General features: G+C 40.5%; 42 protein-coding genes, 17 tRNA genes and 1 rRNA gene (1 of these 60 only partly in view). 49 read left to right on the top strand and 11 right to left on the bottom strand.

The features are described 5' to 3' along the window. Positions 1-181 precede the first annotated feature (181 nt). The 20 genes from rrf to AC3WTB_RS05270 all read left to right on the top strand — a co-directional run bounded on the left by rrf (position 182) and on the right by AC3WTB_RS05270 (position 4590). Positions 182-297 (top strand): 5S ribosomal RNA (gene rrf, locus AC3WTB_RS05365). Between the two features lie 9 nt (positions 298-306). After that, positions 307-381: transfer RNA gene (locus tag AC3WTB_RS05360), tRNA-Asn, on the top strand. Positions 382-385: 4 nt separating this feature from the next. Beyond that, positions 386-476, top strand: a tRNA-Ser gene (locus AC3WTB_RS05355). 17 nt (positions 477-493) lie between these two features. Continuing rightward, positions 494-568, top strand: a tRNA-Glu gene (locus AC3WTB_RS05350). Positions 569-601: 33 nt separating this feature from the next. Next, a tRNA-Val gene (locus AC3WTB_RS05345) sits at positions 602-677 on the top strand. 15 nt (positions 678-692) lie between these two features. After that, a tRNA-Met gene (locus tag AC3WTB_RS05340) sits at positions 693-769 on the top strand. Between the two features lie 4 nt (positions 770-773). Continuing rightward, a tRNA-Asp gene (locus tag AC3WTB_RS05335) sits at positions 774-850 on the top strand. Between the two features lie 18 nt (positions 851-868). Further along, positions 869-944: transfer RNA gene (locus AC3WTB_RS05330), tRNA-Phe, on the top strand. A gap of 6 nt (positions 945-950) precedes the next feature. Continuing rightward, positions 951-1023: transfer RNA gene (locus AC3WTB_RS05325), tRNA-Thr, on the top strand. Positions 1024-1038: 15 nt separating this feature from the next. Next, positions 1039-1123: transfer RNA gene (locus AC3WTB_RS05320), tRNA-Tyr, on the top strand. A 14-nt stretch (positions 1124-1137) separates the two neighbouring features. Continuing rightward, positions 1138-1211, top strand: a tRNA-Trp gene (locus AC3WTB_RS05315). Positions 1212-1240: 29 nt separating this feature from the next. Beyond that, positions 1241-1316, top strand: a tRNA-His gene (locus tag AC3WTB_RS05310). 9 nt (positions 1317-1325) lie between these two features. After that, positions 1326-1397: transfer RNA gene (locus tag AC3WTB_RS05305), tRNA-Gln, on the top strand. Between the two features lie 7 nt (positions 1398-1404). Beyond that, positions 1405-1479 (top strand) — tRNA-Gly (locus AC3WTB_RS05300). A 5-nt stretch (positions 1480-1484) separates the two neighbouring features. Next, a tRNA-Cys gene (locus AC3WTB_RS05295) sits at positions 1485-1555 on the top strand. 14 nt (positions 1556-1569) lie between these two features. Then, a tRNA-Leu gene (locus AC3WTB_RS05290) sits at positions 1570-1658 on the top strand. Between the two features lie 36 nt (positions 1659-1694). Continuing rightward, a tRNA-Leu gene (locus AC3WTB_RS05285) sits at positions 1695-1776 on the top strand. A 415-nt stretch (positions 1777-2191) separates the two neighbouring features. After that, a complete protein-coding gene (locus AC3WTB_RS05280) occupies positions 2192-2617 on the top strand; it encodes a hypothetical protein (RefSeq protein WP_492333428.1) in 426 nt (141 codons plus the stop codon). Between the two features lie 414 nt (positions 2618-3031). Next, the gene (locus tag AC3WTB_RS05275) at positions 3032-3826 is read left to right on the top strand and encodes a phosphotransferase (protein ID WP_492333427.1); all 795 of its coding nucleotides are present in this window, start codon (positions 3032-3034) and stop codon (positions 3824-3826) included. Between the two features lie 59 nt (positions 3827-3885). Continuing rightward, complete coding sequence (locus AC3WTB_RS05270) at positions 3886-4590, top strand: hypothetical protein (protein WP_492333440.1); 705 nt, start codon at positions 3886-3888, stop codon at positions 4588-4590. A 30-nt stretch (positions 4591-4620) separates the two neighbouring features. Here the strand turns inward: AC3WTB_RS05270 and AC3WTB_RS05265 are convergent, their stop codons facing one another. The 5 genes from AC3WTB_RS05265 to AC3WTB_RS05245 all read right to left on the bottom strand — a co-directional run bounded on the left by AC3WTB_RS05265 (position 4621) and on the right by AC3WTB_RS05245 (position 7416). Continuing rightward, complete coding sequence (locus tag AC3WTB_RS05265; RefSeq protein WP_106025354.1) at positions 4621-5166, bottom strand: histidine phosphatase family protein; 546 nt, start codon at positions 5164-5166, stop codon at positions 4621-4623. Positions 5167-5228: 62 nt separating this feature from the next. Then, entirely contained in the window at positions 5229-5426 is a 198-nt protein-coding gene (locus AC3WTB_RS05260; protein ID WP_268465472.1) for a hypothetical protein, read from the bottom strand. Between the two features lie 144 nt (positions 5427-5570). Continuing rightward, positions 5571-5840 carry a hypothetical protein gene (locus tag AC3WTB_RS05255; RefSeq protein ID WP_144490848.1) on the bottom strand — a complete coding sequence of 90 codons (270 nt, stop codon included), beginning with the start codon at positions 5838-5840 and terminating at the stop codon, positions 5571-5573. Between the two features lie 64 nt (positions 5841-5904). Next, positions 5905-6594 carry a DUF1963 domain-containing protein gene (locus AC3WTB_RS05250; RefSeq protein WP_481618203.1) on the bottom strand — a complete coding sequence of 230 codons (690 nt, stop codon included), beginning with the start codon at positions 6592-6594 and terminating at the stop codon, positions 5905-5907. A gap of 18 nt (positions 6595-6612) precedes the next feature. Continuing rightward, the gene (locus tag AC3WTB_RS05245) at positions 6613-7416 is read right to left on the bottom strand and encodes a DUF2262 domain-containing protein (protein WP_144491026.1); all 804 of its coding nucleotides are present in this window, start codon (positions 7414-7416) and stop codon (positions 6613-6615) included. 540 nt (positions 7417-7956) lie between these two features. On the opposite strand from AC3WTB_RS05245, the gene ltaS reads away from it, so the two are divergent. After that, positions 7957-9900 (top strand): lipoteichoic acid synthase, encoded by a 1944-nt coding sequence (gene ltaS, locus AC3WTB_RS05240; protein ID WP_024427404.1) that lies wholly within the window; start codon positions 7957-7959, stop codon positions 9898-9900. A gap of 155 nt (positions 9901-10055) precedes the next feature. Beyond that, the gene (gene lepB, locus AC3WTB_RS05235) at positions 10056-10622 is read left to right on the top strand and encodes a signal peptidase I (protein WP_047202849.1); all 567 of its coding nucleotides are present in this window, start codon (positions 10056-10058) and stop codon (positions 10620-10622) included. 41 nt (positions 10623-10663) lie between these two features. On the opposite strand, the gene AC3WTB_RS05230 is transcribed toward lepB, so the two are convergent. Further along, positions 10664-11959 (bottom strand): homocysteine synthase, encoded by a 1296-nt coding sequence (locus tag AC3WTB_RS05230; protein ID WP_039177356.1) that lies wholly within the window; start codon positions 11957-11959, stop codon positions 10664-10666. Positions 11960-12225: 266 nt separating this feature from the next. Between AC3WTB_RS05230 and AC3WTB_RS05225 the strand changes: the two genes are divergently transcribed. The 12 genes from AC3WTB_RS05225 to AC3WTB_RS05170 all read left to right on the top strand — a co-directional run bounded on the left by AC3WTB_RS05225 (position 12226) and on the right by AC3WTB_RS05170 (position 21472). Beyond that, positions 12226-12381, top strand: coding sequence for an FbpB family small basic protein (locus tag AC3WTB_RS05225; protein WP_326848093.1), 156 nt, complete (start codon positions 12226-12228; stop codon positions 12379-12381). A gap of 164 nt (positions 12382-12545) precedes the next feature. Further along, positions 12546-13313 carry an ABC transporter ATP-binding protein gene (locus tag AC3WTB_RS05220; protein ID WP_492333426.1) on the top strand — a complete coding sequence of 256 codons (768 nt, stop codon included), beginning with the start codon at positions 12546-12548 and terminating at the stop codon, positions 13311-13313. A gap of 14 nt (positions 13314-13327) precedes the next feature. Further along, positions 13328-14320 (top strand): aliphatic sulfonate ABC transporter substrate-binding protein, encoded by a 993-nt coding sequence (locus AC3WTB_RS05215; RefSeq protein ID WP_492333425.1) that lies wholly within the window; start codon positions 13328-13330, stop codon positions 14318-14320. Beyond that, positions 14317-15147: an ABC transporter permease gene (locus tag AC3WTB_RS05210; RefSeq protein ID WP_492333424.1), complete on the top strand. Its 831-nt coding sequence runs from the start codon at positions 14317-14319 to the stop codon at positions 15145-15147. The genes AC3WTB_RS05215 and AC3WTB_RS05210 overlap by 4 nt, the downstream gene beginning before the upstream one ends. Positions 15148-15164: 17 nt before the next feature. Beyond that, entirely contained in the window at positions 15165-16307 is a 1143-nt protein-coding gene (ssuD, locus tag AC3WTB_RS05205; RefSeq protein ID WP_064498226.1) for an FMNH2-dependent alkanesulfonate monooxygenase, read from the top strand. Between the two features lie 541 nt (positions 16308-16848). Then, on the top strand, positions 16849-17061 hold the full coding sequence (locus tag AC3WTB_RS05200; protein ID WP_003211695.1) for a hypothetical protein: 213 nt from the start codon (positions 16849-16851) through the stop codon (positions 17059-17061). A gap of 115 nt (positions 17062-17176) precedes the next feature. Then, the gene (locus AC3WTB_RS05195) at positions 17177-17923 is read left to right on the top strand and encodes an ABC transporter ATP-binding protein (protein ID WP_492333423.1); all 747 of its coding nucleotides are present in this window, start codon (positions 17177-17179) and stop codon (positions 17921-17923) included. Continuing rightward, on the top strand, positions 17901-19367 hold the full coding sequence (locus AC3WTB_RS05190) for a hypothetical protein (protein WP_492333422.1): 1467 nt from the start codon (positions 17901-17903) through the stop codon (positions 19365-19367). The genes AC3WTB_RS05195 and AC3WTB_RS05190 overlap by 23 nt, the downstream gene beginning before the upstream one ends. Continuing rightward, positions 19351-20256: a PqqD family protein gene (locus AC3WTB_RS05185; protein WP_492333421.1), complete on the top strand. Its 906-nt coding sequence runs from the start codon at positions 19351-19353 to the stop codon at positions 20254-20256. The genes AC3WTB_RS05190 and AC3WTB_RS05185 overlap by 17 nt, the downstream gene beginning before the upstream one ends. Continuing rightward, the gene (locus AC3WTB_RS05180) at positions 20253-20534 is read left to right on the top strand and encodes a hypothetical protein (RefSeq protein WP_041089539.1); all 282 of its coding nucleotides are present in this window, start codon (positions 20253-20255) and stop codon (positions 20532-20534) included. The genes AC3WTB_RS05185 and AC3WTB_RS05180 overlap by 4 nt, the downstream gene beginning before the upstream one ends. 80 nt (positions 20535-20614) lie before the next feature. After that, entirely contained in the window at positions 20615-21271 is a 657-nt protein-coding gene (locus tag AC3WTB_RS05175) for a YgaN family protein (RefSeq protein ID WP_410558986.1), read from the top strand. Positions 21272-21398: 127 nt separating this feature from the next. Beyond that, a tRNA-Gly gene (locus AC3WTB_RS05170) sits at positions 21399-21472 on the top strand. Positions 21473-21570: 98 nt separating this feature from the next. Here AC3WTB_RS05170 and AC3WTB_RS05165 read toward each other — a convergent pair. Next, a complete protein-coding gene (locus AC3WTB_RS05165) occupies positions 21571-22167 on the bottom strand; it encodes a hypothetical protein (protein WP_260775584.1) in 597 nt (198 codons plus the stop codon). Positions 22168-22250: 83 nt separating this feature from the next. On the opposite strand from AC3WTB_RS05165, the gene queG reads away from it, so the two are divergent. The 10 genes from queG (at position 22251) to AC3WTB_RS05115 (ending at position 33094) form a co-directional block, all read left to right on the top strand. After that, entirely contained in the window at positions 22251-23399 is a 1149-nt protein-coding gene (queG, locus tag AC3WTB_RS05160; RefSeq protein WP_492333439.1) for a tRNA epoxyqueuosine(34) reductase QueG, read from the top strand. 61 nt (positions 23400-23460) lie between these two features. Continuing rightward, on the top strand, positions 23461-24363 hold the full coding sequence (locus AC3WTB_RS05155; protein WP_251220729.1) for an amidase domain-containing protein: 903 nt from the start codon (positions 23461-23463) through the stop codon (positions 24361-24363). 43 nt (positions 24364-24406) lie between these two features. Then, complete coding sequence (gene trmL / locus AC3WTB_RS05150; protein WP_034282301.1) at positions 24407-24880, top strand: tRNA (uridine(34)/cytosine(34)/5-carboxymethylaminomethyluridine(34)-2'-O)-methyltransferase TrmL; 474 nt, start codon at positions 24407-24409, stop codon at positions 24878-24880. Positions 24881-25052: 172 nt separating this feature from the next. Further along, positions 25053-25760, top strand: a complete 708-nt coding sequence (locus AC3WTB_RS05145; protein ID WP_039177393.1) for a YrpD family protein — start codon at positions 25053-25055, stop codon at positions 25758-25760. Between the two features lie 577 nt (positions 25761-26337). After that, positions 26338-28233, top strand: a complete 1896-nt coding sequence (locus AC3WTB_RS05140; protein ID WP_024425326.1) for a PrkA family serine protein kinase — start codon at positions 26338-26340, stop codon at positions 28231-28233. Between the two features lie 126 nt (positions 28234-28359). After that, positions 28360-29523 (top strand): sporulation protein YhbH, encoded by a 1164-nt coding sequence (yhbH, locus tag AC3WTB_RS05135; RefSeq protein WP_034282299.1) that lies wholly within the window; start codon positions 28360-28362, stop codon positions 29521-29523. A 364-nt stretch (positions 29524-29887) separates the two neighbouring features. After that, positions 29888-30520 (top strand): biotin/lipoyl-containing protein, encoded by a 633-nt coding sequence (locus AC3WTB_RS05130; RefSeq protein ID WP_039177397.1) that lies wholly within the window; start codon positions 29888-29890, stop codon positions 30518-30520. A 39-nt stretch (positions 30521-30559) separates the two neighbouring features. After that, positions 30560-32179 (top strand): DHA2 family efflux MFS transporter permease subunit, encoded by a 1620-nt coding sequence (locus AC3WTB_RS05125; protein ID WP_492333420.1) that lies wholly within the window; start codon positions 30560-30562, stop codon positions 32177-32179. A 17-nt stretch (positions 32180-32196) separates the two neighbouring features. Beyond that, positions 32197-32721 carry an NAD(P)H-dependent oxidoreductase gene (locus tag AC3WTB_RS05120; RefSeq protein WP_024425322.1) on the top strand — a complete coding sequence of 175 codons (525 nt, stop codon included), beginning with the start codon at positions 32197-32199 and terminating at the stop codon, positions 32719-32721. 13 nt (positions 32722-32734) lie between these two features. Beyond that, on the top strand, positions 32735-33094 hold the full coding sequence (locus AC3WTB_RS05115; RefSeq protein WP_058838761.1) for a hypothetical protein: 360 nt from the start codon (positions 32735-32737) through the stop codon (positions 33092-33094). A 113-nt stretch (positions 33095-33207) separates the two neighbouring features. Here the strand turns inward: AC3WTB_RS05115 and cspB are convergent, their stop codons facing one another. Together cspB and AC3WTB_RS05105 are read right to left on the bottom strand one after the other, a co-directional pair. Beyond that, positions 33208-33408, bottom strand: coding sequence for a cold shock-like protein CspB (gene cspB / locus AC3WTB_RS05110; RefSeq protein ID WP_008349061.1), 201 nt, complete (start codon positions 33406-33408; stop codon positions 33208-33210). 211 nt (positions 33409-33619) lie between these two features. Beyond that, complete coding sequence (locus tag AC3WTB_RS05105; RefSeq protein ID WP_260775600.1) at positions 33620-34711, bottom strand: diguanylate cyclase; 1092 nt, start codon at positions 34709-34711, stop codon at positions 33620-33622. A 97-nt stretch (positions 34712-34808) separates the two neighbouring features. Here AC3WTB_RS05105 and AC3WTB_RS05100 point away from each other — a divergent pair, with 97 nt between their 5' ends. Continuing rightward, entirely contained in the window at positions 34809-35189 is a 381-nt protein-coding gene (locus AC3WTB_RS05100; RefSeq protein WP_058838763.1) for a hypothetical protein, read from the top strand. Between the two features lie 34 nt (positions 35190-35223). On the opposite strand, the gene AC3WTB_RS05095 is transcribed toward AC3WTB_RS05100, so the two are convergent. Beyond that, complete coding sequence (locus AC3WTB_RS05095; protein ID WP_492333419.1) at positions 35224-35622, bottom strand: spore coat protein; 399 nt, start codon at positions 35620-35622, stop codon at positions 35224-35226. A 151-nt stretch (positions 35623-35773) separates the two neighbouring features. On the opposite strand from AC3WTB_RS05095, the gene AC3WTB_RS05090 reads away from it, so the two are divergent. Beyond that, positions 35774-36280: a YhcN/YlaJ family sporulation lipoprotein gene (locus AC3WTB_RS05090; RefSeq protein WP_268474868.1), complete on the top strand. Its 507-nt coding sequence runs from the start codon at positions 35774-35776 to the stop codon at positions 36278-36280. 156 nt (positions 36281-36436) lie between these two features. Further along, a complete protein-coding gene (locus AC3WTB_RS05085; protein ID WP_492333438.1) occupies positions 36437-37312 on the top strand; it encodes a hypothetical protein in 876 nt (291 codons plus the stop codon). Between the two features lie 26 nt (positions 37313-37338). On the opposite strand, the gene AC3WTB_RS05080 is transcribed toward AC3WTB_RS05085, so the two are convergent. After that, positions 37339-37983 (bottom strand): spore coat protein, encoded by a 645-nt coding sequence (locus AC3WTB_RS05080; protein ID WP_041089559.1) that lies wholly within the window; start codon positions 37981-37983, stop codon positions 37339-37341. A 144-nt stretch (positions 37984-38127) separates the two neighbouring features. Between AC3WTB_RS05080 and AC3WTB_RS05075 the strand changes: the two genes are divergently transcribed. Next, the gene (locus AC3WTB_RS05075) at positions 38128-41508 is read left to right on the top strand and encodes a CheR family methyltransferase (RefSeq protein WP_492333418.1); all 3381 of its coding nucleotides are present in this window, start codon (positions 38128-38130) and stop codon (positions 41506-41508) included. Between the two features lie 87 nt (positions 41509-41595). Next, a protein-coding gene (locus AC3WTB_RS05070; protein ID WP_492333417.1) for a 5'-nucleotidase C-terminal domain-containing protein crosses the window boundary here: on the top strand, positions 41596-42605 show its 5' portion. 1894 nt of this gene lie beyond the right edge of the window; the window shows 1010 of its 2904 coding nt (coding positions 1-1010); the start codon lies at positions 41596-41598; its stop codon lies off the right edge, out of view.

Raw genomic sequence — 42605 nt, 5'->3', positions numbered from 1 at the left:
TTGATAGGTCTGAGGTGGAAGCGTGGTGACACGTGGAGCTGACAGATACTAATAGATCGAGGACTTAACCTATATTCTAATGTGAAACATGAACATTGTTATCTAGTTTTGAGAGAACATTTTTAAAATATCTCTTGATTTATTTTCAATACATAGTATAATATCTTTTGTCACTAAATTGTCTGGTGATGATGGCGAAGAGGTCACACCCGTTCCCATACCGAACACGGAAGTTAAGCTCTTCAGCGCCGATGGTAGTTGGGGGTTTCCCCCTGTGAGAGTAGGACATCGCCAGGCTTTCTTCATTCCGCAGTAGCTCAGTGGTAGAGCTATCGGCTGTTAACCGATCGGTCGTAGGTTCGAATCCTACCTGCGGAGCCAATTTGGAGAGCTGTCCGAGTGGCCGAAGGAGCACGATTGGAAATCGTGTAGGCGGTAACCCCGTCTCAAGGGTTCGAATCCCTTGCTCTCCGCCACAATTTACATAATAAAGGGCCCGTTGGTCAAGCGGTTAAGACACCGCCCTTTCACGGCGGTAACACGGGTTCGAATCCCGTACGGGTCACCATTTTTATAGAATATATACCAGCATTTTTTATTCGGAGGATTAGCTCAGCTGGGAGAGCATCTGCCTTACAAGCAGAGGGTCGGCGGTTCGAGCCCGTCATCCTCCACCATATCTTTTATATCGTCGCGGGGTGGAGCAGTTCGGTAGCTCGTCGGGCTCATAACCCGAAGGTCGCAGGTTCAAATCCTGCCCCCGCAACCAAAATGGTCCGGTAGTTCAGTTGGTTAGAATGCCTGCCTGTCACGCAGGAGGTCGCGGGTTCGAGTCCCGTCCGGACCGCCATTTTTCAAAAGAATACTTGGCTCGGTAGCTCAGTTGGTAGAGCAACGGACTGAAAATCCGTGTGTCGGCGGTTCGATTCCGTCCCGAGCCACCACTATTTGCCGGTGTAGCTCAATTGGTAGAGCAACTGACTTGTAATCAGTAGGTTGGGGGTTCAAGTCCTCTTGCCGGCACTGTTTTTCAAATGTGGAGGGGTAGCGAAGTGGCTAAACGCGGCGGACTGTAAATCCGCTCCCTCCGGGTTCGGCGGTTCGAATCCGCCCCCCTCCACCATTTTTTATTTTCATAGGGGCATAGTTTAAAGGTAGAACAGAGGTCTCCAAAACCTCCGGTGTGGGTTCGATTCCTACTGCCCCTGCCAATTATACTTTATAATTCATTACATCTATGGCGGTTGTGGCGAAGTGGTTAACGCACCAGATTGTGGCTCTGGCACTCGTGGGTTCGATTCCCATCAATCGCCCCATTTTATTATTGGGCTATAGCCAAGCGGTAAGGCAACGGACTTTGACTCCGTCATGCGTTGGTTCGAATCCAGCTAGCCCAGTTGATGTGCGGAAGTAGTTCAGTGGTAGAACACCACCTTGCCAAGGTGGGGGTCGCGGGTTCGAATCCCGTCTTCCGCTCCAATAATGGCGGCATAGCCAAGTGGTAAGGCAGAGGTCTGCAAAACCTTTATCCCCGGTTCAAATCCGGGTGTCGCCTTTTTTGAAAAGACTGCCGGGGTGGTGGAATTGGCAGACACACAGGACTTAAAATCCTGCGGTAGGTGACTACCGTGCCGGTTCAAGTCCGGCCCTCGGCACCATTGTTTTTAATATAAGATGCGCTCTTTAATGATCATGCCGGTGTGGCGGAATTGGCAGACGCGCACGACTCAAAATCGTGTTCCTCACGGAGTGCCGGTTCGACCCCGGCCACCGGTATCTAGTTTTAGATATTCTTTATTATCATTCATTACAGAAGAATTAAGGAATATCAACGTTTAAAACGTCTTTCTACAAATTGTAGGAGGGCGTTTTTTATTTGTTTTTTAACTGGTTTTTCACACAACAAAATTACTTCAAATCGTGTTCTGTTCACTGGTGAAAGGGGAATTAGCTAAATGGCAAGACATTAAAATATTTGAGACCACATTCTATTCAGTATTAAATGAATAAATTTGAGGGGTTTCTTAATTCTCTAACAGTACAAGAAATAAATTTTGCTGAATTAAAGCCTTACAATATGACAGAGGAGGAGATTATCTTTTACTTTATTGATGGTTACCTTATTATTAAACTAAAAGGGCAGGATAATTGAAGAAGGATGAGATAAATTGTACATAGGAGAGGTGTTGTCATGATTACGGTTAAAAATGCTGAAAGTTATCTTAAAGATAGCATTGGTGAAGATACCGATGATATAAAAAAGGTTTGGGAAACATTTAAGGCTTTTTCAAAGGAGACAGTTGAGGGCGAAGAAGATAAAGAAATTTTATTTCAGTGTGGTGTCTATGATTTTACAGGAGAGGAACTATTTCATTTTGATCTTGTACGTCAGTTTACAGTTTATGAAGAAGATGATTATTCTCACATGGAACAACTACACTGTGAATTTTTATTTAAACCAACAAGCGAGTTAAAAAAGTTAAAGGTGGTAGAAGAATGGTCAATGGATTATGACGATATCGATCATTTTTTTAATCATATTGAAAGTATTCATGAGTTTAAAATACCTTTGAGTTTAAAGCCGATAAAATCAGAAATATATCAAGAAGGACTTTGATTGTTATTTCATAAACGGGTACTTTACTTTAAGAGGGTATACCTTGCCTTTTAGGAATAATTTATCATGGATTGCCGGTTCAGCTCCGGCCATCGGTATCTATTAAAAGTTTCATGATTGGTTTTTACCGTGAACCTAACGTTTCACCCTTGTGGTAAACGTTTTTTTGTGGTTTAAATGAGTTATTAAAAATAGAAAACTATTAGAAAATAATGAGCATGTACTTCTTTTAGCAGAATAATCTTTAGATGATTTGCAACATTTGATAAGATACATTTAACCATGTAAGGAAACAAACTGGGGTAGCACATTCACACAAAACAGTGTACTACCTTTCTGTAACTAAAAAATATTTGGGTAAATACGCATCTTTAGCTGATATCATCATTGTGATCCAATTTTAGGGGAGAATTTATGAAAAAACAAAGTGATCATGAAGAGTTATTGACAGGTGGCAATGTCTCGAACGTATATCGTTCGGGAGATACGGTTCGTCGAGAAGTAAAGTCAGACAATATCAATATACGAAAGCTGCTAAAGCATTTAGAAAAAAAGAATTTCTCCTATGCTCCAAAGTTTTTAGGGGTTGATGAAAAAGGTAGAGAGATCTTGTCTTTCATTGAAGGCGTAGCTGGCCATGATCCCTTAAAAGAATACATGTGCTCTCACCAAGCCTTAAAAGAAATAGCGAGAATGCTTAGACTGTATCATGATGCTGTTTGTGATTTTCCCGTTTCAGACGATTGGGAACGAATGGACAATACGCCTAACAACATAGAGGTTGTATGCCATAATGATTTTGCGATGTACAATATCATTTTCAATAACGAAAAACCAGTAGGAATTATTGATTTTGATGTAGCTGCTCCTGGTCCAAGGCTTTGGGATATCGCATATACTCTGTATACATGTGTACCTATCAGTAGGTTTTTTCGCACTGAAACAGGGGAGATCGTGAAATATTCTTCATTAGAACATGCAGACCAGATAAAGCATAGAGTGAAACTGTTTTTTGAATCTTATGGTGAGGAAATAGCAAAAGATTATTTGGATATGGTGCTGCTGCGTTTAAAAGGGTTATGTCAGTATATGAAACGAAAAGCGAGTGAGGGTGATATCGCTTTTCAAAAAATGATTCATGAGGGGCACCTTGAGCATTATCAAAAAGACATTCAATTCATTCATGAACATAGAAAAGATTGGATGTAAAATTACTCCCCTTTAAATAAGAAGTCATTAAGAATGAATGTAAAGAGGCGGCGTTGTTATTGCAAACGAAGACGATATTACAGACCATCATTGAAGACGAGGGATCACATGATTATCCTCTTTTTAGACAGTACTGTGTGAGAAAAGAACAGGGCCTGCGTAAAGATGCGCTAAAAGTTCTTCAGGCCTTTATTGAAGAGATGAAAGAGAACGATTTTGAAGTACAGCGTTTATTTGTTGCTTGGTTGTTTGAGAAGATTGAACGGTTTGAGGATGGTCATCATTTGCTTGTGTATCCATTGATAATTGGGGTGATTCAACCTGTTCTGCAAGAGTGGGAGAAGGTTGACCCAATGGATGTAAGACCATATCGCTGGCAGGGCTTGTTTGTACATCAGGGAGAAGGGCTGCCCTATTTATTGAAAGCGCTAGAGCTTGGGGGCAGCAAGGAGCAGCGTGTGATTGTTCAAATTTGTGAAATCTATTTATCGGCCTTGTGGTATTCGTTTCATCATATACATGAAGATCTTTATTTAAGCACCTATGAGAAAGACCAAGAGCGAATTCAAGGTATTGAAGATGTCATGATGCTGATTGAAGATAAGAGGATTCGCACTAATGTTGAAAAACAAGCAGCCTATTATGATCAGCTTTTATCGGACTGGAAGAAATTTCAGCAAACGGAGACGAGAGGCTTCATGAAATGGTGTGCGGAGCGTAAGAAGCCGTATGAGTGGGTAGAGGCTTTTTATTATCAACAATAGATGAGGAAACGGCAGAATTCATTCTGCCGTTTATTTATGCCATATTCGTTCTATTTCTACATGATCTGGTTTGAAATATTTCAGGATATAGACATCTGGATTGCTTAGTTTCTCCCACTCCTCGAATCCAATCGTTGGATCGGCGTGTTTAAGAAGCAGGCTCATGATATTACCATGTGTGATGAATAGGGTATGATCTTTTTCTAATTTTATTTGTTCGTGGAGCGCTTCTACAATACGATTCATGGCTTCTTGGCTCGATTCTCCGCCTTCACAGGTCATATGTAAGTCTGTAAAACTAAGCTTTAGCTTCTCATACCAATTGTCTATTGGCTTACTGCTTAACACACGTTCAGAGAGGCGTTGATCGATTTTTATCTCGAGCTGTTTTGCATGAGCAAGGGGCTCAGTAGTTTGGATCGCTCGTTTATAAGGACTTGAGATAATCTGATTGAGATGAATGCTGGAAAAAAACTGTGACAGTTCGTGAGATTGAGTGATGCCTTGTGGCGTTAAAGCTGCATCTTTAGATTGTCCATCTGCTTGGCAGTGTCTGACGATATAATATGTTTTCATTGGATACACCTTTCATTGAGTATAAAAAAATCATCCAGTATTGGATGAGGATTTGTGAAGAGCTAGGTAAGCTTGTTCGTATCTGTTTCTTTATAGGGATCTGTAAGCTTGGAGGTCAGGTCTAGGTTGAACAAAAAATCATCGACGGTGTCTGTGCCAAAGGGAAGTGTGGAGAAGTTGATTGGGATGCTGTCTTCTTGCTTTTCTGAAGCGACTTGCTGTGCAGGCTGCATTTTTCTCCAGTTCTTAAACAAGCGCATGTGAGGCCCCCTTTTCTTTGAAAAAGATGGATTTATACATAATATACGGGGAGAGTTGTCCAGGCGTCAAATGTTTTCTTCAAAAGGAACGATTCAATTGATAAAAAAAGAGCCACAGGAAAGTGCGGCTCTTGTTGTTTCAGTTTACATTGCGCGTTGTAATGCTTGTAGTAATTTACGTTCGCATCTTAAGTTGTATCGCTTCTTATGGAGTTTCTCCGTTTTAAACCTGCCTATGAGACGCCGGACACCGGGATCATAAATGATGAGCTCCCTGCAAGTTTGATCATGTAATAGTGCTTTAAACCAGCTATATTTTTTGAGATGTGCTGCGTTCCTTGAGATATCCTCTTCATCCACTTGTAGAAAAGGGATATACACAGCAAGTGAAAAGATGTCTAAAATGAATCCCATTTTGCTTCCTCCTTTCATATTATTCATTACGCTTAGGAGAAGGCAAGGTTTCATTCAATAAACGTTAAAAACAATCCCAGTGCATAAACCATTCTTTTGATTCTTTGTCATAATAGAAATACATCGTGCCGTTATCACCAATCATGAAACGAGGTTTTTCTTCTGAGGCGATTTGCAGCATGAATTCGCCTTGTTGTTGATGGGGTGGGGATTGAATATACGCCCCATACCCACCGATTTTTGTGAACGAATAATTTGTGTATTGATTAAAAAAGTGGTCCGTCGCTTCTTCACTTTCGTTTACTTCTGATAAATCCACATATGACCATGCTTCTTCCCAGCAAGGGAAGTCCCTTTGCTCACTTTCGTTCCATTGGATTTGAAAGGGTTTGAGTACTCTCACTTCTTCAGGAGTCTCAGCTACTTCTAAACCTTCGATTGATGCATATTCAATGAGCTTCCAGCCTTCGCCGTTTTTGGTGATATCAATCGGAAGTGCTTTCTGGTTGAGGAAAATTTGAATCAGCTTACACTCATTGAAGCCGTTCATTCCTCCTGGCACTTCTGGTAAATAAATTTGTAAGATCGGAATCATGGCACCATCTTGATCTGTCGGCCAGCCCTGATGAGGATCGATGAAAAAATGGCCTGCAAACCAGCTGTGTACAGCTGGATCAGGACGGAACCCGCCTATTTTGGCAATGGCTGGCGTTTTCCCAATTAGATTTAATTCTTGAAAAGCTTTGATCTCCATCTAATGTCCCTCCAGCTGTTAGCCTGCAATGTGTGCATCATGAAATGTGCCATTTATATTTCCTGTGATAATAATGACATGTCCCCAAAATAAATCACCGTCATGATAGTAGACTTCAAACTCTCCCTCAGGGTAAACATGCAGGCTTTCAAGTGAAATGCGGCTCATAAATTGATTCAGTGTGAGTTCTTCTTGCTTTTCAACTGATTCGTCTTGTTCCTGCCAATCCTTTGCTAGATCTATCAGCTGATTCGCGGCAAATGATTTTATAGAAGAATCCCATTTAGCTTGTTCTTGTATGAGTTGTTTTGCTGTAGAAAGAGAGTCATTTATTTTTTCATCTTCTTCGAGGTTGAAGTAGAGAAGGCACTCTTCATTGCTCCATTGGATCGTCTTTTCAAATAAGTCTAGTCCTTTCACTAACTCAAAGGTTCCAAGTGTATCATCATGATAAAACACAGGCTTTTGGGCTTGTTCTAAAATTTCTTGAAGTGCTTGATCCTTTGTATCTGTATTGATCAAAGATACAAGCATGAATTCACCTTCGCCCTTTCGAACCTGAAGTGTAACGATTGATTCTTTATGTAATTGTGACTGCTTTTCCCTTAATCCTTCGTCATCTGTTAACCAGCAAAGTCTTACATTTTCGTTTGTGATATGGCCGTTTTCCTTCCAGGCAATTAGTGGAATAGAAGCGGTCCAAAGAGGTGCCTGTCCAGCTTTTCCTGCCCCTACACCAGAAGGTCCTGTAACAGCTATGATAGTGACTATATCTTCTGAAAATCTTCCTTCAAAAGTGTTGATTTGTTTGTTAATCTTCATGTGATGTCCTCCAGCTCGATATTTTTGTTATGAACATAAGGATGATATGATCAAAATCTACCTCTTAATCACACCGCACATTAGTAGGGGAAATCAAGCTTTTTTTGTTTAAAACTGTTTTTTTAGGAGGTACATGGATTAATGAAGGTTGAGTCACAATAAAAGAAGCATGGATCGAATTTTGTATAAATTTGGGTAAGTGAGTCGAAAAGCCTAGGTGATTCTTCCTTTTCTTTATAATTACTTTGACACGAATAGATGAAAAAAGTAAAGTAATACTGAGTGATTTACAAAACCTTCTTCATCCACTAAAACATGAAGTGTGCGTAAATTTAATGTAAATGGATATTTTTCCTTTTATTTACTCGTATTTTTTTTGAAACTTATGATGCCTCTCGTTCGTTATATTAAAGGAGCGCATGTATCCGGCGGAGACAGAGCATCGGAATGCTTGACGAAGAAGATTTACATTTGCAAAATGAATGTAAATTTTTTATGATTTCATTTATATCAGAACGATGATAAGAAAGAAGAGGTTTTATGAAAAAAATATTTGCGAACAAATATAGCTTTTTTGTTTTGGCTGTCCTATTATTCTGGGCTAAATCATACACAGCCTACAAAATGGACTTTAATTTAGGAGTGAAAGGTTCTTTTCAAGAGGGGCTTCTCTTATTGAATCCATTTAGTTCAGCCATTGTGTTTTTTGGACTTGCTCTCTTTTTAAAGGGGCGTAAATCTGCCATTGTTTTAATTGTTATTGATTTTATTATGACCGCACTTTTATATGCAAATGTAGCGTATTACCGTTTCTTTGATGACTTTTTGACTTTCTCAACAATGAAGCAGGCAGGAAATCTTGGGGGAGGCATGACTGGCGGTGTGTTAGCAAGCATTAAGCCGCATGACCTTTTATACTTCCTTGATATCATCATCTTGATTGCGATTGTCATTTGGAGACCGGAAGTGAAGAAGTTCCAAATGAAAAAGACGTTTGCACTGCTGATTGTAGCTGCAGGTATTGGACTGTTCTTTGTAAACCTTCATTTGGCTGAAAAGGATCGTCCAGAATTATTAACGAGAACCTTTGATCATAAGTATGTTGTCAAATACTTAGGTGTTTACAATTATACGATTTATGACGGGGTACAAGCAGCACAAAACGCAACGCAGGTTGCAAATGCAAGCAGTGAAGATTTAACGGATGTTGTGAACTATACGTCTTCTCACTATGCGAAGCCAAATGCAGAGTATTTTGGAAAAGCAAAAGGTAAAAACATTATTAAAATTCATTTAGAAAGCTTCCAGTCTTTCTTAATTGACTACAAATTAAATGGAGAAGAAGTGACTCCATTTTTAAACAAACTGGCTCATGGGAAAGATGACTTTACGTATTTCGATAACTTCTTCCATCAGACTGGTCAAGGGAAGACATCTGATGCTGAGCTGATGATGGATAATAGTATGTTTGGCTTGCCAGAGGGAGCAGCATTTGTGACAAAGGGTGAAAATACCTTCCAATCACTACCTGCCATCCTAGATCAAAAAGCAGGCTATACGAGTGCAGTGCTTCACGGGGACTATAAATCTTTCTGGAACCGTGACACGATTTATAAACATATGGGAATTGATCAATTCTTTGATGCTTCCTATTACAACATGGATGAAGAAAACCTTGTGAATATGGGTCTGAAGGATAAACCGTTCTTCAAAGAATCAATCCCAATGCTAGAATCAATGAAAAAGCCATTTTATGCACATTTAATGACACTGACAAATCACTATCCATTTAATTTAGATGAAAAAGATGCGACAATCGCTAAGGCAACAACGGGCGATAAAACAGTCGATAACTATTTCCAAACAGCAAGATATTTAGATGAGTCATTAGAGCAATTCTTCAAAGACTTGAAAAAATCAGGTATGTATAAAGACTCAGTCATTTTATTGTATGGTGACCATAACGGTATTTCTGAGAACCATAACCGTGCAATGAGTGAAATTCAAGGGAAAGAAATCACTCCTTATCAAAATGCACAAAACCAGCGTGTTCCGCTCATGATTCGTATTCCTGGTAAGAAGGGCGGCGTGAACCATACGTATGGTGGTGAAGTCGACGTGATGCCAACACTTCTTCACTTACAAGGTATCGATTCAAATGAATTCGTGAATTTTGGAACAGACTTATTCTCTAAAAAGCATGATGAGACTGTTGCCTTCCGTAATGGAAACTATGTGACACCGAAATACACACTTGTCGATAATACCGTTTATGATACGAAAACGGGTAAAGTGGTGAAACAAAATAAAAAGACAGAGGCGATTAAAGCCCGTGTTGATAATCAGTTAAGTCTTTCAGATAAAGTGCTCTATAGGGATCTTCTTCGATTCCATAAGTTATCTGATTTCAAACCAGTGAATCCATCGGATTATTTCTATGGTAAAGCAAACAAAGAAAAAGAAGCGGATTCTTCTGCTAACTAACTGAGTTTTGGGCAAGCACAGAAAGGTGCTTGCCTTTTTCTCTCTCTTTGCTTGATTTGTTGGCAAAATATGTTTATATTTAGGAAGATACAAGCGTGATGCCGGCTGGCAGCTGGTGACACACATTTCGTCCTTGGGGAATTCAGGAGGAGCTTATGACAACAAATACAAAAACACAAAAAAAGAAATCAGAATTATGGGGCTGGATCAAAGCCATCTTAATCGCATTTATTGCTGTTTTTATCATTCGGAACTTTTTATTCGCACCGTACATTGTGAAAGGGACTTCTATGGACCCAACACTGCATAACACAGAGCGGGTGTTTGTGAATAAAACGGTTGATTATTTCGGTGATTATAAAAGGGGACAGATCATTGTTCTTGATGGGGAAGATCGCAGCACTCATTATGTCAAACGATTGATTGGTTTACCTGGTGATAAAATTGAAATGAAAAATGATCAGCTATTTGTTAATGGGAAAAAAGTGGCAGAGCCTTACTTAGCGTCAAACAAAAAGAAAGCAGCGGCAGATGGTACTTTGCTGACACCTGATTTTGGCCCTCTGACTGTTCCAAAAGGAAAGTACTTTGTCATGGGGGACAATCGCCAAAATTCAATGGACAGCCGCAACGGCTTAGGTCTTTTTACAAAGCGCGATATTCAAGGAACTACCTCATTTGTATTTTATCCTTTCCAAGACATTCGCTTACTCAATCATTAATAAACAAGAAAAAAGCACACAGCCGTGTGCTTTTTTCTATGTCATTCAGACTGACTTTTTGTAATCGCCTGTTCAAGATCTGCAAGAATATCTTCAATCGCTTCTGTTCCAACAGATAAACGAATGAGCTCTGGTGTGACACCTGTCGCTTTTTGTTCTGCCTCGCTTAATTGTTGATGCGTTGTGCTGGCAGGATGAATGATGAGAGATTTAGAATCACCCACGTTTGCGAGATGGGAGAAAAGTTTCACAGAATCAATGAGCTTTTTACCTGCTTCGCGTCCACCTTTGATACCGAATGTGAGGATTGCGCCTTGTCCTTTTGGTAAATAGGTTTGAGCAAGTTCATAGGATTCGTGGCTTTCAAGGCCCGGATAGCTTACCCAATCGACAAGAGGATGATCCTGTAAGAACTGTGCTGTTTTCAACGCATTTTCACTATGCCGCTCAAGACGAAGGTGTAATGTTTCTAAGCCCTGCAGAAGTAAAAATGAGTTGAATGGCGACAGAGCTGCCCCTAAATCACGTAAGAGCTGTACTCGTGCTTTTGTGATATAAGCCGCTTCTCCAATCGCTTCTGTATATGTCAGACCGTGATAACTTGGATCTGGTTCAGTCAGCCCTTTGAACTTATCGCTGTCAGCCCAAGGGAATCGGCCGCTATCAACGATGACGCCGCCAATTGATGTACCATGACCGCCAATAAATTTCGTCGCTGAATGGACGACAATGTCTGCACCGAACTCAATAGGTCTTAATAAATAAGGGCTGGCGAGTGTATTGTCTACAATAAGCGGGATATGATGCTTGTGTGCAATGGCTGAGATGGCTTCAATATGTAAAATGTCGCCTTTTGGATTCCCAATGCTTTCTGCATACACTGCCTTTGTTTTGTCTGTGATCGCTGCTTCAAGTTCTTCAAGGTTGGATGAGTCGACGAATTTTACTGTAATGCCGAGTTTTTTGAGTGTATGGGCAAATAAATTGTAGGTGCCGCCATAAAGACTGCTTGAGGAAACGATTTCATCCCCGGCTCCTGCAATGTTTAAAATAGAATAAGTCGTCGCTGCTTGCCCAGAAGAAACAGCAAGTGCACCAATCCCACCTTCAAGCTCTGCGATACGCTTTTCAAATACGTCATTTGTCGGGTTCATAATACGTGAATAAATATTTCCCGGTTCCTGAAGACCGAATAAATTCGCTGCATGATCACTATCTCTAAAACCAAAGGAGCTTGTTTGGTAAATAGGCACGGCTCTTGAATAGGTCGCTGAATCAAGCTCCTGACCTGCGTGAATGGCTTTTGTTTCTAAACGAAATGGACGTTCTTCTGACATGTGTGTATCCTCCTTTTGTTAGATAAAACCAACTGTTTTGATAAGAAATATTTAATTAAGACTATAAATCTTGTTCCCTGCTCGGTCAATCATTTTTTAGATAAATCTGAAAAAACAATAAATTTAGTTGACAGGTAGGAATAGTATGTATTAACATGAGCGTACTGAAAAAACGAACAAGAATAGCTGATCGGTCAACCGAAGGCTCTATCACTCAAGCATGAGTGAAGAGCCTTTTTTTATTTGAATGAGAAAGGATGATGAAGATGGAAAAAAAGAAAAAACGAAAAAAATACAGAAAACACATGGATATCACACTAGACATCTTAATTGAGCGGAACAAATATGAGATTTACAGCAGCAAGGAACGAATAGAAGCGATTTACGAACGGATTGATGAAAAGCATACAAGGACAAAATAACTATTTTATAAATTTGAGTTGATTTATGGGATTAATATGATTTAGGATGGTGCTAACAAATCAATATGATTAGCTGATCGGACAACACGAAGGCTCTTATCTCTTTTTTGGGGATAAGGGCCTTTCTGTGTATTTATCTGATCGCAAGAGGAGTGGAGGTTTCAATGACGATTTCAATTGATATTGCGGATAAATCCTTTTGGAAAGACAAACAGACCATTCGGGTACTTGAAGACTTAAGATTGAACATCATTCCCGGGGAATTTGTAACAGTGATAGGTCCAAGTGGATGCGGAAAAAGTACGTTGCTAAAAATCATAGGCGGGCTCGACACAGCGTATGATGGGCAAATTTTGATAGGAGACAGACGGATCACAGAACCTGGAATGAAACAGGGCTTTATCTTTCAGGAACACCGCCTATTTCCATGGCTGACAGTGGAAGAAAACATAGCGGCCAATTTCAATTTAAAACAACTGGATGTACGCCGTAAAGTGGATGAATTGATTGAAATTGTTCGATTAAAAGGATTTGAGCATGCTTATCCACATGAGCTTTCAGGAGGAATGTCGCAACGGGTTGCCATTGCGAGAGCACTCCTTCGTGATCCGGAGATCTTATTGCTTGATGAACCATTTGGTGCGCTGGATGCATTCACCCGAAAACACTTGCAGGATGTGCTGCTGGATATTTGGCAGGAGAAAAAAACAACGATGATGCTCGTTACTCATGATATTGATGAATCGATTTATTTAGGAAATGAAATTGTGCTCTTACAAGCGAGACCTGGCCGAATCCATAAAATTCTTCCTGTGAATCTGCCTTTTCCGCGTGATAGAACATCAACCTCTTTTCAACATTTAAGACAAAAGGTGCTTTCAGAATTTGAGAAAACAGATGAATTGTTACTAACTGATGGATCAGGGATTTAGGGAGGGGAAATCGCATGAAAAAGAAACAAATGATCGTGATTTTTTTGAGTATTTTCCTTGTTTTAGCAGGGTGTGATCAAGCAGCAGACGGCTCGGAAAACAAGGTGAAAGAAATTCGGATTGGGATTCAGCAAAGTTTGAGCCCGCTGCTTTTAGCAAAGGAAAAAGGGTGGTTTGAACAATCATTTGAAAAAGAAGGAGTGAAGGTAAAGTGGGTGGAGTTTCAAAGTGGTCCTCCCCAATTTGAAGGACTTGCTGCAAATCAATTAGATTTCTCGCAAGTTGGAAACTCACCTGTCATAGCAGGTCAGGCAGCAGGTATTGATTTTAAGGAAATTGGTTTATCTCAGGATGGGCTGAAAGCGAACGGTATTTTAGTGAATAAGAACAGTAAGATTCAAAAAGTAGAAGACTTAAAAGGGAAAAAAATTGCTGTCGCTAAAGGGAGCAGTGGCTTTGATTTTTTATACAAAGTATTAGATCAGGTAGGTTTATCTGCGAAGGATGTTCAGATCATTCAGCTTCAGCCAGATGAAGCGATATCAGCATTTGAAAATGGGTCCGTTGATGCTTGGTCGATCTGGGAGCCGTTCTTATCACTTGAAACGATCAAGAAAGGAGCAAAGCTGCTGGTGAATGGGGAAGCGACTGATTTATATTCTCCAGGTTTCACACTTGTTCGCACTCAGTTTGCTGATCAGCATCCTGAACTAGTGGTGAAATTTTTAAAGGTATATGACCATGCGGTGAAGTGGCAGAAATCACATCCAGAAGAGGCTGTTACTCTATATGCGCGTTTAAAAAATTTAGATAAGAAGGTCGTCACACAAGTATTAAACAATACGGAACCACTCAATAAGCCCATTTCGAAGAAGATCATCAATGCTCAGCAGCATACCGCTGATTTTCAATATAAAACAAAGGCGATCCAGCGGAAAATTGATGTCAATCAGGTTGTAGATAATTCGTTTATTGAAAAAATGCTGAAAGAGGAGATGGATGAATGAAAGCTATTTCGAATCCGGCTTTAGCATCTAAAATTGAGCGGTCAAAGAGAAAAAGGAGAAAAGCGTCTTCTTTATATAAGTTAAAGGGACTGGTATTACCTGTTCTACTTATTGCGGTTTGGCAGATTATAGCTGGTTCTCAAATTGTTTCTTCCACTGTATTGCCTTCGCCCGTTTTGATTGCTGAATCCTTTCGAGAGTTGATACGTTCTGGTGAGCTGTTTGGCCATCTTTACATCAGTCTTTATCGAGCAATATGTGGATTTTTACTTGGAGGAGGCCTAGGTCTTATCTTGGGCGTATGCGTAGGATTTTCTAAAAAAACAGAGCAGTACGTAGATCCGACCTTGCAAATGCTGAGAACCGTTCCCCATTTAGCGGTCACCCCTTTATTCATCCTCTGGTTTGGCTTTGATGAAACAGCGAAAATTTTATTGATTGCACTCGGGGCTTTTTTTCCGATTTATATTAATACTTTTCTTGGTATTCGCAGTGTAGATAATAAGCTGTTTGATGTGGCCCGCGCCTTAGAGTTTAATCTGTATCAAAGCATCACAAAGCTGATTTTACCGGCTTCTCTTCCACATATTCTTCTGGGCGTGAGGCTGTCATTAGGAATTGCTTGGCTAGGTTTAGTGGTAGCTGAGTTAATGGGTTCAAGCAGCGGCGTCGGCTATATGATTATGGATGCAAGGCAATTCTCTCAAACGGATAAAGTGTTTGTCGGAATTATCATCTTTGCAGTAGTAGGTAAGCTGACAGATTCATCTGTACGTCTGTTAGAAAAGCGTCTGCTCAAGTGGCGCACTAGTTATCAAGGTGAATAATAACAGGGGGCGATGTTATGAATATTTTATGGTTTATTCCAACGCATGGAGACGGGCGTTATTTAGGATCAGCAAAAGGGGCAAGACAGGCAGACTATCCATATTTTAAACAGATTGCTCAAGCAGCTGATCAGCTTGGTTATACAGGGGTCTTGCTGCCGACTGGGAGATCATGTGAAGATCCATGGCTGACGGCAGCTGCTTTAGCTGCTGAAACCACTCATTTAAAGTTTCTCGTGGCTCTTAGACCAGGGCTTATGCAGCCGTCTGTTGCTGCTAGAATGACGTCTACATTAGATCGTCTTTCAGGCGGAAGACTGCTGATTAATGTGGTAGCAGGAGGAAGTAAAGAGGAGCTTGAAGGAGATGGACTGTTCATTTCTCATGATGAACGCTATGAGGCAACAGAAGAGTTTTTGACGATTTGGAAGCGGTTATTGAAAGGAGAAAATGTACAATTTCATGGCAAACATCTACAAGCGGAAAATGGCCGGCTGTTATTCCCGCCAGCTCAAACCCCCCATCCACCAGTCTTTTTTGGTGGATCATCATCAGCAGGAATTCAAGCGGCCGCCAAGCATACAGATGTCTATTTAACTTGGGGCGAACCGCCTGCACAAGTAAAAGAGAAAATTGCTCAAGTGAAGAAACAGGCTGAAAAGGAAGGAAGAACGGTGAAGTTTGGCATTCGTCTTCATGTGATCGTGAGAGATACCGAAGAGGAGGCATGGCAGGCAGCGGAACATCTGATTCGTCATTTAGATCAGAAAACAATTGAGGAGGCGCAAAAAGTTTTACAGGGGATGGACTCAGTAGGTCAAAGACGGATGGTGGAATTGCATCAAGGGAGGAAAGACAAACTTGAAATCAGCCCAAATCTTTGGGCAGGCATTGGCTTAGTACGCGGCGGTGCAGGAACAGCACTCGTCGGAGATCCGCAAACAGTAGCAGATCGTATCATAGAATACCAGTCTCTAGGCATTGATACATTTATATTTTCTGGCTACCCGCACCTAGAAGAAGCTTATTATTTAGCAGAGCTTGTTTTCCCGCTCCTTCCATTCAAGAGATCGGGGGATACAGGACTCTCTGTGCCAGCTGGTGAAATCATTGGGAACAATCATTTTCCAGATGCAGCCTCTGCTGCTAGTTCCTCATAAATATGAAAAAGCAAAGCAGTCTGCGATGGCTGCTTTGCTTTTTTTCATAGAATAGGAGCGAGTCATATGTTGTGTACTGCTGAACAAGGTAAGGGCTTTTTTCCCAATCGATTTTCTTGTATATACATATTTTCAGAGTCAAGAGAAGAAGGAAAATATACTCACTCTTTTATCGGAATGATCAGTAAATATTTCATAATTGATGTTATTACGACATATAATCAGGACTTTTATATCTGATATATCGGGGGAATTCTTTCTATCTCACAAAAAAGAAAGAATAAAAATGATAGATGATAAATATGGACTATTTGAAAAAAAGAAGAAAAAAGATGGTTAAAATGACATTAAATGGGTTTTGTGGTTCTTAAGGGGTGTCAAAATCTAGTAAATAAGAGAGGGTTTAAACAGATGGAAGTGAATAATTGAATAAAAAGTCACATTTTAATCAAATGTAAGTTCGGTCAAAAATGGGATGTTCTGTAGATGTTTGGCGTGTGACGCCTATGATACGATCATCATAAGCTGGGAGGTGAAAAGTATGACTTATGCAGCGCCGCAAGTTGACTATTCCACTATGGAACCTGCTATTATGGACCAAGCTTGGTTCTTAGTATTTGTTGCTGTCCTTCTTGGATTGGGAGCAACAGTTGTTCTAGGAGCAGCAGTTTGGTGTTTAGCAAACGGCAAGGGTAGCTTTACAGGAGCCGTTCAGTGGGAAAGTGGCTTAAAAGTCCAAATTGAATGTAAGTAGCTATACTTAGGATTCATCTTTTTACTTCTTAGATAAGACATCAGGGCTAAACCGTCTGTGGCGGGCGGTTTAGCCTGATCTGTTTTTAAAGAATACGCAGACACTTGGAGGTTATATGTTTACGATCGAGAATTTAACCAAGACGTATAAAAATAACGTGACTGCTGTCAATGATTTTCATTTAAAGATCGACCCTCATCAAATCGTTGCTGTTGCTGGACCGAATGGTTCGGGTAAAACAACGATGATTAACTGTATACTCGGCATCATTAAGCATACAGAAGGAACAATTCATATGCAGGGCGTCACTAATGATGAACCATCCTTTAAAAAACAAGTAGCCTATGTTCCAGATGACCTGCTGCTCCCTGAAGCATTGAGTGGTGCTGAATATTTAGAGTTTGTTTCTTCTATGTATGAATGTAAAACAATTCACAGAAGAAATCAACTAATTGAACTGTTTGATATGGACTCGGCTTTATCAAGACCGATCGAAACCTATTCACATGGGATGAAAAAAAAGACACAGCTGATTGCTGCCTTTATGCTTGATAGTCAATTGGTGATCATGGATGAGCCCTTTAGAGGACTTGATATTGAAGCGGTTATAAACACAAAGAAACTGATGAAGCGGTATGCCGAGCACCATGGTGCGATCTTGCTTTCAACGCATGATATGCTTTCAGCGGAAGAGCTGTGCCAGAAAATAGCCATTATTTCTAAGGGAAATAAAATGGATGAAGGAACAGTCTCAGCCTTAAAGGAGAAGTATCAATCAAGCACACTGGAACAGGTGTTTCTGAAAGCTTCAATGTTAAGTGATAGGGGTGCACATTTTGATGAAATCATTAATCATTTCTAAAATGATGCTTAAAATGTGGCAGCAGGAAATGTATAAGCTCTTTGATACTCAAACGAAGCGGATCATTGTGGTCTTATTCTTTTTGTTTGCTGTCACAATGGGAGCCATTATCGGATACAGCTTTACAGGTGTCTTTATGAAGGCCTTTTTAAATGGAGATGAACGTTCACTTGGATTACTCGTCGTGTCAATGGCGATCAATTCCTCTATTTTTACAAGCTTGTTATTCGTTTTGATCAAGGTCAGAACACCTGAACAAGACCGATTTTCTATGCAGCTCAGCTGGTTTCCGCTCTCTACCTTTCAGAAAAGTTTTGGATACTTCATTCCGATGGTGACAGTGGTGACAGGACTTGTTTTATTTTTTATCGGTATTCTGCTTTTACCTAATTTTATTGCCCAGGGAATAGGTATTTTCTTTATCTTTACTTTCTTTTTGATGGTGCTTTTGCAGTCGCTCTTTGTCTTAATGCTCCTGCAGTTTATTTACAATATCACTTATTTACTCGTTTTGAAATTAAAATTACCGTTGCAAAAATTTGCAGCGATATTTGTTTTATTGGCACTCGTTGTTGCGTATGGATTGACGCATTTTGATATTAGCCAAATTCAGCAATCATATCTACAGTTTGATTATCATTTGATGTATTTTACAGCACCGTTTTTCTTAGCGGCACAAGGAATGTCTCCTGAAGGGGTGAATTATGCCATCTTGATTCTGTTCATCCTTTTATCGGCAGGCGGCGCATTTCTTTCTCTTGCGATGATGCCGATTATGGCAGAGAAAAAAGCGTTAACCTTTTTACACAAGCTGCCATTCTCTTCTTCAAAAAAGTGGTCACTTATTGTGAAGGAAATGAAGTCACAGGTACGGAATGAAGAAAACATTTTAAACTTTCTTATTCTTCTCATTGTGATCTTATTCGTTCGTTATCAATTTGGATTCCGTTTTGAAGAAGAAGCGTTTTTTGTTCTATGTGCTCTTGCTGGATTAACAGCCTTCAATTCGTTTGGCAATGATAAACGAATGCTGGGGATGTATAAAACATTTGGCCTGAGATCGTGGGAAGTGGCTTTGTATAAGTTTATCGGCCTTCTGCTTGTTGGTGTACTGCAAATTGTTTTATTCATGCTGACAACGCTGACGCTTCCTGATCAAATTTGGCACGCGTTGATTGGTGCGGCTGTCTTATGCAATGCCACTGCGCTCTTTTATATAGTAGGTATTTTACTTCCTCTTGATCGAAACAATCCCTACACAGGCATATTTTCATTTGGAGCGCTTATTTTACTCATGATTCCGATTGTTTTTATTGGAAACTATGTCATAGGGGCATCGAGTCAAACGCTTCAATGGCTACTTGTCGCTGCATTTGAGGGCCTGCTTATCTTTGCCATATACAAAGGTTTTTCATGGAGGTATTCACATGATTCAACTTCTTAACAATAAGCTAAAGATTGAGCGGGTACCGGAACTAGCGCCGTATGTGACCTTACAAAAGAGGCATCTTACGGATACGCAGTATGGAAGCACACTCCCGATCAATGAAAGTGCCTATCATATGTTAACGAAAGTGGACGGTAAAAGGACAGAAGCGAGTATTTCAGCAGAGCTCGCCGATTTATTTCAGGTCGATGAGTCGGTGATTGCTCGTGATTTTTATCAGCTGATGACGGGATTGAATCAGCATCACTTGCTGTCCATTCATTATCATTCACCGTATCGGATTGTGACAGCCTGCTGTCAATTTTTCAAGCAGTATCAAGTCAAAATGAAGGAACGATTTGATTGTACTGGTCACTCGTTCCTTCACATTTTTGGAACGGCTTTGCTCATGGTGACGCGTAAAATCATCTTTTTCTGGCTGCTTTTCATGGTCATGGCAGGGCTCGCTTTTTTATTCATTCCTGATCCATCGATTGCAGCCATTGCGATTTATTTTACGATTATTTATTTCGGGTTAATTACCGGAACGGCCTTACATGAGGCGGCACATGGCTATGCGCATCGAAAATTTGCAGGGCGAGATGGTCCTCAAGGCTTTTTTGCGAGTGACATGATGTCAGTGAAGTTTGTAAGACCCGTATTAGATCCGTTTCAGAAAAAGCAGGTGTGGATTACACTGCTTGGACCGCTCGTTCCCGGTGTGATTGGCGCAGCAGGCATCATTGTGACCATTTTATTTCTAAAAGAAAATCCGGTTTCGACAGGTTTTTTCATTTTTTCAATCACGTATTTTATTCAATTACTCTATCTTCTTCCGTTTATGGGGGATGGTAAATCCATTATGAAGCAGCTATTGCTTGGGGGAATGGGAGGACAACGATCATGAACGTACAGGCGATGAAACAAGGCGCAATAGTTGGTGGTTTTTTGGGGTTCTTAGGCTTTCCGATGCTGACAATCGGCGTACTGTTCTATCATTTATTTCAATCAAAAACGAATGATGCTTTATTATTTAACAGTCTCGCTTTTGAAATGGAAGGCTCGTCCGCATTTACTTTTCAGATCAAGCCAAACTTTTTTATTTATATGATTGTGATTTTTGCTGCGAGTTTTCTCATTGTGGCATGCCTATCAGCAATAAAGCAGAAAAGAGCGAAAGGTTAGGAGAATTCTCCTAATCTTTTTTTGTATGAAAAACCAAATTTTAGTATAATAAGAAATAAAAAACATCAAAGGGGATTACAATGTTTAAAAAATGGAGCATTCTTTTATTCACAGTTTTTCTATTAGCAGGATGCGGCGAGAAGGCTGCAGAAACAACGACAACCGAAAAGACGGTTTCGACAATAAAAACAGAGCCTGCCACTAAAAACCAAGTAACCATCGAACAAATGAAACTCTCAAAAAAAGAAAAAAACTTACTAGAAGCAGCAACGACTAATGAAAAGGTGGCTCTAACACTGAAAGGATTAACGAAGAAGAATAAGAGTATTACGTTTATCGGGAGCCATTACAAAAATGGCCGATTAGTGAATAAGGAAGCATCATCTGCTACCTTTACTTTACACCAGAATGGAACCGACCAAACGGTGAATGTACTTCTTCAATTACATCATGAGAAAGATACATATGAATCACAATTTAGTATTTGGTCAGATAAAAAGAATGATGGGATGACAAAAGCGACATCAAGCTTTCCGTTCAAAGTAAGTGACTATGTATTTTCTGCACAACCTGAAACTGTCAAAGTTGCTTCTGGAGAAAAGGCTCTGATTGCGTATACAGCGGCGATGGGGAAAAACGGGGGTTCAACTATATTTGAAGAGATTGAGAAGAATCCAAAGCAAGCGCTGAAAAATAAGTCACATGCATACTTGTTTTATATCCAGCTAGATAAATAACTATCGTAATATATACGGAGAATATGAATTTTTTTGACGAAAAATCTTCATATTCTCTTGACGAATTGTTAAGAAAGTTGTAACATAATAAAAGTCAACGCGATGACGTTGCTTTTAAAAAATTGATGCGGGTGTAGTTTAGTGGTAAAACCTCAGCCTTCCAAGCTGATGTCGTGAGTTCGATTCTCATCACCCGCTCCAATACATAATTTTGTTTATAACGCAGTATTTCGTTTCATAGATAAACGAAGTGTTGCGTTTTTTATTATGTCAGTATAATGTGAAAAAGCACTGTCAGGTTACAGTGCTTTTTCAATGAGTTCATATTTGCTTTCTCCGCCATGTATTTGTACAAACATCTTCGTCAAGGATTGAATAAGAGCTTCACTCTTTTCCCGGGAAATAGATGGAGGGAAAAGGATGATTTGAAGAATGTTCTTTGTGTCTGGAGAAATATGTGCTGTACTTGCTTGAGAAAATAATCCATTCAGTCCTGCGCCGTCCTGCCATTCGATGTGACCAGCCTCATGTTTTGTCAGTGAAAGCGGTCCTTTGATGCGATCGGCATCTAATGTCAGGATGGGTAAGAAATATTTTAGTGAGAAAAATATCGACAAATCCTGTACGGAATTGGTCGAGTCAATAAATTGTTCCTTTTGGATATCAGAAAGAAGTGGAAGGAAAGGAACATCTTTTAAAAGATTCGTCCATTCTTTGATGGCTGGTACTTCTTCTAATACTTTATCTTCATATTCAAAAAATAAAGATTCTTGAAACAGGCGTAAGCGGCCTTTTAACATTTGAGGTGATGTACCAACTTCAATATGCGAATATTCAATCTGCCCAACATGGATAGACGGGTTTTGAGGATGAGAAATTTCCATATGTATCTTCACAGTGACTCACTCCAATCGGTCATGATACACTCGTATTATACTGAAAACAACAGAAGAAACAAAGAAAGGAGGTTTGCAAGGTGATTCATGTTGGAGAATTAAAAGAAGAATTGATTCAATATGCGAAAGAAATTGGTGTCGATAAAATTCGATTTGCAAGTGCCGATACATTTGATTCATTAAAGGACCGCCTCATCTTACATGAATCGTTAGGGTATTTGTCAGGCTTTGAAGAGCCTGATATTGAAAAACGAACAAACCCTTCTTTGCTGCTTCCGAAGGCCAAATCAATTGTTGCGATAGCGCTCGCGTACCCTTCCAAAATGAAAGATGCTCCTCGAAGTACAAAGGATGCGAGACGGGGAATCTTTTGCCGGGCTTCATGGGGAACAGATTATCATGTCGTGCTGAAAAAAAAGCTTGATATGCTTGAAGAATTTTTGCGGAGCAAGCATGTTGATATACGGACAAAATCAATGGTGGATACAGGAGAATTGTCTGATCGTGCTGTAGCAGAGCGTGCTGGCATTGGTTTTAGTGCAAAAAACTGTATGATTATCACACCAGAGTTTGGGTCTTATGTGTATTTGGCTGAAATGATTACAAATGTCCCGTTTGAGCCGGATGAGAAAATTGAAGACCAGTGCGGAACATGCAATAAATGTGTGGATTCGTGTCCAACGGGTGCACTAGTGAATCCAGGACAGCTTAATTCACAGCGATGCATTTCGTTTTTAACTCAGACAAAAGGGTTTTTACCTGATGAATTTCGTTCGAAAATAGGAAATCGATTGTATGGGTGTGATACGTGCCAAATCGTTTGTCCGATTAATAAAGGAAAAGACTTTCATCTGCATCCAGAAATGGAGCCGGACCCTGAAATTGCGAAGCCGCTGTTAAAGCCGCTTCTTACGATCAGCAATCGTGAGTTTAAGGAAAAATACGGTCATGTTTCAGGTTCATGGCGGGGGAAAAAGCCCATTCAGCGGAATGCAATTTTGGCACTTGCTCATTTTAAAGATACATCTGCCTTACCAGTGTTAATTGAGCTGATGCACAAGGACCCAAGACCGGTCATTCGGGGAACTGCTGCTTGGGCGATTGGCAAAATTGGCGATGATCAGAAGCTCCCAGAGCTGGAAAAGGCCCTTGAGCGAGAAAGTGATGAAGAAGCGAAAGAGGAGATTGTGAAAGGGATTGAGCTCCTGCAGACACCTTTAAATACTAAATAACATCCCTGTGAACATAGAATGAACCAAACAGAGATTTTAAAAAATGTTTGGTGGTGTCTGTGTGAAACAATTATTAGAGAAAACTTTAGAAGACAGGCTGGCGTATTTAATCAATGACCGTGCAATCAAGCAGCCGCAGCTTATGTCTGATGTGGAAGCAGTAGAGCGGAAAAAAGAGCTTTTTGCTAGAAGACAGGTTGAAATTGTGAAGGCGAAAGCAAAAACAAAACTTCTCGATTCATCCATTCAAGATGATGGGGCTCAGCATGTGCAGTATCTTGCTCATCTCACATATGTCTGCAAGGATGTAGACGATTCTTTTTATTTAGAGGAACAGGTGGAAAAAAGAGAAGCATTTCTTTATAACGACATGCTTGTCAAAGATCGGATGATGCTAGAAGAGCGGCAAAGGGAAGAGCTTATGGATGAGCGCTTTCAGACCGAAGAACAATTCGGCAGAGCTTTTCACTATGACCGGCGGGCAGCCGTGCAGTATGCGGAGACATACTGGAATAAGCGGAATCCAGCCTATAAAAATTTTGAAGATAACTGTACAAATTTTATTTCACAATGTTTGAAAGCAGGGAATGCGCCAACAAGAGGATATCCGAACCGCGGGTCTGGCTGGTGGGTGCGTCCGCATACGTGGAGCTATAGCTGGACGGTGGCTCATGCGATGAAAAATTATTTAGCGAATTCGAAAGCGGGTTTGAGAGCAAAGAAACTAAAGGAAGCGCACGAGCTTCAAATTGGAGATGTCATTTGCTACGATTTTGAAGGTGATGGAAGGTATAATCATACAACCATTGTTGTTGATCATGACAAAGGCGGAATGCCTCTTGTGAATGCACAGACGTATGACTGCCGCATGCGTTATTGGTCATACGAGGATTCGACCGCCTATACACCTGCTATTCGATATATGTTTTTTCACATTTTGGACGATGCCGCGAAAGGTAGTTAGTGGTATAATGTTGAGCGGAAAAGAAAATTAGAGGTGAACTTTTTTGGGACTTCATGTCGTTTTATATCAACCAGAAATTCCAGCTAATACTGGAAATATTGCGCGTACATGTGCAGCAACAAATACAACCCTTCATCTGATTCGTCCGCTTGGTTTTTCGACAGATGACAAAATGCTGAAGCGTGCAGGACTCGATTATTGGAAATATGCCAATGTGGTCTATCATGATTCACTTGATGAATTGTTTGAGGCTCATCCGAAGGGGCAATTTTTCTATATCACAAAATTTGGTCAAAAGCCGCATACGACATTTGATTACTCTCAGCTGGATGAAGACTATTTCTTCGTCTTTGGCAGAGAGACAAGTGGATTGCCAAAAGATTTGATTGAACAGAATATGGATCGTTGTCTTCGTTTACCGATGACAGAGCATGTTCGTTCCCTGAATCTGTCGAATACGGCAGCCATTCTTGTATATGAAGCACTTCGCCAGCAGCAATATCGCGATCTCATATAAGATCATGATAAGAGCCGAGATACTGATCTCGGCTTTTTTATGTGAGATAAGATACAGACAGATGAAAAATATGACTTAATTATACTTTTTTTGACATGTTAAAAAATAGGTAGTATGATAGATTGTGATGACGTTTTCAAAAAATGATGAATCCATTAGGAGGAGTAATGAGATGAAAAAGCTACTGATCACTAGTGCCATCAGCTCAGCAATTTTAATGGGGACGATTCCAGTCAGTATTCCAGGACTCTCTCAGACGCAGGAGATAGAAGCAGCGCAGCTATCAAAAGGGATTGGCGGGCGTACTTATATCAATAGTAACGGATCCATATTGGTCACAAAAATTCAGCTCCCTCCCGCAATGAGTGTGTCAAATGGTACAGCTTATATTTATTCTGGATTCACAGGTTCAAAGGAAGCGGATATTGGGCTTCAATACAGTCCAACCTATAATGTGTGGAAACCTACGATGAAAGTAGGAGCAAATAATCAAGAGACATATATCGAAGGAAAAAACGACTTTACGTATACAAAGGGATTTAAACCTGGAAGTACTGTTCAAATGACGATTTATAAAAATTTGAATGGGCATACAAGAGCGACGTTCTGGGGTACAAATAATGTTGGCTATACCGGCCGCATTATTACAGAAATTCAAAACTCAAACATTGGCGCTGTGACAAAGTGGAAACTACTGTCGACGGTAGCAGTAACTGACGATATTTATCGAAAAGACATCCGTGCGAACTTCTCTACTCGTTTTACTGACATCACATTGGATAATCGTGCCGTCACACCTGTAGTCGATACGCAAGACTTTACGAAGGTTCAGGTGTCGGGGAATACAGTGAATATGCAAGTTCTGAAAACAACGAACTAAATGAAAAAAGGATGTTCCGCCAATGGAACATCCTCAGCGTGTAGACAAACCCTCGCATTCGCCCGCAGGTCTGCGCTTCGGTGCTCACGAATGTCAAATTCGCTCCGCTCCGATGCTCGTCCTTCCTAGACTGCAAAGGTTTTCTATCACGCTGAAAAGAAGACAAAGGGCTAAAATCAAAATCATTTTAGCCCTTTGTCAACAATCTGAGGATGTTCCGCAAATGGAACATCCTTTTTTTCATTTCCCAGGCTTGCCTTCGTAGCCAGCAGTGAAAATGGATACTAAAAACGTAATGATGACGCCCATCATAATGACCGTTCTCATATAAGCTCCCCCTTATCCCTTTGTTCCGTTCGCTGCCTGTTTCATATGATGTGAAGTTCACCTTGAAAAGCAGGAGAAGAAAATCATTTTTCTCCTATTTTTCCTTTATTATGAAGGTTCTTGCGGATGGTTGTCAATTCAGTTTGCCAATTCGTCATTTTGAAGAACGAAAGCATGTAATAGGACGCCTCCGCATAGATTGTAAAACAGTATCTGATTTCTAGCTTCAATCTTGAAAGAGGAGGTTCATATGGATATTTTAAAGAAAATCGAACAGCACAGAGAAGAAGAGCAGCGTCTCAAATGGGAAGGCACATTCAGCGATTATTTAGACATTATTAAGGAAAATCCACTTGTCGCTCAATCTGCTCATTCTCGCGTTTATCATATGATTAAAGACAGCGGGATTGAAGAGGAGAATGGGGTCAGAACCTACAAATTTTTTGATCAGGAGCTGTTTGGGTTAGAGGAATCACTCGAAAGATTAGTGGAGGAATATTTTCACCCTGCTGCAAAGCGGCTGGATGTCAGGAAGCGTATTTTATTACTGATGGGACCAGTAAGCGGAGGGAAATCGACGCTTGTCACTAGATTGAAAAGAGGACTTGAAGAATATTCACTGACAGATCATGGCGCAGTTTATGCGATCAAAGGCTGCCCTATGCATGAAGATCCGCTTCATCTTATTCCGCAAAATTTGCGGGAGGATTTCTATAGAGAATATGGGATTCGTGTGCAGGGGAATTTGTCGCCTCTGAACATGATGAGACTGGAAGAGGAATATGGCGGTAGAATTGAGGATGTAAGGGTCGAGCGGATCTTTTTCTCAGAGGATAAACGGACCGGCATTGGTACCTTTAGTCCGTCTGATCCGAAATCTCAGGACATTGCCGATTTAACAGGAAGCATCGATTTTTCAACCATTGCCGAATTTGGATCAGAGTCAGATCCCCGTGCGTACCGCTTTGATGGAGAACTCAATAAAGCAAACCGAGGGATGATGGAGTTTCAGGAGATGTTAAAGTGTGACGAGAAATTTCTATGGCACCTCTTGTCATTAACGCAGGAAGGGAATTTTAAGGCAGGAAGATTCGCCTTAATTAGTGCAGATGAATTGATCGTCGCCCATACGAATGAAACCGAGTACCGGTCATTTATTTCAAATAAAAAGAATGAGGCTTTGCATTCAAGAATTATTGTGATGCCAATTCCTTATAATTTAAAGGTCACAGAAGAAGAACGCATTTATCATAAAATGATTTCAGAAAGTGATGTCTCAGATGTGCATATTGCCCCGCATACGCTGAAGGTAGCAGCAATGTTCTCCATTTTGACGAGATTGAAAGAGCCGAAGCGTTCTGATATTGATTTGGTGAAAAAAATGCGTCTGTATGATGGAGAAAGTGTCGAAGGCTTCCAGTCAGTCGACATTGATGAGATGAAAAAGGAATTTCATGATGAAGGGATGAGCGGAATTGACCCGCGTTATGTAATCAACCGAATTTCATCTACCATCATTCGAAAGAACATGGAATCGATCAATGCACTGGATGTCCTGCGCTCCTTAAAAGAAGGGCTTGATCAGCATCCATCTATCTCCAGCGAGGACAGGGAGCGTTATTTGAATTTCATCTCAGTCGCGCGAAAAGAGTATGATGACATTGCGAAGAAGGAAGTGCAAAAGGCATTTGTGTATTCCTATGAGGAGTCTGCGAAAACGCTGATGGATAATTACTTAGATAATGTCGAGGCTTATTGCAATAAAAACAAGCTGCGTGATCCATTAACGGGTGAAGAAATGAATCCTGATGAAAAGCTCATGCGTTCAATTGAGGAGCAGATCGGCATTTCTGAAAACGCCAAAAAAGCATTTAGAGAAGAAATTCTGATTCGTATTTCGGCTTATGCGAGAAAGGGAAAACGCTTTGATTATAATTCGCATGAGAGATTGCGAGAGGCCATTCAGAAGAAGCTGTTTGCCGATCTAAAAGATGTGGTGAAAATTACGACATCGACGAAGACACCGGATGAACAGCAGCTGAAGAAAGTCAATGAAGTAGTGGCTAGATTGATTGATGAGCATGGATATAATTCAACAAGTGCAAATGAACTTTTAAAATATGTAGGCAGTCTTCTGAATCGTTAATAAATGAAGGAGGCATTATTGGCGCATCAGCACCGGTAATGTCTTTTTTAGAAATGATCGTCAACTTGGATGACGAGCAGCATAGGATAAAGGAAGAATTGTGCAAATAGGTGAGGAGGGGGATGGATGTCCCGGCAAGAAAAAAGTCAGTTTATTGTGTCTCAGGAAGACTGGTCCCTCCATCGAAAAGGCTATGACGACCAGCAGCGTCATCAGAAAAAAGTCAAAGAGGCGATTAAAAACAATTTGCCGGATCTTGTCACAGAAGAAAGCATCATCATGTCGAATGGAAAAGATGTTGTGAAAATTCCGATCCGTTCATTAGATGAATATAAAATTCGGTATAACTACGACAAAAATAAACATGTAGGTCAAGGGGATGGAGACAGCGAGGTTGGCGATGTTGTTGCGCGTGATGGCTCAGACAGTAAGCAAGGGCAAGGAAAAGGGCAGGGCGCTGGAGATCAAGCTGGTGAGGATTATTACGAAGCAGAAGTCTCATTAATGGATCTCGAGGAAGCACTGTTTCGTGAACTGGAGCTGCCAAACCTCAAGCAAAAGGAGCTTGACGACATCATTGTCGAACAAATTGAGTTTAACGATATTCGCAAAACCGGGTTAACAGGAAATATCCACAAAAAACGAACGATGCTCTCGGCATTTAAACGAAATGCGATGACAGGCAGCCCTTCCTTTTATCCCATCTATCCGGAGGATATCAAGTATAAAACGTGGAATGAAGTGACCAAACCAGAGTCGAAAGCCGTTGTTTTGGCGATGATGGATACGAGCGGAAGCATGGGTCTTTGGGAAAAATATATGGCGAGAAGTTTTTTCTTTTGGATGACACGTTTCTTACGGACAAAGTATGAGACAGTCGATATTGAATTTATTGCTCACCATACAGAGGCGAAGGTGGTAGACGAAGAACATTTCTTCTCGCGGGGTGAGAGCGGGGGGACCATTTGCTCGTCTGTCTATCGAAAGGCACTAGAGCTCATAGACGAACGATACCCGCCGTCGCGGTATAATATTTATCCTTTTCATTTTTCTGATGGTGACAATTTGACATCAGACAACGCCCGGTGTGTGAAACTTGTTTCTGAGATCATGAAAAAAGCCAATTTATTTTGCTATGGTGAAGTGAATCAATACAACCGGCATTCTACGTTAATGTCAGCATACAAGCATATTCAGGATGAGAAATTTAAGCATTATATTCTGAAGCAAAAATCAGACGTTTTTCTCGCACTAAAAAAATTTTTTCAGCAGGAAGAAGTTCATTCATAACGAGCACATTTGAAAAAACCTTTCAGCATAAGGGCTGAAGGGTTTTTTGTGTGGAGAAGGAAGGGATCACCAGAAAAAAAGTAAAACTTTCTCTTTGACATTTCAATTTTCATTTATTAATATTTAATCTTGTTAAATATAAGTTTTTCAAAAAAGATGCCGATCGTCTTTTCTTCTTTTTCTGCTCCTTGCTCATAATTGAACAATAAATATAAATGGGCTGCACACCATGTTTCGGGCGGGGGTAGATCAAGGGAAAAAGACAGATTGTTGAGCTTGTTTCATATTCTGTCAGATGATGGGCATTCTAAGTTTGCTAAAGCAGATGACACTATATTTTTATACATGAAAGGAGAAACAAAACATGAACAGAGGGCGTTTATTGCTAACGAACATTATTGGCCTTATTGTAATTCTTGCCATTATTGCCGGAGGTGCTTATTACTACTACGAAAGCACAAACTTTGTCAAAACAGATGAGGCTAAAGTGACAGGTGACATGTATCAAATCACAGCACCAGCAGCTGGACAAATCAAAGGCTGGGATATCAACGAAGGTGACGAAGTGGAAAAAGACAGCACAGTTGCAAAAGTTGAAGGACAAACAAAAACAAACATTAAAGCAGTGGCTGATGGCACATTAGTCAAAAAAGAAATCCAAAACAACCAACAAGTGCAGCCTGGTACAGTTCTTGGTGAAACAATCGATTTAAGCAAGCTTTACATCACAGCAAATATTAAAGAAACAGATATTAAAAACATTGAAAAAGGCGATAAAGTCGACATCGTTGTAGATGGAGATCCTGATACAACATTTGAAGGAACTGTTGAACAAATTGGTTATGCGACAAACTCAACATTCAATATGCTGCCAGCAACAAATTCAAGTGGTAACTATACAAAAGTAACGCAAAAAGTAGCAGTGAAAATTTCTATTAAAAATCCATCAGACAAAGTACTTCCAGGTATGAATGCTTCTGTCAAAATTTCATCTTAATGATGATTGATATCAAAAAATGAAAGGAGGTTGTCTGAGATGGCAAATCAACCTGCAGCGACAAAACAGGGAGCAGGCTCCTTGTCTTTACTGATCATTTTAATGGCCGGTTTGTTCGTAGCGATTTTAAACCAAACGCTTTTGAACGTAGCTATGCCCCATTTAATGACAGAATTTAATGTGAGTGCAACGACGATTCAGTGGCTGACAACAGGCTACATGCTTGTCAACGGTGTGCTGATTCCGTTGTCTGCGTTTTTAATCACACGTTTTGGACAGCGCAGCTTATTCCTAGTGGCCATGATCTCATTTACACTAGGTACATTTATTTGCGGTATTGCGCCAAACTTTTCAACAATGCTCATCGGCCGTTTGATTCAGGCTGTCGGCGGCGGTATCTTACAGCCGCTCGTCATGACAACAATCCTTTTTATTTTCCCTCCGGAAAACAGAGGGAAAGGAATGGGGATTTTCGGTCTTGCGATGATGTTTGCTCCTGCAGTAGGACCAACATTATCTGGTTACATTATTGAACATTATTCTTGGCGTATTATGTTTTACGGACTTGTGCCAATCGGTGCAATTGTCATTATCGCGGCTTTCTTTATGTTTAAAAATATTGTAGAGCCTAAAAAAATCAAGCTGGACAGTCTTGGTGCGATTCTTTCAATCGTTGGTTTTGCTTCCCTTCTTTACGGAGTGAGTGAAGCAGGAAGTGATGGTTGGACAGATCCGATCGTCTTATCTACGATTATTATTGGTGCGATTGCGATTATTCTCTTTATTTTCCAACAGTTGAAAGTTGATAATCCGATGCTTGATTTCCGCGTATTTAAATACAGCATTTTCTCATTATCAAGTGTCATTAACATCATTATTACGGTTGCCTTATATACAGGGATGTTCTTACTTCCGATTTATCTGCAAAACCTCGTTGGGTTTACGGCATTGCAATCTGGGCTATTAATGCTTCCAGGGGCACTTGCGATGCTCATTATGTCCCCGATTTCAGGGATCTTGTTTGATAAATTTGGACCTCGTCCGCTTGCGATTGTGGGGATGCTCATTACCGTTGTCACGACATATGAGTTTACAAAGCTGACCATCGATACTTCTTATAGTCACATTGTGCTCATGTATGCAGTACGTGCATTTGGTATGTCACTTCTTATGATGCCGGTTATGACAGCAGGGATGAACCAATTACCACAGCACTTAAACAGCCATGGTACAGCGATGTCTAATACATTGAGACAAATTAGCGGTTCCATCGGTACGAGTTTGATCACAACGATTTATACGAATCGGACGACATTCCATTATTCCAATATGGCGGATCAAACAAATACAGCGGACCCGTTCTTTATGAATTCATTCCAGGCGGCTGTATCGAATGTGATGCATCATATGGGCATGACAGCAGAAGCTGCTCAAAAATATGTATCCACCCAGCTCTTTACGAAAGCACAGATCGATTCAAACGTGATGGGTATCAATGATGCTTACATGTGGGTGACATTATTCTGTGCGGCTGGTGTCATTCTCAGCTTGTTCCTGCGAGATGTTCGTAAGGATAAAAAGCGAAAAGAACAGCAGCATAAGAAACAAGAAATATCATTGCTTCCAGCACCTAAGGAAGCAAACCAAGATGCAAGATAAGTGTGGAGGGACCGTACATGAAAATTTATGTTGTATACGATAGTGAAGGTGACCATACAAAAGCACTTGCAGAAGCGATTGCAGCAGGCGCAGGTGAAACAGAGCAAGCTGAAGTATTCATTGATCACGTGAAAGATGCAGACATTCGCAAGCTTGATCAAATGGATGCGATCATTTGGGGCTGCCCTGGTCACTTTGGTACCATTAGTTCTGGGTTAAAGACATGGATTGACCGTCTTGGCTACTTATGGGCAGAAGGAAAACTAATCGATAAAGTCGGTGCTGTTTTCTGTACAACTGCTACAACACACGGCGGTTTAGAAATGACAATGCATAATTTGATTACCCCAATGTTCCACCAAGGAATGCTTGTTGTCGGCCTTCCTGGGAATGTTCCTGAGAATGCTTTATACGGCTCTTACTATGGAGCTGGTGTGACATGTCCGATCGATTCTGATGAATTGATTTCGACTGAAGGCATTGAACTCGGAAAAGCACTAGGAAGACGTGTAGCATCAGTCACTGCATCATTTAAGCGATAAGGAGAGGGTTCTTTTGGCGACGATTATTGTAGCGTTAGTAGCTGCTGTTCTAGTCATTATTGGATTAGTAGCGTTCAATGTCAGACACGCATCGGCCGATAAGGAAGAGATCAAAGAAGATGTCTCCAATCAGCCTGACGTGCCGCATAGCGAGCCAGAAGCTGTTGCGAGACCTGTAGAGCCTGAAGTTGAAAAAAAAGCGTCAGAGCCTTCTCAAACAGATGATGCTGCGGCTGGCGACGATTTCTATAGACAGGCGCTTCAAAAGTTTAAACAGCCAGAACCACCTGTCAAAGAAGAAGAACCAGAAACTAAAATGAATGATGATATGTATCGCTCTGCTTTACAGAAGCTAAAGCAGAAGGATAAATAAAAAGAGAACCTCTCATCAGGTTCTCTTTTTTTTATGCAACAAAAAAACCGCCGGCAGAAGCCGGGCGGTTTTCCTTCACTCTATAAAGTGCTAAAAGAGCAGATGCTCTTAAATTACGCTTTGTTAACGTTAGCAGCTTGTGGTCCACGGTTACCTTCAACGATTTCGAAAGAAACTGATTGACCTTCTTCTAAAGTTTTGAAGCCTTCGCCTTGGATAGCAGAGAAGTGAACGAATACATCGTCTTGACCTTCTACTTCGATGAATCCGAAACCTTTTTCAGAGTTGAACCATTTTACTTTACCTTCTAACATGAAATTTCCTCCTAAAGCGATCTTAACGCTTAAATTCACTATTCTTGCTCTTACACAAACTTCAAAGACGAAAACTCTTACAAAACTTTCTTCTTAAAGATGATACGAACAAAAATAATTACCTTTACTTTACCAGTGTTTGCGGGAAAAAACAACTGTTATACGAAAACTTTTTTAAAAATAATTAGCGCTAACAAATTGAGGAAAATGCCTATGTCAAATGGTCTTTTTTTCTCTCTGAAAAGCTCACTCGATTTCGGCCGGACTCCTTCGCTTTATAGAGCTCCTGATCAGCTATAATCGGTAATTGCTTAATGTCTGCACTAGTTCCATGAGAATAAGCACATCCGATTGATACTGTAGTGTGAATGGACAGACCGTTTTTTAAATAAATCGGCTGATCTGCTATTTTTTTTCGTAAGCGTTCTGCAATCTGCCATGTTTTTTCAATTGTACAGTTTGGTAGAAGGACAGCGAATTCTTCACCGCCAATCCGCCCAATATAATCAGAGCTTCTTGTGTTTTTAATCAGCCTTGTACCAATTTCTTTTAAAACGATATCTCCCTCATGATGCCCATATTGATCATTAATGGTTTTGAAGTAATCGATGTCTAGGTAAATAAGGGACATTTGATGGATAGGCTGCTTCAACTTCTTAGTAAAAGCATCACTTAATACCTCATCGAACTTCCGTTTATTTAAAACACCTGTTAAAAAGTCATAATGAGCTTGGAATTTATACAAATTTAACAGCTGATATGCTTTTGTTTGATGCTCAATGACATAAAAGTTAAACAATCCAGCAATATATGAGAAAATCCAATAAGTAGAATGCAGTTGAAATGATGTCTCATGCACGACCATGATAAACAGGCTTGTGGCCATCACATTACCAATCGTAAGGGATAACAGCATTTTCACAACATGATTCATATGACGCTCTGCAATCAAAAAAGAAGAAGCTGCGATAAACATCATGGAAAAAATATTGATGGAAGAAGCGATGTTGGCTTCAATTAATAACCGGCCAATGATGACAACAAAGGCTGCAATCATTGTTTGGACGATGCCTCCATAAAAGGCCGTTAAAATAAGGGGAATATGTCTTAAATCGATGATCGCTGGTCCTGTTTTAATAGAGAAGAACATTAAAAGGACACCGAGTAACCCAGAAAGCATGCCTTTGCATATTTGTCTGAGCAAGGTATCTTCTTTTTTTAGAAAATTCTCTTTAAACACAAGCATAAATAAATAATGGAAAGTAACAAGAATTGTTAAATTAATAAAGAGGTCTCTTAGCAAAATAGAATCACCTTTTTAAAATTACTAAAATTTGTTGCAAAAGAAAAGGGGAAAAAGGATAATTAATAAAAATTTTAGTGATGAGGAATTGAAGAAAATGCGAGGAAAACGCTTTCCAGATCAAACGGACTGGCTTTCTTTTTTTGAAAAAATGCCAGATGCCGGATTTGAAAAAGAAATGCCGGTTGAATATCAAGATTTGACGTTTCGGTTCGAGAATCAGGAGGAGCGATTTGTTGTGGACATGTCGCTTGCTATGCGGGAATTTACCTTAAAGGTCGTTCGAAAAAAGACCGAATCCGTTTTAGGCATATATGATTTTAAAACAGTGCAGCATGTAGAGATAAAAAAAGATCGGAAGGAAGAAAAGGAGCTGTTGCTGATATTAGAGCATCATGACGACTTCCTCACAACAATCGAAATCTCATTTTTACCTTCCTTTTGTCTCATGGTCAAAGAACATTTTTCTGGAGAATAAACAGGAGCCTCTTTTTTTGAAGGCTCCTGTTTTATTATTTGTGCTCGATGTCATTGATGACTTGCTGGATTGATTCATCATCCATCACATTCATCACATTTTCATCGATGTGAAGAGATTGCGCATAAGACTCTCTTGGCTGATGGGTTTTTGTTGGTGATTGGTGCTGGTTTGTTTGATTTGGCTGGACAGCTGTGAATGCTTGCTTGATCATTTGTCCAACTTCACCTGTTCCTTTTGATTCTTTATGTGAGTGGGACTCATGGCGAGATGAGTTTTGGTGCTGATGGTTTGCGTCTTTCATCATTGAAGACATATTCATTTGTGTCATGCTTTTCAGCCTTCTTCGTAAAACTGAGGAGAATAATGCAATGATAGCTGTTGATACTGCGATCATTGCGCCAGTGCTCATACCTTTTCTTTTTTTAAACAAACGAATCCCTCCATTTGGTCGTGATGATTCTTCATCATGTTTAGGATGACCAAACCCAGCTGAATTATGAATTCATTTTACGAAAACAGAGGATGTGTGCATAAAAAGCCGACTGGATGAAAAACCTATGAGCAAAAGGAGGGAATAATTGATGAATAAGAAATGGATGCTATCTTTACTGCTCGTGCCAACATTAATCACCGCTGGGTGTGGAATGAACAATCAAGGCGATGAGCGTAGAGGAACAATGAAAAGGCAATATGAAAATGTCACATATAAGAATGACAACATGAGACAGGATCAGCCAGATGTTCAAACACCTCAGAAGGTCAAAGTGGCAGATAAGGCGTCAGAGCTTGTTGCGAATATGTCTGAAGTGAAAACAGCGAACGTGCTTGTTACTGGAAAAAATGCATTTGTAGCCGTTGTGCTTGAAGGCAATAAAAGCGGTGATGTGACGGACGATCTGAAAAAGAAAATTTCAGATAAAGTCAAATCAACGGATCAACAAATCGACAACGTGTATGTATCTGCTAATCCAGACTTTGTCGATCGTATGCAAGGTTACGGAAAACGTATTAGAAGCGGAGAGCCAATTTCAGGATTTTTCGATGAATTTACTGAAACGGTTAGACGAGTCTTCCCTGAATCAAAATAGCTACGACAAAAGCCGTATGTCATATGCGGCTTTTTTGTTTGGAACCGCACCTCGCGCACCTGACTGCATAAAGTAAAAAATATATCACCTCTTGTTGATCTTTGTTTCTTCATAGAAAGAGAAAGAGGGTGCAGGATGAATTCAGGTGGGGAGCAAATGAAAGCCAAGCCGTCATTGATTCATAAAAAACTTGTAGGCGGAATGATTGCAGCAGGTCTGATTTTTTATGCTTTCACCGCGTACTTGATTTATGTTGCGTTTCAGCTGACAGGACAATATTTAGAGCAGCAGTCTTCTCCTAAAACGATTATAACGGAGGGACTCAATAAGCAAGTCTATGAACATATTCGAATCTACTATGCAGAGGAAGAGGAAGCTTTTGTTGATCTGACAATAGAGGCTTTGAAACAGGCAAAGAAGAGGACAGCGTCAGTGTTTCAATTTGAAGCTGACAGACCTTTAGACGTTATCTATTTTGATGATAAAGAGTCGATCGAACAAATGGCGGGGATCAAGCATATTACCGGATTTTACTCTGATCATGATCAAATGATTGGCTTATATCCAGATAAACGGGAAGCATTATTGAAGAAAGAGACACTGCCTTTATACTTTTTCAATACGTTGTTTATTCATGAGTATGCTCATTTTGTTTTCTATGAAAAGGTCCATTCATATGAAGTGTCTCCAGGAATGTTTCCGCTTTGGTTCCACGAAGGAATAGCAGAATGGACGGCCTATGACGTGTTAAATGCTACTTCTGAACGCTTCGACGTGGTTCCTTTTCAATCTCTTCATTCTGATCAAGACTGGCAGAATTCCCGTGTGACGTATGAGACAGATGTCTATTTACAAAGCTATTATATGATCTATGAGCTGGTGCAGCTTTGCGGACGAGACGTCATACATGAAATCATAGAGGAAACTGCGAAAACTGGCCAATTTGCTAGCGGCTTTGAACAGGCGACGGGGAAGAGGCTCACAGATTTTGAAGAACAGTTTAAAGTCATGTACCAAAGAAAAAACGGCTGACCAAAGAAGGGGGTCAGCCGTTTTTCTTAATGAAGAGGCTTTTGTTGATCGGCCTTGCTAGGAGGCATTTGAACCTGCCCCTGAAGCGGTGCAAAAGCTGACGTCATGGCTGTCATGTCTTGTTTGGAAAGCTGAGGAACTTGATAGTAGCCATGCTTGTTTTGATACAAGAAAATTTCATACGCCATTTCGATAAAGTTCGGAATCTGCGCAGCAAGCACACGTCTGACAACAGGGTTTGTTACTTCTAATGCTGACATTGAAAGTAACCCAGCATGTGATTTGACTAGGCTGAGCATATGTCCTGTGATGCCTAAGTCTTTTACATCCTGTAATGACTGGTTCGGCTTCTTCGGCTGAGAAGGTTTGATTCCGTATGTCACTTGAGTGTGTTCTTTCATCATATAAGTAGCGGTTTCTTCACTAGGCTTTTGGCCTGTAGAAAAACAATCTACAGTGACATTGTACTGGGATAAAACGAATTGATATTGTCGATCCAGGATGTCGGATAATGCAGGATCTTGAATAAATTGCCGCAAGATCATATATTGATCCAAAATATTAATCGTACCGGCTAAAATTTCATGTAAATCGAATAACTCATGCCCGCCATGGTTGAGCTCAGGCTGCTGAGCGCTTCCTTGAAACATTGGCTGCTGATCGTTTTGCATTGAGATTCCTCCTTCTGTTTATACACTCTGTTTTAATGTGAGGATGTTTTCACGTTTTCATGCAAAAAACATTATTTACAATTAGAGGGTTTTCTTTCTTTTTGTCGAAAAAAAGTATCAGACGAATGAACATGGGGGTACCAGATGCAGGACAAAATCATTAATCGTTTGATAGAAGACGAACATGTGCAGACACCAGTGATCGGCATCGGTGTTTCGCCGTTTGAACAGCATCATCTTGAGGCTTTTTTTCAATCATTACCACATGATTTAAATGCCTCTTTTATTGTTGTGCAAAATCATGTGACAGGCGATTGTATAACAGATTTGGAAGCACTTGTTTTACCGATTGGCTACCGGGCAAAAACGATTAAACATGGTGAGAAAGTCATGAAAAAGACGATCTATTTTTGTCCGCAGCATGCAGCTGTGACGTTAACGGAAGATCACCGGCTTCATGTATCTGAGCAGCTGCCAACAAACAAGGCATGCTCTGTCAACTCGCTTTTTAAGTCACTTGCCAGTGTTCAAAAGGAAGAGGCGTTTGCGATCTTTTTTCAAAAAGGTCATTGTGTGGGGAGTGGGTTGCTTCAGTTGGTTGAGCAAGGCGGAACAGCCTTATCGTGCAGTGAGGTAGAGAGTGGTTTTGACAGTATGTATCATCACACATTCAAAAATCCATCCACTCTTGCGGCATATATGGCCAATATCATCAATGTTCCGCATGCTGATGAGATGGATCCAGCTTTACTAAGAATCATTGAACGTCTTGAAATGTATAAAGGGATTGCCTTTTCAGCCTATGAAAAGAAAAGGCTGCTTTCTGTCATTCAAAAGCGTATGCGCACTGCAAACGAGCCGATGTCATTATTATCAGAGTACGATCGTTTATTAGAAAGAGAACCAGATGAGCTTGACCGCCTGCACGCTCAGCTCCTAAGCGGCACGACTACTTTCTTTAGAGATATGGAGGCTTTTCGAGTATGTGAACAGAAGGTAATACCGTCAATCATTGACCATTCGATGAACAACGGGAAATCTCGATGCCGAATTTGGGTTGCGGGATGTTCGACAGGGGAAGAAGCTTATTCTTTTACAATTTTATTTTTAGAAGAAATGAAGCGAAGAGATGTGTCCATTGAACTTCAAGTCTTTGCGACAGATATCAACCGAAAAGCCATTCAAATAGCTAGTAAAGGTCTTTATTCGAGAGAATCTATGGCAAGCATACCGGAAAAATGGCGGGCGCGATATTTCGAAAAGAAAGGTGACGCTTTTATTGTGAAGCAGTCGCTTAGGAAACATATTGTTTTTGCTCCTCACAATTTATTGATTGATTCACCTTTTATCCACCTCGATTTTATCAGTTGCCGAAATGTTCTGATGTACTTTGAGCCAGAAGTGCAAAAACGAGTATTATCCCGATTCCAATATGCTTTAAAAGATCAAGGGGTGTTGATTTTAGGGCCAAATGAAACTGTCCCCAATATCCCTCGATTGTTTCAATTGTTCAATGAGAAGTGGAACATTTACACCCATTCCAACGTTCCTGCACCTAGTGTCCCTTGGGTACATGACGCTCGTGATGTCGAGTTGAAAAAACGAGCTGCACAATATATGAAGGATGTAAGCGAGGATTATGATGCATGTATAGTCATTAATGATTGTAACAAGATCCTGGCAATGTCAAATGGGGCCTATTCTTTCTTAGACCATGTAGAAGTGTCAGATCAATCATGCGAATATGTGACACCTAAATATTTGAAAGAGATGTTAAGTCAAACCTTTCAAAAGGTATGGACTGACGAGACAGAGGTTGTGTTTCAGCATGTTCTCATTTCGGAAAAAGGAAAAAAGCAGTATGCGGATTTTACTGTAAAGAGTTTTGATCGCCGTTTTAAAGGAGTATACGTCATTCTTATTCGAATGAATGAGAGAGGAAAAAATCAAAAGAACAGCAGGGAAAATGGGATGTCAGATCAGAATTCAGTCTATCAACAGCGTATTGTCGACTTAGAAAATGAACTAAATGAAGTCAAACAAAAAGAGCAGGAGGCAAGGGCTCAATTAAAAGCGAAAAACACGCAAATAGCGGAGCTTGAGAAAAAACACGATCATTTTATTAATATCATAAACAACTTAAGGGTAACAAGGGAAGAACTGTATAGACCTTCTGTCAAGCCGGAGCTTACGACGTTGTTTGTGGACCGAGACATGAATATTCGCTACTACACTCCTACAGCTGCCTCTTTATTTACTTCAGCTCAAATAAGGCACCAGCAATCCTTTCAGTCGATGGCTAAGAAACTTACGCAGGAAACGCTCTATCATGACATACAATCCGTTATCTCGGATAAGCGCGTCATCGAACGAGAAATTGAAACGAATGAAGGAGAACAATTCAACGTTCACATCACACCTATCCTTGACCAAGATCATGAGGGAGCGGTGATGACGTGGATTAAAATGACGGAAATGACAAAAATCAAACAGTCACTTCATCTAGCGGTAACAGCACTGGATAATAGCCATATCCATATTGTTGTTGCAACTGAGGAAGGGGTCATCCAATGCGTGAATCAGCGTTTTTGCCAGTTTGTGCAGCAGCATGAATATGACCTGATCGGCAAAGATATCTTTTCTGTCTACCATTCTCTGTGTCAATGTGATGATTTAGAAAAGCAATGGGACGTTTGTTTAAAAGAAGGCAGCTGGACAGGTGAGCTGTACTTTCAGGATTTATCAGGTCGTGAACGATGGGAGAGGGTCTCTTTACATCGAATTGATGATCCTGACAAAATGCAGTCTACCGTGATGCGGATTTCAGAGGATATTACGAATCAAAAGCAGTCAGAGAAGATGCTAATGAAGTCAGAGATGCTGTCCGCAGTAGGTCAGCTTGCAGCCGGCATCGCCCATGAGATAAGGAACCCGCTGACGTCGTTAAAGGGATTTTTACAGCTGATGATTCAAAGTAAGAAATATCAGAAGGATTATGCAGATGTGATGATGTCTGAATTTAATCGGCTTGAAGCCATTATTAATGAATTCCTTGTGCTCTCTAGAAGCAAATCGGTGAAATTTGAGCCGGTACAAGTCAATCTTCTGCTCGAAGAAGTGATCATGGTCATTGAATCACAAGCGGTTTTAAAAGGCGTGTCTATTCAAAAGAATTTGTCTCCGTCGCTGCCAAACATTCAAGGTATACCGAATGAACTGAAACAAGTCTTCTTAAACATTCTTAAAAACGGTATTGAAGCGATGGATGGGGTGACAGGTGTCATTCAGGTCACATCCGTATTGGAACATAATCAGATGATGCTGATCTTTGAAGACCAAGGTAAGGGCATACCAGAAGACGAAATAGGGAAACTGGGTGAACCTTTTTATACAACGAAAGAAAAAGGGACTGGCCTTGGTTTAATGATGACGATTAAAATCATTGAAAGCCATGGCGGCAGCATTCGTTTTGAAAGCAAAAGCTTCGAGGGGACACGGGTGATTATTACGTTTCCAATGAGCTAGCAGACATAAGATTTACAAGAAATCCATCTACCATCAATATTTACTTAGTACACTATGAGAGATAAAGCTCGGAAGGGGAGAGGTTTAATGAAACGTGTTCGATCCATTCGAATGATCTGCTGTTTGGTTTTGGTGATCTTTAGTCTGCAATCCTTACTGCCTGGCATGATCACAGCAGAACAAGCCAGTGCGTCTGAAAAGAAGGAAACGGTATGGAACCAAAAGAAGCCAATGAAAATCAAAAAAGCCCGTCAGCTAATCGGAGAGACAGTGACAGTGAGCGGAATTGTGACAGCAGATCAATCGGCTATAGGCAATGGGAAACTGTCAACGTACATTCAAGACAAATCAGCTGGAATCAATATATATTCAGCACAGCCTGACAACTTCCCAGAACTAAAAGCGGGCATGAAGGTGACAGTATCGGGGAAGATCACGTCTTATAAAGGACTGATTGAAATTGTGCCGGATCGAGACCGCCTGAAGATCGATGGTATGAATCAAACCTTGCCAAAGCCGAAGCGAGTCTCCGTGAAACAACTAGAAACGGATCAAGCACGTAAACATGAAGGAAAACTTGTGAAGGTCAAAGGCTATGTTGAATCAAAACCAGAGCAGCCGACTGGCGGTGGATACAATGTCGTGATCATTGATAAAAAATATCACAGCACCACCCTTAGAGTGATGGTGGATACAAGTGCCATTGATGAAGTGAAGAAAGGGAAATGGTATGAGTTTACAGGAGTGTTAAGCAGGTATGATTCGCTGCAGGTGCTTCCACGACACAAGGGTGATGTCAGCCTGCTGAAACGCCAGCCAAAGCCGCCAAAAATCAAGAAAGAATACGAGGCAACGGTTGACCGGGTGGTGGATGGAGATACGATTCATTTAAAGAAGCCTGTGCTTGGTACAACAAAGGTGCGCTTTGTGAATATGGACACGCCGGAAACGTACCATAAGCCAAAAAATGAATTAGATCAAAACCAGCTGCGTTTTGGACAGAAGGCGGCGGACTATTTAAACACACTTCTTTCAAGCGGAGATAAAGTCACATTAAAGATTGGTCCAGAAGCGAAGGACGGCTATGGACGTCTTTT

The sequence above is a fragment of the Bacillus sp. EB106-04-04-XG123 genome (assembly GCF_058791855.1).
Note: the sequence above shows the minus strand (reverse complement) of the source record. Positions and strands in the feature narration are given on the sequence as shown.

Coding starts and splice junctions, on each gene's coding strand:
- AC3WTB_RS05280 (WP_492333428.1), top strand. CDS start 2,192: ATGATTACGGTTAAAAATGCTGAAAGTTATCTTAAAGATAGCATTGGT.
- AC3WTB_RS05275 (WP_492333427.1), top strand. CDS start 3,032: ATGAAAAAACAAAGTGATCATGAAGAGTTATTGACAGGTGGCAATGTC.
- AC3WTB_RS05265 (WP_106025354.1), bottom strand. CDS start 5,166: ATGAAAACATATTATATCGTCAGACACTGCCAAGCAGATGGACAATCT.
- AC3WTB_RS05260 (WP_268465472.1), bottom strand. CDS start 5,426: ATGCGCTTGTTTAAGAACTGGAGAAAAATGCAGCCTGCACAGCAAGTC.
- AC3WTB_RS05255 (WP_144490848.1), bottom strand. CDS start 5,840: ATGGGATTCATTTTAGACATCTTTTCACTTGCTGTGTATATCCCTTTT.
- AC3WTB_RS05250 (WP_481618203.1), bottom strand. CDS start 6,594: ATGGAGATCAAAGCTTTTCAAGAATTAAATCTAATTGGGAAAACGCCA.
- AC3WTB_RS05245 (WP_144491026.1), bottom strand. CDS start 7,416: ATGAAGATTAACAAACAAATCAACACTTTTGAAGGAAGATTTTCAGAA.
- ltaS (WP_024427404.1), top strand. CDS start 7,957: ATGAAAAAAATATTTGCGAACAAATATAGCTTTTTTGTTTTGGCTGTC.
- lepB (WP_047202849.1), top strand. CDS start 10,056: ATGACAACAAATACAAAAACACAAAAAAAGAAATCAGAATTATGGGGC.
- AC3WTB_RS05230 (WP_039177356.1), bottom strand. CDS start 11,959: ATGTCAGAAGAACGTCCATTTCGTTTAGAAACAAAAGCCATTCACGCA.
- AC3WTB_RS05225 (WP_326848093.1), top strand. CDS start 12,226: ATGGAAAAAAAGAAAAAACGAAAAAAATACAGAAAACACATGGATATC.
- AC3WTB_RS05220 (WP_492333426.1), top strand. CDS start 12,546: ATGACGATTTCAATTGATATTGCGGATAAATCCTTTTGGAAAGACAAA.
- AC3WTB_RS05215 (WP_492333425.1), top strand. CDS start 13,328: ATGAAAAAGAAACAAATGATCGTGATTTTTTTGAGTATTTTCCTTGTT.
- AC3WTB_RS05210 (WP_492333424.1), top strand. CDS start 14,317: ATGAAAGCTATTTCGAATCCGGCTTTAGCATCTAAAATTGAGCGGTCA.
- ssuD (WP_064498226.1), top strand. CDS start 15,165: ATGAATATTTTATGGTTTATTCCAACGCATGGAGACGGGCGTTATTTA.
- AC3WTB_RS05200 (WP_003211695.1), top strand. CDS start 16,849: ATGACTTATGCAGCGCCGCAAGTTGACTATTCCACTATGGAACCTGCT.
- AC3WTB_RS05195 (WP_492333423.1), top strand. CDS start 17,177: ATGTTTACGATCGAGAATTTAACCAAGACGTATAAAAATAACGTGACT.
- AC3WTB_RS05190 (WP_492333422.1), top strand. CDS start 17,901: ATGAAATCATTAATCATTTCTAAAATGATGCTTAAAATGTGGCAGCAG.
- AC3WTB_RS05185 (WP_492333421.1), top strand. CDS start 19,351: ATGATTCAACTTCTTAACAATAAGCTAAAGATTGAGCGGGTACCGGAA.
- AC3WTB_RS05180 (WP_041089539.1), top strand. CDS start 20,253: ATGAACGTACAGGCGATGAAACAAGGCGCAATAGTTGGTGGTTTTTTG.
- AC3WTB_RS05175 (WP_410558986.1), top strand. CDS start 20,615: ATGTTTAAAAAATGGAGCATTCTTTTATTCACAGTTTTTCTATTAGCA.
- AC3WTB_RS05145 (WP_039177393.1), top strand. CDS start 25,053: ATGAAAAAGCTACTGATCACTAGTGCCATCAGCTCAGCAATTTTAATG.
- AC3WTB_RS05140 (WP_024425326.1), top strand. CDS start 26,338: ATGGATATTTTAAAGAAAATCGAACAGCACAGAGAAGAAGAGCAGCGT.
- yhbH (WP_034282299.1), top strand. CDS start 28,360: ATGTCCCGGCAAGAAAAAAGTCAGTTTATTGTGTCTCAGGAAGACTGG.
- AC3WTB_RS05130 (WP_039177397.1), top strand. CDS start 29,888: ATGAACAGAGGGCGTTTATTGCTAACGAACATTATTGGCCTTATTGTA.
- AC3WTB_RS05125 (WP_492333420.1), top strand. CDS start 30,560: ATGGCAAATCAACCTGCAGCGACAAAACAGGGAGCAGGCTCCTTGTCT.
- AC3WTB_RS05120 (WP_024425322.1), top strand. CDS start 32,197: ATGAAAATTTATGTTGTATACGATAGTGAAGGTGACCATACAAAAGCA.
- cspB (WP_008349061.1), bottom strand. CDS start 33,408: ATGTTAGAAGGTAAAGTAAAATGGTTCAACTCTGAAAAAGGTTTCGGA.
- AC3WTB_RS05100 (WP_058838763.1), top strand. CDS start 34,809: ATGCGAGGAAAACGCTTTCCAGATCAAACGGACTGGCTTTCTTTTTTT.
- AC3WTB_RS05090 (WP_268474868.1), top strand. CDS start 35,774: ATGAATAAGAAATGGATGCTATCTTTACTGCTCGTGCCAACATTAATC.
- AC3WTB_RS05085 (WP_492333438.1), top strand. CDS start 36,437: ATGAAAGCCAAGCCGTCATTGATTCATAAAAAACTTGTAGGCGGAATG.
- AC3WTB_RS05080 (WP_041089559.1), bottom strand. CDS start 37,983: ATGCAAAACGATCAGCAGCCAATGTTTCAAGGAAGCGCTCAGCAGCCT.
- AC3WTB_RS05075 (WP_492333418.1), top strand. CDS start 38,128: ATGCAGGACAAAATCATTAATCGTTTGATAGAAGACGAACATGTGCAG.